Consider the following 44,208-nt stretch of genomic DNA (forward strand, 5'->3'; position numbering starts at 1 on the left):
ACGATCCCGACCAGCACGACCGCCCCGAACAGCGCTCCGCCGACCAGGAACGCGACCGACCGCCACGGCCACGCCGACCTCAGATATCCGCGCCCGCCGAGCGCCTGCCACACCGTCATGGAGATCACGGTAGGAGCCGGGCGGGGCGGGCGGAATCCGTCCAGGCGGAGAGCCGGGGGTATGCCTGGCCCTACCCCAAGTCTCAGTTCTGCCGCACTGCCCCGCGGCACGGCCGCACGGTTTCGTGGAGCCCTCCCACGGTTTCTCTTCCACACTCGATGAGGGCAGATGACGATCCGACTGACGTCCGTCAACAGGCGATACGGCGACGGTGCGGGCGGGGTGAGAGCACTGGACGACGTCTCGCTCACCTTCCCCAGGGGCACCTTCACCGCGGTCATGGGGCCGTCCGGCTCGGGCAAGTCGACGCTGTTGCAGTGCGCGGCCGGCCTGGACCGGCCGACCTCGGGTTCGGTACGCATCGGGGACACGGAGCTGACCGGGCTGAGCGAGCGGCGCCTGACCCTGCTGCGCCGGGAGCGCGTCGGCTTCGTCTTCCAGTCGTACAACCTCCTGCCTTCCCTGACCGCCGAGCAGAACGTCGTCCTGCCGCTGCGGTTGGCCGGCCGGCGCGTGTCGAAGGCACGCGCGCGTGAGGCGCTGCGACGGGTCGGGCTCGGCGACCGCGCCCGGCACCGCCCCGATCGGCTCTCCGGCGGCCAGCAGCAGCGGGTGGCCCTGGCCCGTGCCCTGATCACCCGCCCCGAGGTGCTCTTCGCCGACGAACCTACCGGCGCCCTGGACACGCGCACGGGCCACGAGGTGCTGTCCCTGCTGCGCGAGCTGGTCGACGCGGAGGACCGCACGATCGTCATGGTCACGCACGACCCGGTGGCCGCGTCCTGCGCCGATCGTGTCGTCTTCCTGGTCGACGGCCGTGTGCACGGGGAGCTGACGGGGCCGTCGGCGGCCGACGTGGCCACCCGAATGACCACGCTGGAGGCGGCCCCGTGCTGACCCTCGCCGTGCGCACCCTGCGCTCCCGCTGGACCACCTTCACCGGCAGCTTCGTCGCCCTGTCCCTGGGCGTCGCCCTGCTCACGGTGATGGGCCTGACGCTCGCCTCCTCCCTCCACGCCCCCGAGCGTGAACCGGAGCGTTTCGCCGCGGCCCCGGCCGTGGTGCAGGGCGAGACCACACTGCGCGTACCCACCCCGATCGGCGACCGTACCCAGACCCTGGCTCACCCCCGCCCGGTACCGCCGAAGACGGTGGCCGCGCTGCGCAAGCTCGGCAAGGTCACCCAGGACCGCACCTTCGCCGTAGGCGACGGCGACGCACGCGAGGGCGCGGGAGCGGGAGCGAAAGGGGGCGCGGGAGCGGGCGCGGGAGCGGGCGGGAAAGGGGGCGCGGGCGACGGACTGATCGGCCACCCTTGGCCGACCGCGGCCTTCGCCCCGTACCGCCTGACGGCAGGCCGTCCGCCCCGGGCCGCGGACGAAGTGGTGGCCACGGGCGACGGCATGGCCGTGGGAGAGCGTGTGCGCACGGCGCACGGCACGGTGCGGGTCGTGGGGACGGCGCGTGTGGTCCAGACGAAGGGCGCGAACGGCGCGGTGCGCGCCCCCGTCTTCGAGAACGCGCTCTTCTACACCGACGCGCGCGCCACGGAGTTGGCCCCGGTCAGCACACAACTAGTGGTCGAGGCGCCCCCGCAGGCGGTACGCCGGGTGGTGGCCTCATCAAGCACGGTCTCCTCCGGGGCCGTCTTCTCCGGGACGGTCTCCTCCGGGGCGGGGGCCCGGGTCCTGGTCGGCTCCGAACGGCGGCTCGCCGACGCGGACCCCGACCGGGACGCCGAGGCCCTGACGACGCTCAACGCCCTCTTCGGCACGGCCGGCGGCGTGACCGGCTTCGTGTCGGTGTTCGTCGTGGCGTCCACCTTCGCGTTCGCGGTGGTGCAGCGCCGCAGGGAGTTCGGCCTGCTGCGCACCGCGGGCGCGACACCGGGCCAGGTCCGCCGCACGGTGCTGGCGGAGGCGCTGCTGGTGGGTGTCGTAGCGTCGGCGGCGGGCTGCGCACTGGGGGCGTACGCCGCCCCATGGCTGGCGGAGCGGGTGGTGGAGGGTGGCATCGCACCGGCCTGGTTCACGATCGGCGACCACGTGTGGCCGTACCAGACGGCGTTCTGGACGGGCCTGCTGGTGGCGGTGAGCGGCGCGACGGCCGCCTCCTGGCGGGCTGGCCGCACCGCCCCGACCCAGGCCCTGCGCGAGGCCGCGGCAGACGAGCGGCCCCTGACGCGGGCCCGACTCCTGTGCGGGGCGGCCCTGTTGCTGACGGCGGCGGTCACCCTCGCACTCGCGCTGCTGACGGACCCGGGCGACCTGCTGCACCGCAAGACGTACACCAGCCGCCCGCTGCTCCTGATCACGGCGACGGCTCTTCTGTCACCCCTCCTGATCCGCCCCCTGATCCGGCTCCTCACCCCGCGCGGCATGCTGGTCCGCGCCACCACCACGACCGCCGCACGCCGCACAGCCGCCCTCGCCGCCCCCGTCCTGGTCACGGTGGCCCTGACGGGCTCGCTGCTGGGCGCGACGGCGACCCTCGACGACGCGCGCGCCGCGGAGGCCCGGGAACGGACACACGCCGACTTCGTGATGACATCGGAAACCGGCCTGGAGGCCCGCACTCTGGACCGTCTGCGCACGGTCCCGGGCGCCGAGGTCTCACCGACCGCGTCGAGCGAGGTGTACGTCCTGGAGGAGGGCGTGGCCCTGGTCAAGTCCGAGGCGCGGGCGGCCGATCCGAAGCTGCTGACCACGACCACCGCCCTCCCGCTGACCGCCGGGCGGATCGGTGACCTCTCCGACGGCTCGATCATCGTCAACGAGGAGTGGGCACGGCACGAGGTCGGCGCACGCGTCACCGTCTGGCTCGGCGACGGCACCCGCAGATCCCTGCGCATCGCCGCGGTGATGCCGGTCGGGACGGGCGACAACGGGGTCTACGTCACCCCGGCCAACGCGCCCGGGGCGGTGGTGGACCGGGTGGAGGTGAGGGTGAAGGAGGGCGCCGACGCGACGTCGGTCCGGGCGGCCCTGCGCTCGGCGGCCCCCGGGGCGACGCTGCTCACCCGCGACGCGTGGCTGGCCGCCGCCCACCCCACGCCCGGCCTCATGTCCGGCGACGCGACCACGCGCCTCGGTCACTTCCTGGTCCTGGGCATAGCGCTCCTCTACACGGCCCTCTCCCTCGCCAACACCCTCCTGATGGCGACGTCCGACCGCGCCCGCGAACTGACGGCCCTGCGACTGGCCGGAGCGACGCACGCCCAGGTGCTCCGTCTCGTGACCCTGGAGTCCCTGACGGTGGTCGCGGTCGGCGCGATCCTGGGCCTGCTGGTGACCACCGTCAACCTCGCCGGCATGTGGGCCGCCCTCGGCCTGCAGTCGGTACGGTCCCCGATCCACGTCCCCTGGCCGGAACTCGGCGCGACAGCCGCGGCCTGCGCCCTGCTGGCCGTCGCCGCGGCGGTGATCCCGGCGGGTCTGGCACTACGGGGTCCTGCCGGCGGTCGACGGTAACGGCCGGACCGCTGGACGGCGGACGTCTGGTCCTCGTGTACGCATGGCAAGAGCCCCTGTCGGCTTTCGCCGACAGGGGCTCTATGCTGCGTGGACCTGAGGGGATTTGAACCCCTGGCCCCCTCGATGCGAACGAGGTGCGCTACCGGACTGCGCCACAGGCCCTTGCAACGAGTGAAACCTTAGCACCCCGATCGGGGTGCTTGGAAATCCGTTCCCTGCCAGGCCAGGGAGCCCAGCCGCAGACGGGTGCAACGGGGAGACCACCGGTCGAGCACGGCAGGCAGGGGGGCACCGGAAGCAGCGCCGCCTCGGCTACTCGTTGGCCGCCCGCGGCCGGTCCCCGTCCTCGTACTGATCGAACAACGGCGTACGCCCCCGCTCCCGGGCCCGCCGCGCGGACGCGGCCCGACGAGCGTCACTGCGCCCGTCCCCGTCCGTCCTGTCCTCGGCGGACCCGGCGGCTTCCGCGTGGGGCGCCTGCTCCAGTTCCCCGTCCGCCCCCGAGCCGTCCTGCCCGCCGAGGCCCTCCGCACCGGAACCGTGCGCCTCGCGGTCCGCCGCGACGGAGCTCGACCGCGCCGAACTCCACGCGTCCGGCGCCCCCAGGTCCACATCTGCCGTGGCCCGCGGAGCGACCGGCGCCGTCACATACGTCGGCAACGGCACCGGCACCGGCTCCCAGCTGTCCCCGCGCCCCGGCCGCCGCTGCCGCTCCCGCTGCTGGTCGACCCACTCCGCATGATCGGTCTGCTCCACAAGCGCGCGCCGGTCGGCGGCGAGCGCCGAGAGGCCGGGGTCCTGCTCCGGCTCTGGCCCCTCGTCCGGTTCGTCGGCGTCGGCGGGGGCGTCCGCGGACGGCCGCCGACGCGGTTGCCGCGCGCGCTCCTTCAGGTGCTGTGCCGCTGCCTCCGCCCGGCGGCGGTCCATCTGAAAGGCGAACCGGCGGCGTTCCTGGGAGCGCAGGTAGGCGATGTACGCGCTGAGCAGCACGGCGGGCACGCCGGGCGCCCAGAGGAACGCGAGCCCTCCGACGGCGGCGACGATCGCACCGAGCGTGAAGGCGAGGAAGAGCGCGATGGTGGTGCGCCTCCGGCGCGCGAGCACCTTCGTGCGCCGGGCGCGCGCGGCGGCGGCCTCTGCCGAGGGCGTGCGCCGGGGAGTGGGCACGGGTCTGCGCGCTGGCGCGGACCCGGATGCGGGCGCCGGTCCGGGCGCGGATGCGGGCGCCGGCTCGGCTGCTCGTTCGCGCGCCGGTTCGCGCACCGCTTCCCGGCGCCCGGGCGCCGGGGCTTCCGCGCGCGCCTGGACCTCCGCACGCACCTGTGGACGCGTCGGAGGTACGGCAAAGGCCCGGACGTCCACCGAGTCGGTGACGGCATCCGGGTCGACGGCGCTGGGCTCCTCCTCCTCGGTGGAGCGCGCTCGCAGGTCCTTGGCGTACCGGCGCTCCATCCCCGCCCGTCCGGACAGCAACCGGATGGCGGTGCTGAAGCGTTCCGTCGGACGGGCCTCGTTCAGCTCGTCCTGCCTACGGAGCCACATCGGCACCAAGTAGGCGGCCCAGGCCCCGACAATGACTGCGTAGATGAGGCCGCTGCTGCTCACGCCTCACACGGTAGAGGGGTTTGCGTGAGGCCATCCGCCAATTGGGCCGGTGTGTCGCACGATCTGGCTGATATTTCGAGCTTTTTTTGTGATCGATGCGATCAGCAGGCCACCGGGGGCGCGAATTTAATGCCCTGAGACGGTCGCCGACCGATCATTCTCGAACACTTATTCAATTTCTTGGGCCTACGCGGGATTCCCCGGGGTGTTCTGCGGGTTCCGGGGCGCGGTGTGCGGCGCCTTCTGTGAGCGTGCCCGCTGCCAGCGCGCGAGCAACCCCTCGGGCACCTCTTCCGCCGTGAGCGCGAAGACGAGATGGTCCCGCCAGGCTCCGTCGATGTGGAGATAACGGGGCCTGAGACCCTCCTCACGGAATCCGAGTTTCTCCACGACGCGTCGGCTGGGCCCGTTCTCGGGGCGAATGCAGACCTCGATGCGATGCAGGCCGACGGTCCGGAAACAGTGGTCCACGACAAGCGCCACCGCCGACGGCATCACACCGCGGCCGGCCACCGCCTCGTCCACCCAGTAGCCGACGTGCCCCGAGCACATCGAGCCCCAGGTGATCCCGGCGACGGTCAACTGCCCGACAAGCCGCCCCTGGTACTCGATGACGAACGGCAGCATCCGGCCCGCGTGCGCCTCGGACCGCAGATGACGCACCATCTGTCGGTAGGTCGGCCGGTGCGCGATCGGCCCGCTGGGCGTGGGCGGCGGGATGGTCGCCTCCCAGGGGCGCAACCAGTCGCGGTTGCGCCGGTTGACCTCGCGCCATGCCCGCTGGTCGCGCATCTTTATCGGCCTCAGGACGACATCGCCGTCCGCGAGCACGACGGGCCAGGATGGGCTGTTCAGCTCACACCCCCACTGCCTGCGCCGGGTCTGGGATGGTCGCCGCCGCGGATCTGGTCGACGGCGTGGGCCAGCAGGGGCTCCAGGACGGCCAGCCCGTCCTTCACCCCGCCGGTGGAACCCGGCAGGTTGACGATCAGCGTCCGTCCCGCCACCCCGGCCAGCCCTCGCGAGAGCGCCGCGGTCGGCACCTTCTCCCGTCCGAACGCCCGGATGGCCTCGGCGATGCCCGGCACCTCGTGGTCGATCACCTTGCGGGTGGCCTCGGGGGTGCGGTCGGTGGGCGAGATGCCGGTACCGCCGGTGGTGACGACTGCGTCGTATCCCGCCTCCACGGCCGCGCGCAGGGCCGCTTCCACGGGATCGCCGTCGGGCACCACCTGGGGCCCCTCGACGGCGAAGCCGAAGCCCTTCAGCCCCTCGGCGACAAGGGGGCCGCCTTTGTCCTCGTAGACGCCGGCGGCAGCACGGTTGGAGGCGGTCACGACCAGCGCGCGATACGGCGCACGCGCGGCGTCCTGCGCCCCGGCGCTCACGCCCGGCTCCAGTCGCCCGACTTGCCGCCCGTCTTCTCCTCCACGCGCACGTCCGTGATGACCGCTCCCTTGTCGACCGCCTTGACCATGTCGATCACGGTGAGCGCGGCGACGGAGACCGCGGTGAGGGCCTCCATCTCGACGCCCGTGCGGTCCGTCGTCTTGACGGTGGCGAGGATCTCCACGGCGTCGTCCGCGACCGACAGATCCAGTTTCACACCGGACACCGCCAACGGGTGGCACAGCGGAATCAGATCCGGGGTGCGCTTGGCACCCATGATCCCCGCGATCCGCGCGGTGGCGAGGGCGTCACCCTTGGGGACCCCCTCGCCGCGCAGCAGCTCGATCACGCGGGGCGAGACGAGAACGCGCCCGCTGGCACGGGCGGTGCGCGCGGTCACGTCCTTCTCGGATACGTCGACCATGCGGGCGGCGCCCGCCTCGTCGATGTGCGTCAGTCGGTCCTGCGTACTCATGCTGTGTGGCGCTCCCGGTCTCGGCCCTCCGCGATGCGGCGCACGGGCCTGCTGTGCGCGACACGGTACCGCCAACCAGGCGCACTCAGCCGAGCAGGACCACCTCGACCTCGGTGCCGGGCTGGACGCTCTCCACGTCCTCCGGGACGACGATCAACGCGTCCGCGTGCGCGAGGGCCGCGACCAGGTGCGAGCCGGCGCCGCCGACCGGGGTCACCGTGCCGTCGGCGTACGTCCCGCGCAGGAACTGCCTGCGTCCCTTCGGCGAGGTCAGCGCCTTGTCGGCGGTCAGCTTCGCGCGTGTGCGCGGCCGGTGGACGTCGTCCAGGCCCATGAGGGTGCGGATCGCGGGGCGCACGAACAGCTCGAAGGAGACGTACGACGACACCGGGTTGCCGGGGAGGGCGAGCAGCGGAGTGTGGTCGGGGCCGATGGAGCCGAAGCCCTGGGGCTTGCCGGGTTGCATGGCGAGCTTGCGGAAGTCGATGCCGCTGCCGGCCTCGTCCTCGTCTGCGACGTGCGAGAGGGCCTCCTTGACGACGTCGTACGCCCCGACGCTCACGCCGCCCGTGGTGACCATGAGGTCGGCACGGACGAGCTGGTCCTCGATGGTGTCGCGGAGGGTCTCGGCGTCGTCGGCGACGGCTCCCACGCGGTAGGCGATGGCGCCCGCGTCACGGGCGGCGGCGGTGAGGGCGAAGCTGTTGGAGTCGTAGATCTGGCCGCTGCCCAGGTCCTCGTCGGGCTGGACGAGTTCGCTCCCGGTGGACATGACGACCACGCGCGGGCGCGGGCGCACGCGCACGGTGCCGCGGCCGATCGCGGCGAGCAGGGCGATCTGCGGCGGGCCGAGGACCGTACCGGCCTCGAGGGCGCGGTCGCCTGCCTTCACGTCGCTGCCCGTGGCGCGTACGTGCGCGCGTGCCTCGGCCGGCCGGTAGACGTGCACATGCCCTTCGGCGCCCTCGGGGGACAGCGCGCGGGCGCGCATCCCGGTCACGGGCCCCTCGCCGAGGCCTCCGTCGGTCCACTCGACGGGGACGACGGTCTCGGCGCCGGGCGGCAGGGGGGCGCCCGTCATGATGCGGGCGGCCTGGCCGGGGCCCACGTGGAGCAGGTCGGCCTGGCCCGCGGCGACGTCCCCGACGACGTCCAGGACGGCGGGGAACTCCTCGCTCGCGCCCCCGACATCCGCGACCCGCACCGCGTACCCGTCCATGGAGCTGTTGTCGAACGGTGGCAGTGAGACCGGCACCGTGACGTCCTCGACCAGGACACAGCCCTGGGCGTCGAGGAGTTGCAGCTCGATGGGTTCGAGGGGACGGACGGTCGCGAGAATGTCCTCCAGGTGTTCGTCCACCGACCAGAGGTGGTCCTGGCCGGTGGTGCGGGGCGCGGCGTTGCTCAACGTTGCTACATCTCCTCGGCTACGTAACTGCGAAGCCAGGTCCGGAAGTCCGGGCCCAGGTCTTCACGTTCGCACGCGAGTCTGACAATGGCACGCAGATAGTCGCCACGGTCGCCGGTGTCATAGCGGCGGCCCTTGAAGACGACGCCGTGCACGGGGCCGCCGACCTTCTCGTCCGCCGCGAGCTGCTGGAGGGCGTCGGTGAGCTGGATCTCACCGCCGCGGCCGGGCTCGGTCTTGCGCAGTATGTCGAAGATGTGGGGGTCGAGTACGTAGCGGCCGATGATCGCGTAGTTGGACGGGGCGTCGGCGACGGAGGGCTTCTCGACCAGGTCGTGGACCTTGACCACGTCACCGTCGTCGGTCGGGTCCACGGCCGCGCAGCCGTAGAGGTGGATCTGCTCGGGAGCGACCTCCATGAGGGCGATGACGCTGCCGCCGTGCTGCTCCTGGACCTCGACCATGCGCTGGAGCAGCGGGTCGCGCGGGTCGATCAGGTCGTCGCCGAGGAGGACCGCGAAGGGCTCGCGCCCGACGTGCGGGGCGGCGCACAGGACGGCGTGGCCGAGGCCCTTGGGGTCGCCCTGGCGGACGTAGTGCATGGTGGCGAGGTCACTGGACTCCTGCACCTTCGCGAGCCGTTCGGCGTCGCCCTTCTTCCCCAGGGCGGATTCCAGCTCGTAGTTGCGGTCGAAGTGGTCCTCGAGGGGGCGCTTGTTGCGGCCCGTGACCATGAGGACGTCGTCGAGGCCCGCGGAGACGGCCTCCTCGACCACGTACTGGATCGCTGGCTTGTCGACGACCGGCAGCATCTCCTTGGGAGTGGCCTTGGTGGCCGGCAGGAACCGGGTACCGAGGCCAGCTGCTGGGATGACAGCCTTGCTGATCCGAGGGTGCGACTGAGTCATGCCCGCAACCTTATCCGGTGCCTTTGCAGGGAATCTGAGGCTCCGGTTAATTAGCTCTGATATGAGCGTATTGAAGGGATACGGGAGCGACCTTTGAGTCACATCGGACGTTCTGGCGAGCCTGACAAACGAATGTTGCGGCGAGAGTTCCTCATGGTGAGGAGCAGGTTGACAGCCGATGACGTGCGAGGGGCCGCAGGCGCGCTGGCGAAACAGGCGCTGGAGCTGCCCGAACTGACGCAGGCGCGCACGGTGGCGGCGTACGTCTCGGTGGGGAACGAGCCTGGCACACTCACGCTCCTGGACGCGCTGCGCGCGCGGGGCGTGCACGTCCTGCTTCCCGCCCTCCTGCCCGACAACGACCTGGACTGGGGCGCGTATGCGGGCGAGGGCTCCCTCGCCCGGATTCAGCACGGCGGGAAGATGGCCCTCTTCGAGCCCGCGGGCGAACGCCTGGGCCCCGATGCCGTGACCGCCGCCGACGTGGTGCTGCTCCCCGGCCTCGCGGTCGACGCGCGCGGCATGCGGCTGGGGCGCGGCGGAGGATCATACGACCGCGTGCTCGCGCGCCTGGAGCGCGCCGGTGCTCATCCCGCGCTGGTGGTGCTGCTCTACGACTCCGAGGTCGTCGAGCGCGTCCCGGAGGAGGCGCACGACCGACCGGTGGACGCGGTGGTGACGCCGTCGGGCGTGCGCCGCTTCCGCGGTGACGCGCGGGCGGCGGATCGCTGAACACGCAGGAGGCGTGCGGCGTTTGTTCGCGCTCTGGCGCCTCGCGCCCCGCCGGGGGCACACGAAGGGCCCGTACACGCACGCGTGCACGGGCCCTTCGACCATCTGTGTTTACCTGCTGCGTTCAGCAGGTCACGGCTTGAGCACCAGTGTGTCGCTCGTGCTCTTGTCGACCGCATCCTTCGTGAAGGACCAGTCCAGCAGCTCGCCCTTGACCCACTTGCTCGTCTGGTCGGTGTAGTGGGCGCTGTAGGCGTGGCCGGAGGCACCGGTGAGGTTGATCCACTTCGACTTGTCGAGGTCGCCGAGGTTGACCACCATCCGCATCGACGGCACCCAGACGACGCCGTAGCCGCCGGCGGCGTTCCAGCCGGTCGCGTTGACCGTCGCCTCGCCGCCACTGAGCTTCCAGGGGCCGCGGTTGAGCATGTACTGCAGGAAGCCGGGGCCCTCGGTGCCGAGGGTCTGGTTCTTCAGGAACAGGCGGTGCAGCCGGCCCCAGCTCCAGGTGTCGATGTCCTTGCCGAGCTTGGCGGTCAGCTCCCAGCGGGCGTCGATCATGGCCCGCTTGAACAGCTGATCGCGGTTCTCCGCCTTGGGGCGGTCGCCCACGCCGGCCGGGGTCTTCCACCAGTCGCTGTCCTCGTCGTCCATGAGGGTGCGCACGACCTCGAACCAGCGGTCGCCGCCGTCCGGCTGCGCCTGGTCCGGGTCGCGCTGACCGCACTCGCGCACCTTGGTCTCCTCGTCCAACGGGCCGGTGCTGTCGGCCTTCTCGACCCACAGGCACTGGCCCTCGACACGGAGCTCCTTGGGCAGCTTGTTGCCGAAGGCGAGCTTGAGGATGTTGCGCCAGACCGCGTTGAAGTAGGCGGCGGCCGCGGAGTCGGCGTCCTGGGTGTAGTCCCAGCCCTCCAGCAGCTTCTGCGCCTCGCGGACGTCCTTGTCGTCGATGTCGATCTTCAGCAGTGTCGGCACGAGCAGCTTGGCGATCTCACTGCTGTTGTCGACCTGCATCTGCCGCATGTCGTCGGTCGAGATCTTGCCGCCGTCGTCGATCTTCGACTGGATCAGGTCGGTGATCCGCTGGCTCCGGGTGCCGTAGCCCCAGTCCGTGGTGAGCGTGTAGGGGTACTTGTCCGGGTCGACCACGGCCTGGTTGGCGGTGACGATGTAGCCGCGCGACGGGTTGTACTCGTAGGGCAGTTCGTCCTGCTGGATCCAGCCGGCCCAGCGGTACTTGGGGTCCCAGCCGGGCGCCGGGATCGAGCCGTCGTCGCCCTTCGCGCGCGTGGGGATCCTTCCGGGCAGCGTGTAGCCGATGTTCTTGCTGTCGGCGTAGACCAGGTTCTGCGACGGCACCTCGAACAGGGCGGCCGCGGCACGGAAGTCTTCCCAGTTCGCCGCCTTGTCCATGGCGAAGACGGCGTCCATGGTGGTGCCCGCCTGGAGGGCAGTCCAGCGCAGGGCGACGCCGTAGCCGTCGCCGCGGTCGGGTGCGGCGGCGTCGACGGTGGCCTTCTTGCCGACCTTGACGAGTTCGTCGTCACGGTCGGACAGCAGCGGCATTCCGTCCTTGGTCTCGCGGACGACGATCGTCTTGGACTTGCCGCCGGCGACCTTGATGGTCTCCTCACGCGTGGTGAAGGGCACCGTCTTGTCGTCGTACAGGTAGCCGTTGCCGCTGAGCTTCTCCAGGTAGAGGTCGGTGACGTCCACACCGGAGTTGGTCATGCCCCAGGCGATGGTCGCGTTGTGGCCGATGACGACGCCGGGCATGCCCGCGAAGGTGTAACCGCTGACGTCGTACTGGCACTTGCTGGAGACGGTGCGGCAGTGCAGGCCCATCTGGTACCAGACGGACGGCAGCGAGGCCGACAAGTGCGGGTCGTTGGCCAGCAGCGGGCTGCCGGTGATCGTGTACTTGCCGGAGACGACCCAGGAGTTGGAGCCGATGCCGTTGCCGTTCACGCCGACGGCCGCGGGGACGTCGTCCAGGACGTCCTGGAGGCCCGCCAGCTGGCTCTGGAGGGCCGCGGAGGCCGAGGAGGTGCCGCCGGTGCCCGTCGCGCCGCCCGTGGAGCCTGAGGCGGATGTGGAGCCGTCCTGCTCGAACGTCTGGGTGAGCTCGTTGTACTGGCCCTCCTGGACGATCGCCTTGTTGCGGTTGTACGGGTAGTCCGGGTACAGGTCGGCGATCTGCTTGGGGCCGAGACGGCTGGTCATCAGGGCGCGGTCGATCTCGTCCTGCATGTTGCCGCGCAGGTCCCAGGCCATCGCCTTCAGCCAGGAGACGGAGTCGACCGGGGTCCACTGCTCCGGCTTGTAGTCGTTGGAGAAGCCGAGCGCGGCGTACTCCAGCGAGATCTCCTTGCCGTCCTTGCCCTCCAGGTAGGCGTTGACTCCCTTGGCGTACGCCTGGAGGTACTTCTTGGTGGAGGCCGACAGCTTGGTGTCGTACTCCTTCTTCGCGACGCGGTCCCAGCCCAGGGTGCGCAGGAACTCGTCGTTCTTGACCTGGCCCTTGCCGAACATCTCCGACAGGCGCCCGGACGTCATGTGGCGGCGCACGTCCATCTCGTAGAACCGGTCCTGCGCCTGGACGTAGCCCTGCGCCATGAACAGGTCCTCGTCGGTGGAGGCGTAGATCTGCGGGATGCCGTAGCCGTCACGCTTCACATCCACCGGTCCCGACAGGCCGTCGAGCGTGATCGAGCCCTTGGTCTGCGGGAGGGAGGCACGGACGGTGCTGATGGTCCAGTACGCCCCGTAGGCGACGCCACCGATGATGGCCAGGACCAGGACGAGGACGATCAGACGGGCTTTGCGCCCCTTTTTCCTGCCGGACTTGCCGGGCTTCTGACCCGATGAGGCGGTGGTGTTGGGGGGCATCGCTGTCCTTGCTGTCCTTACGCGAGCGGCAGGGCGGGCTGTCCTTTTGAATGAGCGCTGGAGCAACCATAGGCGCAGGGCCCTACGCCACTTGACGCGGAGTGGGGAACCCGTGCGGGCGGACGTTCGATCTTGCCTTGAGGAGTGTCAAGAAATCGTCAAGAGTTAGGTAAGGTAACGAAGTACTTGGGTGCGGAGATCTGCCGCTTCGTGTCCTATGTACGGGAGCCCACGCGCGCGTGATGCCCGTGGGCCTGGGAAGGGAACAGCCGCTGACCGTCCACGACCTCAACCAGCTCCTGCTCGTCTGCTCGCTCGTCCTGCTCGTCGCCGTCGCAGCGGTCCGGATCTCCTCGCGCAGCGGGCTCCCCAGCCTGCTCGTCTACCTGGGCATCGGCATCGCCATGGGCCAGGACGGCATCGGCGACATCAAGTTCGACAATGCCGAGCTGACACAGGTCATCGGGTACGCGGCCCTGGTCGTGATCCTGGCCGAGGGCGGCCTGGGCACGAAGTGGAAGGAGATCAAGCCCGCGCTGCCCGCCGCCTCGGCGCTGGCACTGGGCGGGGTCGCGGTGAGTGTCGGCATCACGGCGACGGCCGCGCACTACCTGGTCGGCCTGGAGTGGCGGCAGGCGCTCATCATCGGGGCGGTCGTGTCCTCCACGGACGCGGCGGCGGTCTTCTCGGTCCTGCGGAAGATCCCCCTCCCCGCGCGCGTGACGGGCACGCTGGAGGCCGAGTCCGGCTTCAACGACGCCCCGGTCGTCATCCTGGTCGTCGCCTTCTCCACGGCGGGCCCCGTCGAGCACTGGTACGGGCTGATCGGCGAGATAGCCCTGGAGCTGGCCATCGGAGCGGCGATCGGTCTCGCGGTCGGCTGGCTGGGCTCCTGGGGGCTCAGGCATGTGGCCCTGCCCGCTTCCGGCCTCTACCCGATCGCGGTCATGGCGATCGCGGTGACGGCGTACGCGGCGGGCGCGCTGGCGCACGGCAGCGGCTTCCTCGGCGTCTACCTCGCCTCCATGGTGATGGGCAACGCCAAGCTCCCGCACTGGCCCGCCACGCGGGGATTCGCCGACGGGCTCGGCTGGATCGCCCAGATCGGCATGTTCGTCCTGCTCGGTCTGCTCGTCACCCCGCACGAACTCGGCGACGACGTATGGCCCGCGCTCGCCATCGGGCTGGTGCTGACCATGGTGGCGCGCCCGCTCAGCGTGGTGCTCTGCCTGGTGCCGTTCCGGGTGCCGTGGCAGGAGCAGACCCTCATGTCGTGGGCGGGGCTGCGCGGCGCCGTGCCCATCATCCTGGCGACGATCCCCATGGTGAACGGCGTCGACGGCAGTCGCCGCATCTTCAACATCGTCTTCGTCCTGGTCGTCGCGTACACCCTGGTCCAGGGGCCGACGCTGCCCTGGCTCGCCCGCAAGCTCCGCCTGGGCCAGGACGCCGAGGCCGCCGACCTGGGCATCGAGTCGGCACCCCTGGAGCGGCTGCGCGGACATCTGCTGTCCGTCGCGATCCCCGAGGCCTCGAAGATGCACGGCGTCGAGGTCAACGAGCTGCGACTCCCCGCCGGGGCGGCCGTCACTCTCGTCGTTCGCGATGGAAAATCGTTTGTTCCGCTTCCCACGACGGTGCTGCGCCGCGGGGACGAACTGCTCGTGGTCACCACGGACCCGGTCCGGGACGCGGCGGAGAAACGACTGCGCGCGGTGGGTCACGGGGGCAAACTGGCCGGATGGCTCGGGACGGACGGCACGGCGCCGGGACGCCGACCGCGCTGAGGGCCGCGCTCGCGTGTGCGCGGGGCGATCGGACAGGGGGCGCGCGACGCGCTTCGCCGCATTCCGTTCCGTTAAGGGCGCGTTTCCTGCAATTCACACCCTCCCCAATCGCAGGTGAACGTCCCTATGGTGCTCGTTTTCACAGGACCATCGGCCGTTGATCCCTGTACGATGAAGGCGCACTTTGATCGAACCAACTCTGCCTGACGCAGAGCTGGCGCGACCGTATGGCGGCCGGGACACCCCTCGCAGTGGGCGCCGGTATCTACCGCAGTTCCGCGCACGAGGACAGCTCTCGGCGCCCCCGCACGGGCGCGCTACCAGGCGGCAGAAAGGCACGGGCCGTGGCATCCACGGTCACCACCGAGCCGTCGAAGGACTCGTCGGCTTCCTCCCGCCCGGGATACGGGCAACTGCTGCGCACGCGCGGCGCCTGGACGTTCCTGCTCCCCGGCTTCGCGGCGCGGCAGCCGTTCGCGATGCTGACGATCTCCATCGTGCTGCTCGTGCAGCACACGACCGGCTCGTACGGCGCCGCGGGCGCCGCGGCCGCCGTCACCGGCGTCTCCATGGCGCTGTTCGCGCCCTACAGCGGCCGTCTCACCGACCGTTACGGCCAGCGCGCCGTGCTGATGCCCGGTGTGCTGGTGCACGCGCTGTCGGGTCTGACTCTGACGGCGCTCGCGCTCTCCGACGCGCCCCTGTGGGCGCTGTTCGTCGCCGCCGTGCCCACGGGTGCCTCGGTGCCGCAGATCGGCCCCATGGTGCGCGCCCGCTGGGGGGTCAAGCTCCAGGGCTCCCCACTCATGAGCACCGCGGCAGCCTTCGAGTCCGTCACGGACGAGCTGACCTTCGTAGTCGGCCCGCTCCTGGCCACCGCCCTGTGCACCGCCGTCGATCCCGCGGCGGGCCTGGTGACGGAGGCCGCACTGACGCTGATCGGCGGCCTGCTGTTCGCCGCGCAGAGAAGCACGCAGCCGAAGGTCGTGTCGGACGGGCACGCGCGCGTGGCGCACGTTTCGGCGCTGCGCGTCCCCGGCGTGCGGGTGCTGATCGTGGCGTTCCTGGGCATCGGGTCCGTCTTCGGCGGCATGCAGGTCTCGCTGGCCGCGTTCACCGAGTCGATCGGCGAGCCCGGTCTGAACGGTGTCCTGTACGGCGTCTTCGCCGCGGGCAACATGCTCTCCGGCATCGCGTGCGGCGCCATCGCGTGGAAGGTCGCTCCGCAGCGGCGCCTGGTGGTCGGGTACGCGGCGCTCGCGCTGACCGCCTCCGGCCTGTGGGCCGCGCACTCCGTCCTCGCGCTGGCCGGCCTCGGACTTCTGGTCGGCATGTCCATCGCTCCCGCACTGATCACCGGCTACACGCTGGTCGAGGGGCTGGTGCCGGCCGGTGCACGGACCGAGGCCTTCACCTGGCTGACCGGAGCGGTGGCGCTCGGCCAGGCCGGCGCCGTCACGGTCGCCGGGCAACTGGAGGATCGCTTCTGGGACGGTGCGGGATTCCTCGTCCCGATGGCCGGCACGCTGCTCGCCCTGGCGACGCTTCTGACCTTGCGTTCACGGCTCGTGGCACGCCCCCGGGGCCGTACGGTCGCACGTGGCGTCGGTCACCGCGTGCCGGTGACGGTGGACTGATCCTCAGGAATACGTCACTATGGACCGTCGTTAGCACTCATTGAGTGAGAGTGCCAGGAGGAAGACAAGTGCCGACCTACCAGTACCAGTGCACCGAGTGCGGCGAGGGCCTCGAGGCGGTGCAGAAGTTCACCGACGACGCCCTGACCGAGTGCCCCAACTGCGGTGGCCGCCTGAAGAAGGTGTTCTCCGCCGTCGGCATTGTCTTCAAGGGCTCCGGCTTCTACCGGAACGACAGCCGCGGCTCCTCGTCGAGCAGCTCGCCGGCGTCGTCCTCGAAGTCGTCGACGTCCACGACGTCCTCGTCCACCTCGACGTCGTCGTCCTCGGACTCGAAGCCGTCGAGCACCGGCGCCTCCTCCAGCAGCTCCGCCGCTTAAGGACTCGCTCATACGGGACCCTGTCGTCGTACGACGGCGGGGTCCTCGGTGTTTCCCGGAGCCCGATCCGACGCGCTTCCGGGGCCAGCTACTGTGCTGGTCATGGCGAACGCAGAGATCGGCGTAATCGGCGGCTCGGGCTTCTACTCGTTCCTCGACGACGTGACCGAGATACAGGTGGACACCCCCTACGGCCCGCCCAGCGACTCCCTCTTCCTCGGTGACCTGGCGGGCCGCCGGGTCGCCTTCCTGCCCCGGCACGGGCGCGGCCACCATCTTCCGCCGCACCGGATCAACTACCGCGCCAATCTGTGGGCCCTGCGGTCGGTCGGCGCGCGCCAGATCCTGGGGCCCTGCGCGGTGGGCGGGCTGCGCCCCGAGTACGGGCCGGGCACGCTGCTCGTGCCGGATCAGCTGGTCGACCGTACGAAGTCCCGAACGGGCACCTACTTCGACGGGCTTCCGCTGCCCGGCGGCGAGATGCCCAACGTGGTGCACGTGTCGCTGGCCGATCCCTACTGCCCCGTCGGCAGGGCCGCCGCGTTGAAGGCGGCGCGCGGGCGGGACTGGGAAGCGGTGGACGGCGGAACGCTGGTCGTGATCGAGGGGCCGCGCTTCTCGACGCGTGCCGAATCGTCGTGGCACCGGGCTCAGGGCTGGTCGGTGGTGGGCATGACCGGCCACCCCGAAGCGGCGCTCGCCCGTGAACTCGAGCTCTGCTACACCTCATTGACCCTGGTCACGGACCTCGACGCGGGTGCCGAGACGGGTGAGGGCGTCTCGCACGACGAGGTGCTGCGGGTGTTCGCGGCGAACGTCGACCGGCTGCGGGGTGTGCTGTTCGACGCGGTGGCCGCGCTGCCGGCGAACGAGGAGCGGGACTGCCTGTGCACAACGGCGCTCGGTGGGATGGATCCGGGCTTCGAACTGCCCTGACGTGGCGCGGGCAGTGCCGCTGAGAGGCGGAACTGCCCATTCGGGTGAGGGAGTTGTCCACAACCCGCCGGTCGTCCACCTGTCTCAGCGGGATACGGCGCGAGGCCTCATCGTGGCCTTGCAAACCGGTCCCTCGTCACAGGTGGTGGTCCCGTGTCCTTCGCACCTTCTCCCTCCCCTCTCGTTCCGCGCCCGCCGGGCACCGACGCCCCCGCCACGTGCGAGGTGCCGCATTTCGCTCCTGTGCGGGTCCGGGGCGGTCGTTATCAACTGGCCCGGCTCGTAAGGCATCGCAGGCGGGCTCTCGCGGCAGGCCTCGCCGTCACGGCCGCCGCGTTGCTGGCCGTCGGCCCCGACGACGCGGACGGGGCACGCGGGCACCCTTCGGCCGCGCCGGTACGGGAGCACCGCGCCGTCGAGATGGTGACGGCGCCGGTGCGTATCGCCGACGGTGCCACGGTTCTGCTGCTGCGGCCCGGCGACCGTGTCGACGTGATCGCCGCCGAGTCGACGGCGACGGGTGGCGGTGACGCGCGAGTGATCGCGCGCGGGGCGCGTGTGAAGAAGGTGCCGACACCGCTGGAAGGCGCCGCCGAGAGCGGGGCGCTGGTCGTCCTCTCGGTGCCGCGTTCCACCGCGGCACGCCTGGTGGGCGCGAGCGCCACGGCCCGGCTGGGGGTGACGCTGTGCTGAGCCGTGCGGCCCGCCTACTGCGCGAATTTCTGTCAAGTCCCCCTTTCGAGCTACCTGATTGGGCAGGTTCGCCTCGCGTTGACGTAGGTTGCGGAGCTGTTTGTTCCACACCCTGTACGTGCGAGGAGAGTCCCCTAGGTGAGCGAGAAGAAGCCGAGTGTCTGGGAGGGCTTCAAAGCCTTTCTGACGCGCGGGAACGTCGTCGATCTGGCCGTAGCGGTGGTCATCGGAGCCGCCTTCACCAACATCGTGAACTCGGTGGTGAAGGGCGTGATCAACCCGCTGGTCGGGGCGATCGGGACCAAGAACCTCGACAACTACAGCTCGTGTCTGAAGGACCCGTGCAAGGTTGCTCCGGACGGCACGGTCCAGAGCGGCGTCCCGATCCTGTGGGGCTCCGTGCTCGGCGCGACGCTGACCTTCGTGATCACCGCGGCGGTCGTGTACTTCCTGATGGTGCTGCCAATGTCGAAGTACCTGGCGCGTCAGGAGGCCCGCAGGAAGGCCAAGGAGGGGACGCACGAGGTGATCGAGATCACCGAGCTGGAAGTCCTCAAGGAGATCCGCGACGCGCTGGTCGCGCAGCGCGGCTCGGGGCACAGCGAGCGGTAACGGCCGTCATGGCCCGCCGGCTTTGGCGGGCCATGGCTCGGCGGGCTCAGAGGTGGTGGGGCGGCTTCTCGTCGAGGAAGCGCTTCAGGTCCGCGGCACTCTCCGTGCTGTCCGTGCCGGGCCGCTCGCCCCATCCGCGGTCCGTGTCGTCCGAGGACTTCTGGTCCAGCGGGTCGTCGAAGATCAGCGACGGCTTCGGTGCGCGGGGCTCGGGCTTGGGGGCGGTGCTCATGCGTCCAGGGTACGGCCCCGGCGGCGAGCGACGTCCGGAGCGCCCGAAGCCCGGTGGCGGCGGCTCGGACGGCTCACACAGCGTGGAGCCCGTGGGCCTCGAAGATGCCCTTGGCCTGGGCGGTCTGCTCGGCGGTAGGGCTGGGGGTGTCGTGCAGGACGAAGGGGCGGCCCAACGCCTGCCACTTGGCCTCGCCCAGCTTGTGGAAGGGCAGGACGTCGACGCGGCTGACGTTGCCGAGCGACGCGGCGAAGGCGGCGACGCCGGCGATGTTGTCGGGGGCGTCGGTGAGGCCGGGCACCAGGACGAAGCGGACGTGGACCTCCTTTCCGAGGTCGGCCAGGCGCCGGGCGAAGTCGAGAGTCGGGGCCAGCGGGCGGCCGGTGACCTTGCGGTAGGTGGCGCGGTCCCAGGACTTGATGTCGAGCAGGACCAGGTCGGTGTCGCGCAGCAGGGCCTCGGTGGCGCGCACGCCCAGGAAGCCGGAGGTGTCCAGGGCGGTGTGCAGGCCGAGTTCGTGCTTGAAGCGGTGCAGCAGCTCGCCTGTGAAGACGGGCTGGAGCAGCGGCTCTCCCCCGCTGACGGTGGCACCGCCGCCCGCCGCCGCGATGAACCGCGTGTACTTGCCGGCCTCGGCGATCACGTCGTCCGCGGTGGTGCGCTTGCCGTCGCGCATCCGCCAGGTGTCGGGGTTGTGGCAGTACAGGCAGGTCAGCGGGCATCCGGACAGGAAGGTGACGAACCGGGTGCCGGGGCCGTCGACGCCGGTCGACAGGTCCCACGAGTGGACCGAGCCGACCACCGGGCGCCGCATCGCCGCGGCGGCGGGGGTGGCCGCCGTGGCGCAGGCGCCGCCGCCCGGCGCCGGCGTGGTCGGCGCGGGCGGAAGAAGCGTGGTCATCGCTCTGCTCCCTTACAGCGATCCGTGGAAGGTGCGGTTGATGACGTCGAGTTGCTGCTCACGCGTGAGGCGGATGAAGTTGACCGCGTATCCGGAGACCCGGATGGTCAGTTGCGGGTACTTCTCGGGGTGCTCCATCGCGTCCTCGAGGGTCGCCTTGTCGAGCACGTTGACGTTCATGTGGAAGCCGCCGTCGGCCATGTAGCCGTCCAGGACGCCGGAGAGGTTGGCGACGCGCTCCTCGGGGGCGCGGCCCAGGGCGTCCGGGGTGATGGTGTTGGTCAGCGAGATGCCGTCCTCCGCGTCGTCGTACGGGAGCTTGGCGACGGAGAGCGCCGAGGCGATGTACCCGTGCTCGTCGCGGCCGTTCATGGGGTTGGCGCCGGGCGCGAAGGGCGCGCCCGCGCGGCGGCCGTCGGGCGTGTGGCCGGTCTTCTTGCCGTAGACGACGTTCGAGGTGATCGTCAGGACCGACTGGGTGTGCACGGCGTCGCGGTACGTCGGGTGCCGGCGGACCTTCTCCATGAACTCGTGGACGATCCAGCGGGCGAGTTCGTCGGCCCGGTCGTCGTTGTTGCCGTACGCCGGGTAGTCGCCCTCGACGACGTAGTCCACGGCGAGGCCCGTTTCGTCGCGGACGACCTTCACGCGTGCGTGCTTGATCGCGGACAGGGAGTCGGCGGCGACCGAGAGGCCGGCGATGCCGCAGGCCATGGTGCGCAGGATCGCCCGGTCGTGCAGGGCCATTTCGAGGCGCTCGTAGGCGTACTTGTCGTGCATGTAGTGGATGACGTTGAGCGCGTGGACGTAGGTCTTCGCGAGCCAGCCGAGCATGGCGTCGTAGCGCGCGAGGACGGTGTCGTAGTCGAGGTAGTCGTCGGTGAGGGGCTCGAAGCCCTCGACGACCTGCTTGCCGGAGACCTCGTCGCGGCCGCCGTTGATCGCGTACAGCAGGGCCTTGGCGACGTTCACGCGGGCACCGAAGAACTGCATCTGCCTGCCCATGGCCATCGCGGAGACGCAGCAGGCGATGGCGGTGTCGTCGCCGTACTTGGGGCGCATGAGGTCGTCGGACTCGAACTGCAGGGCGCTGGTGTCGATGGCGACCTGGGCGGCGTACTTCTTGAAGCCCTCGGGCAGGCGCGGGGACCAGAAGACGGTGAGGTTGGGCTCGGGGGCGGGCCCGAGGTTGTAGAGGGTGTTCAGCGCTCGGAAGGTGGTGCGGGTGACCAGGGGGCGCCCGTCCTCGCCGAGGCCCGCCATGGACCAGGTGACCCAGGTGGGGTCGCCGGAGTAGAGCTCGTTGTACTCGGGGGTGCGCAGGAAGCGCACGATGCGGAGCTTGATGACGAAGTCGTCGACGAGTTCCTGCGCCTCGGTCTCGGTGAGCAGGCCGCGCTCGATGTCCCGCTGGAGGTAGATGTCGAGGAAGGCGTCGATGCGGCCGATCGACATGGCGGCGCCGTTCTGTTCCTTCACGGCGGCGAGGTAGGCGAAGTACAGCCACTGGACGGCCTCGCGGCCGGTGCGGGCGGGGCCGGAGATGTCGTGGCCGTAGGAGAGGGCCATGGTCTTGAGTTCTTCGAGGGCGCGGATCTGCTCGGCGATTTCCTCGCGTTCCTGGATGACCTCCGCGCTCGGCCACTCGAGTTCGAGTGCGCTTTTGTCCGCTCGCTTCGCGACGATGAGCCGGTCGACGCCGTAGAGGGCGACGCGGCGGTAGTCGCCGATGATGCGGCCGCGGCCGTAGGCGTCGGGCAGGCCGGTGATGATGCCGGAGGAACGGCAGGCGCGGATCTCGGGGGTGTAGGCGTCGAAGACACCGTCGTTGTGTGTCTTGCGGAGCTTGGTGTAGATCTCCCGGACGGCGGGGTCGGCCTCGTACCCGTAGGCGTTGAGGGCGCTCTCGACCATGCGCCAGCCGCCGTTGGGCATGATGGCGCGCTTGAGCGGGGCGTCGGTCTGGAGGCCCACGATCAGGTCGAGGTCGGGGTCGATGTAGCCGGGCGCGAAGGCGTCGATGCGGGACGGGGTGCTGACGTCCACGTCGTGGATGCCGCGCGCGATCTCCTCGGGGAACATCGCCAGGAGCTTGTTCCAGACCTGGGTGGTGCGCTCGGTGGGGCCGGCGAGGAAGGAGGCGTCGCCCTCGTAGGGGACGTAGTTGCTCTGGACGAAGTCCCGGACGGCGATGGTGTCCCGCCACAGGCCGCCGCGGAAGCCGGCCCAGGCGTCGCCCGGCGCGGACGAGTGCTGGGCCGCCTCTTCGGCGGGCGTGACGGTCGTGGTCTCCGCAGGGGTGGCAGTCATGGCCGGCACCTTCCACATCGCTTCGTGGGTACGGCTCCATTCCACGCCGGCACGGGCGGCTCCGCGGGCCGCGTTGGTCCCGATTTGCGGGACCAACGTCCCGGCACTGGCCGTCCGGGGAGGCGGTTGGGCCGTCTGAACTGGCCTTTTCTTCGGGACTTTGGACCTTGGCCCGCTTGTGAATTGGTTCACAAGAATTTCCGGCCGGTATCTGCTGTGCTTGGACTCATGACCTCCAGCACGACTCCGTCCTCGGCGCCCTCCGATGCGCACACCAGCCGAAGCCCATTGCGCAGGCTCAGCGCCCGCGGGCGCGACGAGGCACATCGGGTCGCCTCTCCTCTGGAGCTTTTCTTCGACCTCTGCTTCGTCGTCGCCATCGCCCAGGCGGGCGTGCAACTGGTGCACGCCATCGCCGAGGGACACGCCGGCGAGGGCATCCTCAACTACGCGATGATCTTCTTCGCCATCTGGTGGGCCTGGATGAACTTCTCCTGGTTCGCCTCGGCGTACGACAACGACGACGTCCTCTACCGAGTCGTCACCCTGGTCCAGATCGCCGGCGTGCTGGTGCTCGCGGCCGGGGTGTCCCGGGCATTCGAGGACCACGACTTCCTGGCCGTCTGGCTGGGCTACGTGATCATGCGGCTGGCGATGTCCGCACAGTGGATACGCGCCGCACTGTCCACCGAGGGCGCGGAGCGGACCATGGCGTTGCGGTACGCCGCTGGTGTGCTGCTCTGCATGGTGGGCTGGCTGGGGCTGGTGGTCCTGCCCGAGGGGGCGAGGACCTGGGTCTTCCTCGTGATGGCGGTGATCGAGATGTGCGTGCCGCCGTACGCGGAGAAGGACTTCAACTCGGCCTGGCATCCGCACCACATCTCCGAGCGGTACGGGCTGTTCACGATCATCGTCCTCGGCGAGACGATCGCCGCGGCCACGGTCGCCGTGAAGTCCGCCGTCGACGAGCACGGCGCGCTCGGCGAACTGCTTCCGATCGCCGCGGGCGGGCTGCTGATCGTGTTCTCGGCGTGGTGGATCTACTTCGTCGTGCCGATCCACGACAGGCTGCGCACCAACAAGCAGGCGTTCCTGTGGGGCTACGGCCACTACCTGATCTTCGCCTCGGCGGCCGCGATCGGCGCCGGCCTCGAGGTGGCGGTCGAGCAGGCGGTCGGCAAGGCGCACATCTCCACGCTGGCCGCGTCGGCCGCCGTGACACTGCCTACCGCGCTCTACCTCCTCACCGTCTGGGCTCTGCACTCGCGCTACTTCAAGGTGGGCATCACGCAGCAGCTGGTGCTTCCGGTCACGGCTCTGCTGGTCATCGCCTGCACCTTCCTGGGCGACGGGGCGGTGCTCGCGGCCGGCATCGTCTCGGCGCTCGCGGTGGTGACGGGGACTGCGCTGACGGCGCGCTTGGTGGCCCGGGAGAGCCGGGAGGCGGCGCCGGGGGTGTGACGCGCCGGTGGCGCCGGACCGACGTAGCGGTGCCGCCGGGCTCGCGTCGGTGGTCTGGACGAGACTGGTGCCATGACAGTTGACGCTCTGACGGACGTCGCCGGTGTACGCGTGGGGCATGCGACGCGCACCGGCGACGGTTGGCTCACCGGCACCACCGTGGTGCTCGCCCCGGAGGGTGGCGCCGTCGCCGCCGTGGATGTGCGCGGTGGCGGGCCCGGCACCAAGGAGACCGACGCCCTCGACCCGCGCAACGTCGTGCAGAAGGTCGAGGCGATCGTCCTGACCGGCGGCAGCGCGTACGGGCTCGACGCGGCCACCGGTGTGATGGCGTGGCTGGAGGAGCAGGGGCGCGGGGTGCGGGTCGGGGTGGAGGCGACGCATGTCGTCCCGGTCGTACCGGCCGCCTGCGTCTTCGACCTCGGGCGGGGCGGGGACTTCCGGGCCAGACCCGATGCCGCCCTCGGCAGGGCGGCGGTCGAGGCAGCCGCGGCGACCGCCCCCGGCGCGCGCGTGCGGGAGGGAGGTGTGGGCGCGGGTACGGGCGCTGCTGTCGGGCCGCTGAAGGGCGGAGTCGGCAGTGCGAGCGTCGTGCTCGCGTCGGGGATCACCGTCGCCGCGCTGGTGGTGGCCAATGCCGCAGGGTCCGTGCTGGACCCGGAGACGGGCATTCTGTACGGGGAGTTGTTCCAGGGGCGCGCGAACTATCCCGCGGCGCACGTCCACGAGGCCGCGCGCCGGCGTCTCGCCGAGAGCGCGGCGAAGAACACCCCTCCCCTGCTGAACACGACGCTCGCGGTCGTCGCCACCGACGCGAACCTGTCGAAGGCGCAGGCGCAGAAGCTCGCGGGCACGGCGCACGACGGCATCGCGCGTGCCGTGCGGCCCGTGCATCTGCTGAACGACGGCGACACCGTGTTCACGCTGGCGACCGGGCAGCGCGCGCTCGACGCCGAGCACCCCTTGGCGCTCAACGAACTTCTCGCGGCAGGAGCGGACGTGGTGACGCGCGCGATCGTGCGCGCCGTGCGTGCGGCCGAATCGGTGCGCGGGCCGGGCGGGGAGTGGCTGTCGTACGGGGAGTTGTACGGGGGGCGGTGAGGGGGCGCGGGCAACGGGGGGTGCGTTCCTCGCCGGAGCGCGAGCGCGTGCGCGCCCCATGCCCCGCGCCTCATGCCTCGCGCCGCCTCGCCTCGCGCCGCCTCGCCGCCCGTCCCATGCGCCCTCGCCTCTCCCCCGCCGCGTCGCGCCACAGGCAGGAGCCAGCGCGCGGCCAGGGAGAGGTGAGCAGGCGCGTCTGCCACGCGCTGAGCGTCGGCGGCGGGCCCCGAGGGTGGCTTGTTTCGTGTGGGGATTGTCCCGGTTGTGTCACGTGATGGCGTTCACCGCGGTCGCAGGGAACCCGGTCGGCCATGGATGCGCTCTTTCTTCACGGACTTGCGCAGATCACGCACATCACACGAACCGGGAGCAGCTCGTGACAACGCCGGACATAGCAACGAGGCGCGCACTGGGGGCCTGTGCCGTCCTGGCGGTCGGCGCCCTCACCCTCACCGCCTGTGGCGGCGGCGCCGACGGCAAGGACGACGGCAAGGGCGCCGGGGACTCCCCGAAGACGTCGGCGGCGAAGATCGTCATCTCGGCGAAGGACGGTTCGACGGGCGCGTCGATCAACACCACCGGGGTGAAGGTCAGCGGGGGCAAGCTGACCGGCGTGACAATGAAGGTGGCGGGGACGGGGCAGACCGTGCCGGGCACGCTCGCCGCGGACGGGGGGAGCTGGAAGCCGAAGGAGCAGTTGGAGCGGGAGACGAAGTACGAGATATCGGCGACCGCGAAAGACGCCGACGGTCGCGCCTCCTCCGCGGACTCGACGTTCACCACGGTGAGCAAGGCGAACAGCTTCGTCGGGACGTACACGCCGGACGGCGGTACGACGGTGGGTGTCGGGATGCCGGTGTCGTTCACCTTCGACAAGGCGATCAGCGACAAGAAGGCCGTGCAGTCGCACATCACGGTCTCCTCCAGCAGCGGGCAGCAGGTGGTCGGGCACTGGTTCGGGTCGCAGCGGCTCGACTTCCGGCCGCAGGAGTACTGGAAGGCCGGCTCCAAGGTCACGATGAAGATCGACCTGGACGGCGTCGAGGGCGCGAACGGTGTCGTCGGGGTGCAGAAGAAGACCGTCAGCTTCACGATCGGGCGGTCGCAGGTCTCCACGGTCGACGTCGACACGCAGACCATGACCGTCGCGCGCGACGGCAAGACCCTCAAGTCGGTGCCCATCTCGGCGGGCAGCGCGGAGTTCACCACCTACAACGGGCAGATGGTGATCACCGAGAAGTTCCCGAAGCTGCGGATGGACAGCCGTACGGTCGGGCTCGACAACGCATACGACATCCCGGACGTGCCGCACGCGATGCGCCTGACGCAGTCGGGGACGTTCATCCACGGCAACTACTGGTACAACAAGGCCAACCCGCCCTTCGGCCGGTCGGGCACCAGCCACGGATGCGTGGGGCTTCAGGACGTACAGGGCGGCCAGGGGGCGACGAACGCCGCCTGGTTCTATGACAACTCCATCCTCGGGGACGTAGTGATCGTCAAGAACTCCCCCGACAAGACGGTGGCGCCGGACAACGGGCTCAACGGGTGGAACATGTCGTGGGGCGAGTGGACCGCGGGAAGCGCCGCGTGAGCTTGCGCGCGGGTGCGGCATGAGCGCTGTCGGAGCACCCGGGCGCCCCTCGGACGTCCGTGCGCCCTTTGGTGGGCACAACGCGCCAAGTACCGTCTGACCGGCGGTTTTTGACGGATCTTCGGGCCGCGTGGGAACTTCTCACGCGGCCCGAGCGTTTTCTGTGCGCACGTTTTCTCGGTTCCCGGACATGATGTCCGACCGAGGGGCTACGGTATGCACCCACAAGGTGACATGCAGCGACGCCGGGAGAAACCTTGAGCGTTCCGTACGAGACAGCAGCGTACGAGCCACGCGAGTCGCCCGAGTCTCCGGAGGAGCACCTCGCGCGGCTCCTCGGCCGTGCCCTGAACTCCTTCGAACTGCCCGACGAGGCGATACAGCGGCTCGACTGCGCGCTGGCGCACGACAGTTCACTGCACTCCGCACACCACAGCGCGGGGCTGCACCGTGAGACGTACCGCCACACCTGGCTGCTCGCCGACGGTTCCGCGCTCACGCTCTGGGAGCTCGTCCACAACACCGCGCCGGGCAGCGACCCGCAGCACGAGGTGTACGTCGACGAGGAGGAGCTGCGCGCGGCCACGGCCCGGTTGCCGTTGCCTCCGGACGCGCCGGACTTCGAGCTCCCGGTGACGGTGCACCTGTCGCCGATCCCCGCTCCCCGGCACGCGTACGTGCCCGACGACTCCGCGGACCACGCGCGCCGGCTTCTGCGCCGCGCCGAGAACCCGGACCAGCCGGGCGCGGAGACGGCCGCGCTGCTGGCGAACGCGTTCGCGCACCAGATCACGCAGGCTTTCGGGAGGCCGTGCCGCGCGGGGCGCATCGGACTGTGCTTCTCGCTCTACGAGCACGCGTTCCTGCTGCGTGACGGCAAGGAGATCTCCCTGTGGGAGGTCGAGCACACGGCCACGCCCGACGGGCGGCACATGTGCGAGGTGTACGTCTCCGAGGACGCGGCCAGGGACGCGATGGAGCGGCGGGCGGCGCGCGTCTCGTGACGCGCGCCCGCGTGGCGAGCGGGTGAGCGCTCGGGCGTCAGCGGCCGTCGCTGAGCTGTCGTACCAGGCCCGCGAAGGCGTCCCGTTCCGCCGGGGTCAGTGGGACGGACTCCAGGTCGGGGCCGGCCTGCCGTTGATACGGAAGGCCCTGGAGGGTGGGGGCGGTCCGCCACAGGGCGGCTTCGCGGCCACGGCGCAGGACGCGGGTCAGGCCGATCGCCCAGACGACGGTCGCCAGGGCGAGGACGGCCATGCCCGTCAGCTGGAAGATCGAGACGTGCTCAGGCATGCGCCCCAGTAGACACCACGGTCCGGGACTTTGGTCCCGGACCGTGACGTATCTCGCAGGTGCCGTGAACAACTCACAGCGACCGAAAGGGACATGCGCGTGACATGCGCGACGCGGCGAACGGCTGCGGTCGGCCGTAGCCCCGTGCCGCCAGGGCTGCGGCCGACCGCCGTCGGCGCCGGTGTTTCCCCTACGCCGCCACCGGCTGCTTCCGCTCCGACGCCGGCGCGGAGGCGGGGTCGTCGGACGCGGCGGCTGCCCCTCCTGGGCCCGTCTTGCGCAGGCCCTTGAGGAGGATGACCAGGCCGGCCGTGACCGCCGTGCCGACCGCGATGGCCAGCAGGTACAGGAACGGCTTGCCGATGAGGAAGGTGACCCAGATGCCGCCGTGCGGGGCGCGCAGGGTGGAGCCGAAGGCCATGGTCAGCGCGCCGGTGACCGCGCCGCCCGCCATGGAGGCGGGGATGACGCGCAGCGGGTCGGCCGCGGCGAACGGGATCGCGCCCTCGGAGATGAAGGAGGCGCCGAGGACCCAGGCCGCCTTGCCGTTCTCGCGCTCGGTCTCGGTGAACAGCTTCTTGCGGACGGTCGTGGCGAGGGCCATGCCCAGCGGGGGCACCATGCCTGCGGCCATCACGGCGGCCATGACCTTCATCGCCGAGTCGCTCGGGTCCTGTACGGCGATACCGGCGGTGGCGAAGGCGTACGCGACCTTGTTGACCGGGCCGCCCAGGTCGAAGCACATCATCAGGCCGAGGAGGATGCCGAGCAGGATGGCGTTGGTGCCGGAGAGGCCGTTGAGCCAGTCCGTCATGGCCTCCTGCGCGTTGGCGATCGGCTTGCCGATCACGATGAACATCAGGAAGCCGACGACGATCGACGAGATCAGCGGGATCACGACCACCGGCATGATGCCGCGCAGCACCGGTGGGATCTTGATCCGCTGGATGCCGAGGACGACTCCACCGGCCAGCAGACCGGCGACCAGTCCGCCGAGGAAGCCGGCGGCGATGTTGACGGAGATCATGCCGCCGACGAAGCCGGGCACGAGGCCGGGGCGGTCCGCCATGCCATAGGCGATGTAGCCGGCGAGGACGGGGATCAGGAAGCCGAACGCGACGCCGCCGATCTGGAACAGCAGCGCGCCCCAGCTGTCGACCTGGCCCCAGTCGAAGTGCTCCATGACCGGCTTGGCCTCATTGATCTGGTAGCCGCCGATCGCGAAGCCGAGGGCGATCAGCAGACCGCCGGCCGCGACGAACGGGACCATGTAGCTCACGCCGGTCATCAGCCACTTGCGCAGCTTGGTGCCGTAGCTGTCGCCGGCGTCGCCCGCGCGCTCCACCGGGGTGGAGGCGGCCCCGGGGGCGCCCGTCACCTCGCCGCGCGCCGCCTTGCCGCGCACCTCGGTGATGAGCTCCGCAGGCCTGTTGATGCCCGCCTTCACGCCGACGTCGACGGTCGGCTTACCGGCGAAGCGGTCCTTGTCGCGTACGGGGACGTCGTGGGCGAAGATCACGCCGTCCGCCGCCTCGATGACGGCCGGGTCGAGCCGGGTGAAGCCGGCCGAGCCCTGCGTCTCGACGACGAGTTCGACGCCCGCCTCGCGGCCCGCGTTCTCCAGGGACTCGGCCGCCATGTACGTGTGGGCGATGCCGGTCGGGCAGGAGGTGACGGCGACGATCCGGAAGGGGCGTGCGTCCGTGGCGCCCGTCCCGCTCCCGTCCGTGGCGCCCGCCCCAGGCGCGTCCGTGGCGCCCGGCGCCGGAGCGGTCGCGCCACCCGGCGCCGGGGCCGCGGTACCCGTGGCGGTATCGGCGGAGGCCGCCCCCGACACCGCCACGGAGTTCGAAGAGGCGCCCGCAGGGGCGCTCGCAGCGCCCTTCGCGCCCTCGCCGGCGCTGCTCACACCCGCCGAAACACCGGCCGAAGCACCGGCGGAAGCGCTGGCGGAAGCGCTGGCGACAGCACCCTCCGCAGCGCCCACCCCGGCACCGGATGCGCCAGACACGCCCGCCGCGTCCGCCGCCGGCGCATCCCCTCGAATGAGCGCCGCCGCGGCCGCCGCGTCACCCACCCCGCGCAGCGCGTCGGTGAACTCGGTGTTCATCAACTGCCGCGCCAGGGACGACAGGATCGTCAGATGGGCGTCGTCGGCGCCGGCCGGTGCCGCGATCAGGAAGATCAGGTCGGCGGGACCGTCCGCCGCGCCGAAGTCGATCCCGGCGGCGCTGCGCCCGAAGGCGAGCGTCGGCTCGGTGACGTGCGCGCTGCGGCAGTGCGGGATGCCGATGCCGCCGTCGAGCCCGGTGGGCATCTGCGCCTCGCGGGCGGCCACGTCGGCGAGGAAGCCCTCCAGGTCGGTCACCCGGCCCAGGGCGACCATGCGCTCGGCGAGGGCGCGCGCCGCCGCTTCCTTGGTATCGGCGGACAGGTCGAGATCGACCAGGTCCGCGGTGATCATGTCGCTCATCGCGGGCTCCTTCGCACGCGTATCGCCCGGGGAGTGGGGTGGTGGGCGAGGGTGGGGACGGGGATGCGGGGGGTTTCAGGAGTGGTGGGGGTGGTGGGGGTGGTGGGGGCGAGGCCGGGGATGTCCCGCCCCCACCGGGCGGCAGGGCGGCTCAGGTGGCCCTGCCTCCCACAGGCCGCGGCGAGTAACGGGGAGCCTCGCCGCTTCATGGCCGGTTCATGGGGATGTGACGGGTGCGTCGGCACCGGTGCGAGGTGCGCCTGCGGCGCCCTCACCGCCGCAGAACACGTACGACACGCCCGCAGCGCCTTCGCCGTCCCAGCGGCGGAGCCGTTCGTCATGACACCGGCTCCCTCAGCACCCGGTCCACCGGCACCTCCGACGTCACCGTCACCGCGCCCGGGTCCAGGTCGGTGGGGGTCGGCATGACGCTGCCGGGGAGTTGTACGGCGGCGGCGCCATGGGCGACCGCCGAGGCGAGCGCCTCCGGGCCGTTGCCGCCGGCGATCAGGAAGCCGGCCAGGGACGAGTCGCCGGCGCCCACGTTGCTGCGTACGACGTCCACGCGGGCGCTCGCGAACCACGTGCCCGCGCCGTCCACGAGCAACTGCCCGTCGGCGCCCAGGCTCGCGAGCACGGCGCGTGCGCCCATCTCGCGCAACTCCTCGGCGGCCTTCACCGCGTCGCCCACCGTGGACAGGGGGCGCCCGACGGCTTCCGCGAGCTCCTCGGCGTTCGGCTTCACCACGTCAGGGCGTTCGCGCAGCGCCTCCAGGAGCGCACGCCCCGAGGTGTCCAGCGCGATGCGCGCGCCCCCGGCGTGCGCCCGCGCGACGACGTCGGCGTACCACGACGGCGCGAGCCCGCGCGGCAGGCTCCCGCAGCACGCGATCCAGTCCGCGTCGCGCGACTGCGCGCGCACCGTCTCCAGCAGCAGCTCCTGCTCCTCCGCCGACAGCTCCGGACCCGGCGCGTTGATCTTCGTCAGTACGCCGTCCGACTCCGCGAGCGCGATGTTCGAGCGAGTGGCGCCCGCGACCGGGACCGGCGCGACCTCGATGCCCTGCGCGTCGAGCAGATCCGCCACGAGCGCCCCCGGCGCACCACCCAGGGGCAGGACCGCGACCGTACGCCGGCCCGCGGCCGCCACGGCGCGCGAGACGTTCACGCCTTTGCCGCCCGGGTCCATGCGTTCGCCGGTGGCGCGGATGACCTCGCCGCGCTCCAGCGAGGGAACCTCGTAGGTGCGGTCCAGGGACGGGTTCGGGGTGACGGTGAGGATCATGCGCGCACTACTTCCGTGCCACCGCGCTCGATGGCGGTGGCGTCTACTGGGCTCAGCCCGCTGTCGGTGATCAGCAGGTCCACGTCGCTCAGGTCGCCGAAGCGGGCGAAGTGCTCCTGGCCGTGCTTGGAGGAGTCGGCGAGCAGCACGACCCGGCGGGCGGCGGCGACCGCCGCGCGCTTCACCGCGGCCTCGGCGAGGTCGGGGGTGGTCAGGCCATGGTCGGCGGAGAAGCCGTTGGCTGCCACAAAAAGGACATCTGCCCGGATCTCGCCGTACGCGCGGAGCGCCCAGGCGTCGACGGCGGCGCGCGTCCGGTGTCGTACGCGCCCCCCGACGAGGTGGAGCTGGATGCCGGGGTGGTCCGCGAGGCGGGCCGCGATCGGCAGGCTGTGCGTGACGACGGTGAGCGAGGCCTCGAGCGGGATGGCGGCGGCGAGACGGGCGACCGTGGTGCCGGCGTCGAGGATCAGCGTGCCCTCGGTCGGCAGTTCGGCGACGGCCGCCTTGGCGATGTGGTCCTTCTCGTCGGCCGCCGTCGTCTCGCGCTCGGCGAGGTCCGGCTCGAAGTCGAGGCGCCCGGCGGGGATGGCACCGCCGTGCACCCGGCGCAGCAGGCCCGCGCGGTCGAGGGCCTTGAGGTCCCGGCGGATCGTCTCCGCGGTGACCTGGAACTCCTCGGCCAGCGAGACCACGTCCACCCGCCCGCCGTCACGCGCGAGCCGGAGGATCTCCTGCTGCCGCTCCGGTGCGTACATGTCCGCTCGCCTCCGACTCGATGTCCGGCCGTTTCCGACCGGTGCCCGAACTTGTGGTTTCGCTGGGAGGCTACGCCCGGATTTCCGAGAAGTAAACAGGTTCGGACCCCATTCGGGCATGAACGGACTTCCATCCCTGTCCGAAACAAGGCTCAGCGGGGCCTTCCGGGCACCTTCCGGGCACCTTCCGGTCAGCTCAGGGCAGGCGGAAGGCCCGACGCCAGAAGCACGCGCCGGGCCTTCTTTCTCCTGCCCTTTCTTGCCCTTCTCCGCCTCTCCCCGCTCTTCCTCGCTCTACCCCGCGCTTCCCCGCGCTTCCCCGCTCTTCCCCGCTCTTCCTCGCTCTCCCCGCGCTTCTCCGCTCTTCCCCGCTCTTCTCCGCCTTCGGGTCAGACGAGTTCCGGGTCCTTGAGGCTCACCGGCTCCTCCCCCGCCCCTTCCAGATGCTGCGCCCCCCGCTTGGGCAGCGCGAACATCAGCAGGAAGATCGCCGCCATGACGCCCGCGACCCACCCCAGCGCGTGCTGGAAGGCATCCACGAACACCGGTCCCACCTGGTCGCGTCGCAGTTCGTCCGGGATCTGGTTGAAGAAGACCACCGACACCAGGCCCAGCCCCAGCGCGTTGCCCATCTGCTGCACGGTGTTGATGAGGCCGGACGCCGAGCCCGCGTGCTCGCGCGGCACGCCCGACAGCACCATGTCCGTCAGCGGGGCGAAGATCAGCCCCATCCCGAGGCCCATCACGACGAGCGGGAGGGCCATCTGCCAGGGGGCGATGGAGGTGCCGTACCGGCCGGCCTCCCAGAGGTAGAGCAGGACGCCCGCCGCCATGGTCAGCGCGCCCGACTGCAGGACCGCACGGCCTCCGACCCTCGGCACCAGCTTCTGCACCGACAGCCCGGCGGCCATGGAGACCGCGATCGAGAACGGTACCCCGGTCAGGCCCGCCTTGAGCGGCCGCCAGCCCAGTCCGACCTGCATGTACAGCGTCCACACCAGGAAGAAGATGCCGAGGCCGATACCGAAGACGGTCTGGACGGCGACACCCGCGGCGAAGCTCTTCACGCGGAACAGGGAGAGCTCGATGAGCGGGGAGCCGTCGCGGGCGGTCTTGCGCTTCTCGTACGTCACCAGCGCCGCCAGGACGACGAGCGCGCCGGCCATCGACACATACCCCCAGAGCGGCCAGCCCAGCTCACGGCCGCGGGTCAGCGGGTAGAGCAGCATGAGCAGGCCCAGGGTCACCAGGGCCACGCCCACCAGGTCCAGCTTCAGGGCGCGCGGGGCCTTGGACTCGGTGATGAAGCGGCTGCCGAGGATCAGGCCCGCGATGCCGACCGGGAGGTTGATGAGGAAGATCGGGCGCCATTCCAGGCCCCAGAGGTTCCACTCCGTCAGCAGGGCGCCGAGCAGCGGTCCGGAGACCGCGCCGAGGCCGACGATCGCACCGAACAGGCCGAAGACCTTGCCCCGTTCCTCCGCCGGGAACGTCGCGTGCACGATCGACAGCACCTGCGGCACCATCAGCGCCGCCATGCCGCCCTGAAGGATGCGCGAGGCGACCAGCATCTCCGGGTTCGCGGCGAAACCGCACAGCGCGGAGGCGAGCGTGAAGCCGCCGATGCCGATGAGGAACAGCCGCTTGCGGCCGTGGATGTCGCCGAGGCGTCCGCCGGTGATCAGGCCCGCGGCGAAGGCGAGGGCGTAACCGGCCGTTATCCACTGGATCTGGCTGACGCTCGCACCCGCCTCGGCCTGGATGGACGGGATGGCGATGTTGACGATCGTGACGTCGACGAGGTCCATGAAGGCCGCGGTCATCACGATCGCGAGAGCGAGCCAGCGACGCCGGTCGGGCGCGGACACGGGGCCGGTCGCAGCCTCGGACGTCGCCTCGGACGTCGCCTCGGACGTCGCCTCAGGCATAGCCGCCAGCGTGGGCTCAGGCGTGGGCGTAGACGTGGAAACCACGGTTTCGGTGGAGGTCATGTCCTCAAGCTACGACCGCATTAGGTCAGATCATGTCCTAGATCTGCGGCATCCTCGCACTCATGACGACAGACACCCCGGCTCGGCTCCTCCAGCTCCTCTCGCTCCTCCAGACCCCGCGCGAATGGCCCGGCGGCGAGCTCGCCGACCGGCTCGGCGTCTCCCGCCGTACCGTGCGGCGGGACATCGACCGGCTGCGGGAGCTGGGCTATCCCGTGCAGGCGACCATGGGTTCCGACGGCGGCTACCGGCTCGTCGCGGGCAAGGCGATGCCCCCGCTCGTCCTCGACGACGAGGAAGCGGTCGCCATCGCGGTCGGGCTGCGGGCGGGGGCCGGGCACGCGGTCGAGGGGGTCGACGAGGCGTCGGTGCGGGCGCTGGCCAAGCTGGAACAGGTGCTGCCGTCCCGGCTCCGGCACCGTGTCTCCACCCTCCAGGCCGCGACCACGCCGCTGACCAGCGGGGACGGGGCGAGCATCGCACCCGAGACGCTGACCGTCATGGCCTCGACCGTCGCCGGGCACGAGCGGCTGCGGTTCCGGTACCGCACGAAGGACGGGACCGAGTCGCGGCGGGTGGTGGAGCCGTACCGGCTGGTGTCCACGGGGCGGCGCTGGTACCTCGTCGCGTACGACCTCGATCGCGACGACTGGCGTACGTTCCGGGTCGACCGGGTGAGCGAGCCGTTCGCCACCGGCGCGCGGTTCGCTCCGCGGGAGCTGCCGACGGGGAATGCGGCGGAGTATCTGCGGCAGTCCATGTACCGGCGGCAGGAGACCTACGGGTTCGCCGTGACGTTCGCCGCTTCCGCCGAGGTCGTCGCGGCGCGGGTGCCGGGGTGGTTGGGGGTGCCGGAGGCGGTGGACGGACCGGGTGAGGCGGATGAGCCGACTGAGGCAGGTGAGACGGGTGAGGCAGGCGAGGCAGGTGAGGTGAGCGGAGCAGGTGCGGAGCGCTGCCGGTTGCGGGGAGAGACGGGGGACGCGGTGGAGTGGCTGGCGATTCGGCTGGCCATGGTGGGGGTGGAGTTCACCGTGGAGGAGCCGGGTGAACTCGTCGAGTGCGTACGGGGGTTGGGGGAGCGGTTGGTTCGGGCCGCGGGTGGGTGAAGCGATGGGGCGCCCTCGCCCCGACCGTCATGGCTGCCCCTCCCACGGAAATCCCCCCAGCGCCCTGAGGTTCCGCAGCGCCAACTCCGTCGGCCCCGCCGCCCCGTTCGCCTTCGCCTCGCTCGCGACCCACGCCTCCACCGCCGTCCGTACCGCGGCACTCGCCACGGCCGCCGTGAAGCGGCCCTCGGCAGTCACGACAGGCATGGCGGGCATGGCGGGCATGGCGGGCATGGCAGCCGCAGCAGTCACGGCGGGCCCGGCCTCCGCGTCCGCCCCCGCCCCCGCCCCCACCCCCGCGTCCGCCTCCGCCTCCGCCTCCGCGGCAACGTTGTCAACATCACTCGCCACTCCACTGCCCACTCCACTACCCGCCCCACTCACCGGACCGCTCCCCGCACCCCCGGCCCCCCTCTCCCCCAACACCTCCGCCAGCATCCGCTCCGAGTCCCGGCACACCTCCGCCCACACCTTCCCCAGCGCCGGACTCGTCTCCGCCAGGCGGATCAGGGTGCGGACCCATTCCCAGGAGGACGCGGAGACCCCGATGCCCGGCGTCAGGGTCCGGCGTACCGCGTGTTCCAGGGCCTGCGGCACCGGCAGTTCCGCCGGTGCTTCCCGTACCGCCGCCACCCAGCGCTGCGCGCCCGCCGCGTACAGCGGGGCGACGGCCTCCTCCTTGGTCGCGAAGTAGCGGTAGAAGGTGCGCGGGGCGATACCGGCGGCCTGGGCGATGTCCTCGGCGCGGGTGGCACGCAGCCCGTGCCGGACGAAGAGCCCCGCCGCCGCCCGGGCGATCTCCATCCGCGTCTCCGCCTTGCGCCGCTCGGTCAGCGAGACCGAGGCGGCCGAATCCGAGGGGGTACGGGAAGCGCGGCCGGAGCGGGAGGTGGGGGCGGTTCGAGAGGAACGCGATGCTGGGGTGGGGCTGGTCACATCGGCAGGCTATGCCCATGTGACACAATCTGCCATCCGGCGGGCCACCCCGGGGTTCAGGTACGGGGTGGCCCGCCGTCCAGCATGCCCCGGTTTCCCGGAGTCCGTGGACGGCACCAGGCCCCTGAAGACCGAAACCAGTAGGCACCCCGCACCCGACAGAAGCAGAGCCGGACCCCGGCGCCCGGGGGGAGGGCGCCGGAGTCCGGCTCAGGGAGAGTCCCGGCGCCGGGGGGAGTGCGTCGGGACTTGGCTCTCGGGGCTCGGACGCTTGTCCGGAGCTCCAGGTGTTCGAACTCGGGGACCCTGAAGTCTTTTTCCCAGGGTCCTGCCTGTTGAAGCAGACCGACACCGCCAGGTTTGCGCCGCCTTGCGGCACCCGGCGTGCGCGGGCACACCCGCGCTGCGGGGGGCCTTACGCGACCGCGTCGAACCCGGTGTCCCGGGCCAGCTTCTTCAGTTCCAGCAGGGCGTGCTTCTCGATCTGCCGGATGCGCTCACGCGTCAGGCCGTGCTCCTTGCCGACCTCGGTCAGGGTGCGCTCCCGGCCGTCCTCGATGCCGTACCGCATCTTGATGATGGAGGCCGTGCGCTGGTCGAGGCGGCCGATCAGGCCGTCCAGTTCCTCGCTGCGCAGGAGGGTCAGGACGGACTGCTCGGGCGACACCGCGGAGGTGTCCTCCAGCAGGTCGCCGAACTGGGTGTCGCCGTCGTCGTCCACCGACATGTTCAGCGAGACCGGGTCGCGGGCCCAGTCCAGGACGTCCGTGACGCGCTCGGGGGTGGAGCCCAGCTCCTGCGCGATCTCGGCGGGCTCCGGGTCGCGGCCGTTCTCCCGGTTGAACTCGCGCTGGACCCGGCGGATGCGGCCGAGCTCCTCGACGAGGTGGACGGGGAGGCGGATCGTACGGGACTGGTCGGCTATCGAGCGGGTGATGGCCTGGCGGATCCACCAGGTCGCGTACGTGGAGAACTTGAAGCCCTTGCGGTAGTCGAACTTCTCCACCGCGCGCACCAGGCCCGCGTTGCCCTCCTGGATCAGGTCGAGCAGGGGCAGACCGCTGCGGGGGTAGCGGCGGGCCACCGCGACCACCAGGCGGAGGTTGGAGCGGATGAAGATGTCCTTGGCGCGCTCGGCCTCGGCGACGAGCGCCTCCAGCTCCTCGCGGGTGGCGTCCGCCTTGGACTCCTCGTAGCCGTCGAGGACCTGCCGCGCGAACACACCCGCTTCGATCATCTGGGACAGCTCGACTTCCTTGGCGGCGTCGAGCAGCGGCGTACGCGCGATCTCGTCGAGATACATGCCGACCAGGTCGCGGTCGGCGATCTCGCCGGCGTGGGCGCGAACGCTGCGTGCCTTGTCGACGGCCTCGCCGGAGGCGGACTGACGACGGGCGACGGCACGGGTTGCCATGCGTGTGCTCCCTTGCGATGTGGGCTGGCGGGTGGTCCATGGAGGCCTGGCCCCGATACGGTCCGGCACTGTCCGGTCCGGACTCTCCTCGGGTGCCCTGCTTCTGATGGAAACAACGACTGGAATCAGGACAGAATTCCCAACCCGCCCCCCTATTTTTCTGATCATGCAGTATCCTGCGCGGCCACATCCGCGCCGACGGTGCCGAGCAGCCCTACGGAGGCGCAGGTCAGGCCATGGGTCGAGACTGATCCCGGGCTCCTCATGAAACCCTCCTGCCCCCTCTTCCCTGAGACAGCCGTCACACTCGGTGCGGCGGCCCTCACCCGTGAGAACCGCCGTCGTCGGCCGCCCTCTGCCCCAGAAGACGGCCGACGCCCTCCGATGGTTGCCAGGTCAGCGGACTCCCAGGGAATTCACAGCGAGACCACATCCGGCGCTTACGACCCCTGCGCCACCCGCCCCGGCGCCCTCAGCCGAACTGCACCCCGCAGCCTTCACCGAACCGCGCCCCGGCAGCCTCAGCCGAACTGCACCGACCGTTTCGCCATTCCCATCCAGAACCCGTCGATCACCGACTTCTGCGAGTCCAGCTCGCCGGAGACCTCGGCCGCGCCCATCGTCACGAAGAGGGGCGCGAAATGCTCGGTGCGCGGGTGGGCGTAGCGGCCGGCCGGGGCCTTGCGGAGGAAGTCGAGCAGCCCGTCCCAGTCCCGTGCCTCCAGCGCCCGCCGGCCCCAGTCGTCGAACTCGGAGGACCAGGTCGGCACTCCCCCGCCGGTGTGGCGGAGCGCGGCGAGGTTGTGGGTGAAGAAGCCGGAGCCGACGATCAGGACGCCCTCGTCGCGCAGCGGGGCGAGCTTGCGGCCGATCTCCATGAGCTCGACCGGGTCGAGGGTCGGCATGGAGACCTGAAGGACCGGGATGTCGGCCGCGGGGAACATCTCGACGAGCGGGACGTACGCGCCGTGGTCGAGGCCGCGGTCCGGGATGTCCTGGACGGGGGTGCCGGGGGCGCGCAGCAGCTTGCGTACGGAGTCGGCGAGCGCGGGTGCGCCGGGGGCGGCGTACCGCACCTGGTAGTAGTGCTCGGGGAAGCCCCAGAAGTCGTAGACGAGCGGGACGGTCTCCACCGCGCCGAGGGCGAGCGGGGCCTCCTCCCAGTGGGCGGAGACCATGAGGATCGCCGTGGGGCGCGGGAGGTCCGCGGACCAGGCGGCGAGTTCGCCGGGCCAGATCGGGTCGTCCGCGAGCGGCGGGGCGCCGTGGCTGAGGTAGAGGGTGGGCATGCGCCCTGTGGTGCTGTCCTGGGTCGCGGTGGCCATGGCGCGGCTCCCTCCGAAAGGTGTTATATGAACACAGTTTTCAGGCATTACACGGTGTTACTTGAAGTCTAAAACTTCGTTACTTGAAATCTAAAGCTTCAACTTCCGCGAACATACCTCCAACTTGTTTAACTTTCAAGGAGCGCTCTCGTACAGTGGACGACATGGCCGAAGAACCCGTCTGGCTCACCGCCGAGGAACAGCGCGTCTGGCGCTCCTACATGCACGCCACCACCCTTCTCGAGGACCACCTCGACCGCCAGTTGCAGCGCGACGCGGGCATGCCGCACATCTACTACGGGCTGCTCGTCGGCCTCGCCGAGGCGCCGCGGCGCCGGCTCCGGATGACCGAGCTGGCGATGAAGGCGAAGATCACCCGCTCCCGGCTCTCGCACGCCGTCGCGCGGCTGGAGAAGAACGGCTGGGTCCGCCGTGAGGACTGCCCCTCCGACAAGCGCGGCCAGTTCGCGATCCTGACCGACGAGGGCCACGAGGTGCTGCGCCGCACCGCCCCCGGCCACGTGGGCGCCGTACGCCAGGCGCTGTTCGACCGGCTCACCCCGGAACAGCAGAAATCCCTCGGCGAGATCATGGAGATCGTCGCCGAGGGACTTCAGCCCAAGGAAGCGGGTGCGGACCTGCCCTGGCTCCGCTGAGCCAGGGCAGGTCCGGTGTGTCGTACGTGCGGAGCGTCCCCATCCCCGTATGTACGACCGGCACGAAGGGGTACGACCGGACGGTCGTCGTCGTGACGCCGTGGGCGTCAGTGGGCGACGACCGGCACCGGGACCTCGTCCTCGGCGCCCTCCGCGGAACCGGTCACGGTGTGCGCGTCCGGGCGGCCGGCGTTGACCAGGGTCACCACGATGACCGCGGCGAGGACCAGCATGCCGACGGCGAACCAGATCGCGTTGGTGTAGCCGTGCACCTGCCCCTCCAGCGCCACCAGCTGCTGCTGCGACTTGGTGGTCGCGGAGCCGATGTGGTCGGCGATGTAGGAGGTGGTGGCCGAGGCGGCGATCGTGTTCAGCAGGGCCGTACCGATCGCGCCGCCCACCTGCTGCGAGGTGTTGACCATCGCGGAGGCGACACCGGCGTCCCGGGGCTCGACGCCGAGCGTGGCTAGGGACATGGCCGGCATGAACGCCGTACCCATGCCGAGACCGAGCAGCAGCATCGCGGGCAGGATGATCGAGGCGTACGACGAACCGATCTCCAGCTGCGTCATCAGCAGCATGCCGACCGCGGCGACCAGGAAGCCGGGGCCCATCAGCATGCGGGCCGGCAGCCGGGTCATCAGGCGGGTGCCGATCTGGGTCGAGCCGACCATCATGCCGACGATCATCGGCATGAAGGCGAAGCCGGTCTTGATCGGCGAGAAGCCCTTCACGACCTGGAGGTAGTAGGTCAGGAACAGGAAGGTGCCGAACATCGCGATGATCGCGATACCGAGCGAGAGGTAGATGCCGCCGCGGTTGCGGTCGGTCACCACGCGCAGCGGCAGCAGCGGGGCCTTGACCTTGGCCTCGGTGACGACGAACGCGAGCAGCAGCACCGCGGAGGCGACGAACATGCCCACGGTCACGGAGTCCCCCCAGCCGTCGGACTCGGCACGGGTGAAGCCGTAGACCAGCGCGACCAGGCCCAGGGTGGAGAGCAGGACGCCGGGGATGTCGAGCGGGTTGCGGTTGCGGCCGCCCTCGGGCTCACGGATGACGAAGTACGCGCCCAGCGCGGCCACGACGGCGAACGGGATGTTGACGAAGAACGTCCAGCGCCAGTCCATGTACTCGGTCAGCACACCGCCGAGGATGAAGCCGACGGCACCGCCACCACCGGCGATGGCACCGTAGATGCCGAACGCCTTGGCACGCTCCTTGGCGTCCGTGAACATCACGGCGAGCAGGGAGAGCGCGGCGGGGGCGAGCAGCGCGCCGAAGACGCCCTGGAGGGCGCGGGCGCCGAACATCATGGCCTGGTTCTGGGCCGCGCCGCCGAGCGCGGAGGCACCGGCGAAACCGATCAGACCGACGACGAAGGCGTTCTTGCGGCCCCACAGGTCGGCTATGCGGCCGCCGAAGAGGAGCAGGCCACCGAAGGCGAGGGCGTAGGCCGTGACGACCCACTGCCGGTTGCCGTCGGAGATGCCGAGGTCCACCTGGGCGGACGGCAGGGCGATGTTCACGATGGTGGCGTCGAGGACGACCATCAGCTGGGCGAGCGCGATGAAGACGAGCGCCTTCCAGCGGTTGGCGTCACCGGCCGTGGCCGGTGCGCCGGGAGCCTTTGCGGCTGTTTCAGACATGGGAGTACCCACTTCGGGACTTCGTGACGGAAAAAAACAGTGCTGAGGGGACGGTCCGTCGTCGGTGACGGCCGGTGAGATTCGTGGTGATGTGGTCTGGTGTGGCGCTGTGATGTGGACTGGTGTGGCGCTCTGAACTAATCGGTGTCGGTCGGTCAGGCCTGGCGGAGGTCCTCGACGGTCACGGCCGTGCCGGGCAGGAGGGAGCGGGCCGGGGCCCGCAGTCCGTCCAGCAGCAGCTGCAGGTGGCGGTGGACGAAACGGTCGGCGTTGAAGCACGCGGTGCCGAACGGGGGCCGGCTGAGCTGGGAGACGGCGACCATCAGGTCGCCCGCTCCCACGTCGGGGCGCAGCTGACCGGCCGCCTTGGCGCGGTCCATCAGCTCCACGATGAGTTCCTCGCACCGGACCCGTGCGGCCTCCAGGTCCGGGTGGTTCTGGTCGAAGGTGCTCTGGACCATCGGGCACAGCGCGCTGACCCGCTCGTCGGCGGCGGTGTGCACGAAACGTTCCAGAGCCTCGAAGGCGTCCCCGGTCTCCGCGAGCGCCCGCTCGGCCGCCTCGGTCGTCCGGTTCATGACGGAACAGACGACCTCGCGGACGAGCGCGTCGCGGTCGGGGAAGTTGCGGTACACCGTGGCGTTGCCGACGCCGGCGCGGCGGGCGATCTCGTCGAGCGGCACATCGGGGCCGAACTCGGTGAACATCTCCCGGGCGGCGGCGACGATGCGCTCCCGGTTGCGCAGGGCGTCGGCGCGGGGCCGGGGCACCTTCTTCTGCACAGTGGTCGCGGTCACGGCGTACTCCTCGGAGTGGGGCTGGTCTGACGGTCCGGACTGATCTGACGGTCCGGGCTGTCCGGGCTTGATCCGGGCTGATCTGACGGTCCGGGCCGTCAGGGCTGTCCGGGCTTGATCCGGGCTGTCCGGGCGGATCCGGGGAAGATCTCCCCGTTTCGCGCGAACACACTTCTAAACGGGGAGACGCTCCCCGGTTATTTCAGGTTGAGGAGAAGAAGTGTTGTGACCTGAGTCACATGACTTCGCCCGAGAAACCCACGTTCGGCGCCCTCCAGCGCGCGCCCGCACCCCCCTCGACACAGGGTGATCGAAAGGGTGCAGTCCGTGAACCGACGGCTGCCGTGGGCGGAGAGGGCCGTGCATGCAGCAGACCAGCCGGGCAGCGCAGCAGACCAGCCGTCGGATACGCCCGCGCCGCGTCGCCGCCCTGGTGTCCGTGACCGCGCTGACCCTCGCGGTCAGCACCTCGGCCGGCACACGTCACCTCACGGCGGCCCCCGCGCCCGCGGGCGCCGGACCGATCGCGCTGGCCCGCAGCTCGGCCCACGGCCCCTGTCTGATCCGCGGCGGCACCGCGATCCAGATGTCGGAGGGCGTCCCCACCCCCGGCGGCTACTCCCGCTCCACCGGCACCGTCCGCGCCCTCACCCTGATGATCGACTTCTCCGACGCGCCGGGCCGCGGCCCCGCCCTCGACCGCTTCCGTGAGTTCTTCCCGCAGACCCAGGAATGGTTCCGCACCAGCTCCTACGGCCGCCTCGACTACCGCCCCGAGACGCCGGTCCCGACCTGGCTGCGGATGCCGAAGCCCTTCGCGTCGTACGGCATAGAGCGCGGCGCGCCCTTCGACCCCGGCTACCGGGACCTGGTCCAGGACATCGTGGCCGCCGCCGATCCGAAGGTGGACTTCCGGTCGTACGACTTCCTGAACGTGCTGGTCACCCCCAACGCCGGTCCGTCCGCCCTGGACACGGTCCTGTCGGTGACCTTCGCCGGCAACCCCGACGCCCCGGTCGCCGACGGCGTGCCGGTCGCCAACGCGTCCTTCGTCTACTCCCGCCAGGACGACGGCTCCGGCTCCCTCGCCCGGACCGGATACCGGGTCCTGCCCCACGAGAACGGCCATGTCTTCGGCCTGCCCGACCTCTACACCGCCGACGGCGGCGGCGCGGTCGGCCACTGGGACATCATGAGCGAGGACTGGGGCGCCAACAACGACCTCCTCGGCTGGCACAAGTGGAAGCTGGGCTGGCTGGACGCCTCCCAGGTCACCTGCGTGACCACGCCGGGCACCACCGAGTACACGCTCACCCCGATGGCCCGGGTCGGCGGTGCCAAACTGCTCTTCGTGCCGGTCAGCGGGCGCACCGGGTACGCCGTGGAGCTGCGCACCCGCGAGGGCAACGACGAGACGGTGTGCCGGCCGGGCGCGCTGATCTACAAGGTCGACGCGGACGTCGACACCGGGATGGGCCCGGTCACGGTGTTCGACGCCCGCCGTGACAGCGGCGGCTGCACCCGCAGCCCCAACGTCCACGCGGAACTCTCGGACGCCCCGTTCGCCCCGGGACAGCTCTTCGAGGACCGGAAGCGGCATGTGCGGATCGAGGTCGTAGGGGTGGATGCGTCGGGGGAGTACCGGGTGCGGGTGAGTCGGGGGTGAGGGGCCGGGTGCGGGTGAGTCGGGGGTGAGGGGCCGGGTGCGGGTGAGTCGGGGCGCGAGTCAGGGATGGGTGAGGGTGCCGGGGGTGGGTGCGTCGGGGGTGGGTGAGGGGTGGTGGGGTGGGTGAGTCAGGGGCGGTGAGGGGTGCCGGGGCAGGTGCGTAGGGGTGCCGGTCGGGGTGGGTGAGGGGTGCCGGGGGTGGGTGGGCTC

General features: G+C 71.0%; 37 protein-coding genes and 1 tRNA gene (1 of these 38 only partly in view). 16 read left to right on the forward strand and 22 right to left on the reverse strand.

Translation table 11 applies throughout. From position 1 onward, the window contains the following. Positions 1-119: the 5' portion of a sensor domain-containing protein gene (locus DI272_RS19815; RefSeq protein ID WP_109500930.1), read on the reverse strand. 1,153 nt of this gene lie to the left of the window's left edge; only the first 119 of its 1,272 coding nucleotides appear in the window; the start codon lies at positions 117-119; its stop codon lies off the left edge, out of view. Positions 120-288: 169 nt separating this feature from the next. On the opposite strand from DI272_RS19815, the gene DI272_RS19820 reads away from it, so the two are divergent. Together DI272_RS19820 and DI272_RS19825 are read left to right on the forward strand one after the other, a co-directional pair. Continuing rightward, positions 289-1,017 carry an ABC transporter ATP-binding protein gene (locus DI272_RS19820; protein WP_109496656.1) on the forward strand — a complete coding sequence of 243 codons (729 nt, stop codon included), beginning with the start codon at positions 289-291 and terminating at the stop codon, positions 1,015-1,017. Then, a complete protein-coding gene (locus DI272_RS19825; RefSeq protein WP_109496657.1) occupies positions 1,011-3,590 on the forward strand; it encodes an FtsX-like permease family protein in 2,580 nt (859 codons plus the stop codon). The genes DI272_RS19820 and DI272_RS19825 overlap by 7 nt, the downstream gene beginning before the upstream one ends. A 91-nt stretch (positions 3,591-3,681) precedes the next feature. On the opposite strand, the gene DI272_RS19830 is transcribed toward DI272_RS19825, so the two are convergent. The 7 genes from DI272_RS19830 to galU all read right to left on the reverse strand — a co-directional run bounded on the left by DI272_RS19830 (position 3,682) and on the right by galU (position 9,378). Further along, positions 3,682-3,755: transfer RNA gene (locus DI272_RS19830), tRNA-Ala, on the reverse strand. 150 nt (positions 3,756-3,905) lie between these two features. Beyond that, on the reverse strand, positions 3,906-5,198 hold the full coding sequence (glpR, locus tag DI272_RS19835) for a gephyrin-like molybdotransferase receptor GlpR (RefSeq protein ID WP_109496658.1): 1,293 nt from the start codon (positions 5,196-5,198) through the stop codon (positions 3,906-3,908). 186 nt (positions 5,199-5,384) lie between these two features. Further along, positions 5,385-6,029 carry a GNAT family N-acetyltransferase gene (locus DI272_RS19840; RefSeq protein WP_109496659.1) on the reverse strand — a complete coding sequence of 215 codons (645 nt, stop codon included), beginning with the start codon at positions 6,027-6,029 and terminating at the stop codon, positions 5,385-5,387. A gap of 20 nt (positions 6,030-6,049) precedes the next feature. Then, complete coding sequence (locus DI272_RS19845) at positions 6,050-6,586, reverse strand: molybdenum cofactor biosynthesis protein B (protein WP_109496660.1); 537 nt, start codon at positions 6,584-6,586, stop codon at positions 6,050-6,052. After that, positions 6,583-7,062: a cyclic pyranopterin monophosphate synthase MoaC gene (gene moaC, locus DI272_RS19850; protein WP_059196052.1), complete on the reverse strand. Its 480-nt coding sequence runs from the start codon at positions 7,060-7,062 to the stop codon at positions 6,583-6,585. Before moaC ends, DI272_RS19845 begins: the two co-directional genes overlap by 4 nt. A gap of 85 nt (positions 7,063-7,147) precedes the next feature. Beyond that, complete coding sequence (gene glp / locus DI272_RS19855) at positions 7,148-8,470, reverse strand: gephyrin-like molybdotransferase Glp (protein WP_109496661.1); 1,323 nt, start codon at positions 8,468-8,470, stop codon at positions 7,148-7,150. Between the two features lie 5 nt (positions 8,471-8,475). After that, positions 8,476-9,378: a UTP--glucose-1-phosphate uridylyltransferase GalU gene (galU, locus tag DI272_RS19860; RefSeq protein ID WP_109496662.1), complete on the reverse strand. Its 903-nt coding sequence runs from the start codon at positions 9,376-9,378 to the stop codon at positions 8,476-8,478. 132 nt (positions 9,379-9,510) lie between these two features. On the opposite strand from galU, the gene DI272_RS19865 reads away from it, so the two are divergent. Next, positions 9,511-10,110, forward strand: a complete 600-nt coding sequence (locus DI272_RS19865) for a 5-formyltetrahydrofolate cyclo-ligase (RefSeq protein ID WP_109496663.1) — start codon at positions 9,511-9,513, stop codon at positions 10,108-10,110. Positions 10,111-10,242: 132 nt separating this feature from the next. Here DI272_RS19865 and DI272_RS19870 read toward each other — a convergent pair whose 3' ends face one another. After that, positions 10,243-13,002, reverse strand: a complete 2,760-nt coding sequence (locus tag DI272_RS19870) for a penicillin acylase family protein (protein ID WP_109496664.1) — start codon at positions 13,000-13,002, stop codon at positions 10,243-10,245. Between the two features lie 242 nt (positions 13,003-13,244). Between DI272_RS19870 and DI272_RS19875 the strand changes: the two genes are divergently transcribed. The 6 genes from DI272_RS19875 (at position 13,245) to mscL (ending at position 19,047) form a co-directional block, all read left to right on the forward strand. Then, positions 13,245-14,789, forward strand: coding sequence for a potassium/proton antiporter (locus DI272_RS19875; RefSeq protein ID WP_109496665.1), 1,545 nt, complete (start codon positions 13,245-13,247; stop codon positions 14,787-14,789). A 344-nt stretch (positions 14,790-15,133) separates the two neighbouring features. Then, positions 15,134-16,426, forward strand: coding sequence for an MFS transporter (locus tag DI272_RS19885; protein WP_109496666.1), 1,293 nt, complete (start codon positions 15,134-15,136; stop codon positions 16,424-16,426). A 68-nt stretch (positions 16,427-16,494) separates the two neighbouring features. After that, the gene (locus DI272_RS19890) at positions 16,495-16,806 is read left to right on the forward strand and encodes an FmdB family zinc ribbon protein (RefSeq protein ID WP_109496667.1); all 312 of its coding nucleotides are present in this window, start codon (positions 16,495-16,497) and stop codon (positions 16,804-16,806) included. 102 nt (positions 16,807-16,908) lie between these two features. Further along, positions 16,909-17,742, forward strand: a complete 834-nt coding sequence (locus tag DI272_RS19895) for an S-methyl-5'-thioadenosine phosphorylase (protein ID WP_109500931.1) — start codon at positions 16,909-16,911, stop codon at positions 17,740-17,742. Positions 17,743-17,895: 153 nt separating this feature from the next. After that, on the forward strand, positions 17,896-18,435 hold the full coding sequence (locus DI272_RS19900) for a hypothetical protein (protein ID WP_109496668.1): 540 nt from the start codon (positions 17,896-17,898) through the stop codon (positions 18,433-18,435). A 138-nt stretch (positions 18,436-18,573) separates the two neighbouring features. Beyond that, the gene (mscL, locus tag DI272_RS19905; protein ID WP_109496669.1) at positions 18,574-19,047 is read left to right on the forward strand and encodes a large conductance mechanosensitive channel protein MscL; all 474 of its coding nucleotides are present in this window, start codon (positions 18,574-18,576) and stop codon (positions 19,045-19,047) included. A gap of 46 nt (positions 19,048-19,093) precedes the next feature. On the opposite strand, the gene DI272_RS19910 is transcribed toward mscL, so the two are convergent. The 3 genes from DI272_RS19910 to pflB all read right to left on the reverse strand — a co-directional run bounded on the left by DI272_RS19910 (position 19,094) and on the right by pflB (position 22,490). Continuing rightward, positions 19,094-19,279 (reverse strand): hypothetical protein, encoded by a 186-nt coding sequence (locus DI272_RS19910; protein ID WP_109496670.1) that lies wholly within the window; start codon positions 19,277-19,279, stop codon positions 19,094-19,096. 73 nt (positions 19,280-19,352) lie between these two features. After that, positions 19,353-20,180: a pyruvate formate-lyase-activating protein gene (gene pflA / locus DI272_RS19915; RefSeq protein ID WP_109496671.1), complete on the reverse strand. Its 828-nt coding sequence runs from the start codon at positions 20,178-20,180 to the stop codon at positions 19,353-19,355. Positions 20,181-20,192: 12 nt separating this feature from the next. Beyond that, on the reverse strand, positions 20,193-22,490 hold the full coding sequence (gene pflB, locus DI272_RS19920; RefSeq protein WP_109500932.1) for a formate C-acetyltransferase: 2,298 nt from the start codon (positions 22,488-22,490) through the stop codon (positions 20,193-20,195). A 228-nt stretch (positions 22,491-22,718) separates the two neighbouring features. Between pflB and DI272_RS19925 the strand changes: the two genes are divergently transcribed. From DI272_RS19925 to DI272_RS19940, 4 genes are all read left to right on the forward strand, one after another. After that, positions 22,719-23,951, forward strand: a complete 1,233-nt coding sequence (locus tag DI272_RS19925; protein ID WP_109496672.1) for a low temperature requirement protein A — start codon at positions 22,719-22,721, stop codon at positions 23,949-23,951. Between the two features lie 72 nt (positions 23,952-24,023). Continuing rightward, complete coding sequence (locus tag DI272_RS19930) at positions 24,024-25,052, forward strand: P1 family peptidase (protein WP_109496673.1); 1,029 nt, start codon at positions 24,024-24,026, stop codon at positions 25,050-25,052. Between the two features lie 376 nt (positions 25,053-25,428). After that, positions 25,429-26,646, forward strand: coding sequence for an Ig-like domain-containing protein (locus DI272_RS19935; RefSeq protein WP_109496674.1), 1,218 nt, complete (start codon positions 25,429-25,431; stop codon positions 26,644-26,646). Between the two features lie 257 nt (positions 26,647-26,903). Next, positions 26,904-27,650 carry a DUF6227 family protein gene (locus DI272_RS19940; protein WP_109496675.1) on the forward strand — a complete coding sequence of 249 codons (747 nt, stop codon included), beginning with the start codon at positions 26,904-26,906 and terminating at the stop codon, positions 27,648-27,650. 37 nt (positions 27,651-27,687) lie between these two features. On the opposite strand, the gene DI272_RS19945 is transcribed toward DI272_RS19940, so the two are convergent. The 5 genes from DI272_RS19945 to DI272_RS19965 form a co-directional block, all read right to left on the reverse strand. Next, the gene (locus tag DI272_RS19945; protein ID WP_109496676.1) at positions 27,688-27,939 is read right to left on the reverse strand and encodes a hypothetical protein; all 252 of its coding nucleotides are present in this window, start codon (positions 27,937-27,939) and stop codon (positions 27,688-27,690) included. 190 nt (positions 27,940-28,129) lie between these two features. Next, entirely contained in the window at positions 28,130-30,412 is a 2,283-nt protein-coding gene (locus tag DI272_RS19950; protein ID WP_109496677.1) for a fructose-specific PTS transporter subunit EIIC, read from the reverse strand. Between the two features lie 337 nt (positions 30,413-30,749). After that, complete coding sequence (pfkB, locus tag DI272_RS19955) at positions 30,750-31,697, reverse strand: 1-phosphofructokinase (protein WP_109496678.1); 948 nt, start codon at positions 31,695-31,697, stop codon at positions 30,750-30,752. Next, entirely contained in the window at positions 31,694-32,455 is a 762-nt protein-coding gene (locus DI272_RS19960; RefSeq protein WP_109496679.1) for a DeoR/GlpR family DNA-binding transcription regulator, read from the reverse strand. Before DI272_RS19960 ends, pfkB begins: the two co-directional genes overlap by 4 nt. Before the next feature lie 389 nt (positions 32,456-32,844). Further along, positions 32,845-34,278 carry an MFS transporter gene (locus DI272_RS19965; protein WP_309221694.1) on the reverse strand — a complete coding sequence of 478 codons (1,434 nt, stop codon included), beginning with the start codon at positions 34,276-34,278 and terminating at the stop codon, positions 32,845-32,847. Positions 34,279-34,508: 230 nt separating this feature from the next. Here DI272_RS19965 and DI272_RS19970 point away from each other — a divergent pair, with 230 nt between their 5' ends. After that, on the forward strand, positions 34,509-35,555 hold the full coding sequence (locus tag DI272_RS19970) for a YafY family protein (protein WP_109496681.1): 1,047 nt from the start codon (positions 34,509-34,511) through the stop codon (positions 35,553-35,555). A 27-nt stretch (positions 35,556-35,582) separates the two neighbouring features. On the opposite strand, the gene DI272_RS19975 is transcribed toward DI272_RS19970, so the two are convergent. From DI272_RS19975 to DI272_RS19985, 3 genes are all read right to left on the reverse strand, one after another. Then, positions 35,583-36,359, reverse strand: coding sequence for a TetR/AcrR family transcriptional regulator (locus DI272_RS19975; RefSeq protein WP_109496682.1), 777 nt, complete (start codon positions 36,357-36,359; stop codon positions 35,583-35,585). Positions 36,360-36,906: 547 nt separating this feature from the next. Beyond that, a complete protein-coding gene (locus DI272_RS19980) occupies positions 36,907-37,905 on the reverse strand; it encodes an RNA polymerase sigma factor RpoD/SigA (RefSeq protein WP_109496683.1) in 999 nt (332 codons plus the stop codon). 521 nt (positions 37,906-38,426) lie between these two features. After that, entirely contained in the window at positions 38,427-39,194 is a 768-nt protein-coding gene (locus tag DI272_RS19985) for a dioxygenase (protein ID WP_109500933.1), read from the reverse strand. A 200-nt stretch (positions 39,195-39,394) separates the two neighbouring features. Between DI272_RS19985 and DI272_RS19990 the strand changes: the two genes are divergently transcribed. Beyond that, positions 39,395-39,886 carry a MarR family winged helix-turn-helix transcriptional regulator gene (locus DI272_RS19990; protein ID WP_109500934.1) on the forward strand — a complete coding sequence of 164 codons (492 nt, stop codon included), beginning with the start codon at positions 39,395-39,397 and terminating at the stop codon, positions 39,884-39,886. Between the two features lie 107 nt (positions 39,887-39,993). Here DI272_RS19990 and DI272_RS19995 read toward each other — a convergent pair whose 3' ends face one another. Both DI272_RS19995 and DI272_RS20000 read right to left on the reverse strand, forming a co-directional pair. Beyond that, complete coding sequence (locus DI272_RS19995) at positions 39,994-41,535, reverse strand: MFS transporter (protein ID WP_109496684.1); 1,542 nt, start codon at positions 41,533-41,535, stop codon at positions 39,994-39,996. Positions 41,536-41,690: 155 nt separating this feature from the next. Then, positions 41,691-42,332, reverse strand: a complete 642-nt coding sequence (locus DI272_RS20000; protein ID WP_109496685.1) for a TetR/AcrR family transcriptional regulator — start codon at positions 42,330-42,332, stop codon at positions 41,691-41,693. Between the two features lie 364 nt (positions 42,333-42,696). Here DI272_RS20000 and DI272_RS20005 point away from each other — a divergent pair, with 364 nt between their 5' ends. Then, positions 42,697-43,998 (forward strand): M6 family metalloprotease domain-containing protein, encoded by a 1,302-nt coding sequence (locus DI272_RS20005; protein ID WP_109496686.1) that lies wholly within the window; start codon positions 42,697-42,699, stop codon positions 43,996-43,998. Positions 43,999-44,208 lie beyond the last annotated feature (210 nt).

Origin of the sequence: Streptomyces sp. Act143, assembly GCF_003143935.1 — a bacterium.
GTDB lineage: Bacteria > Actinomycetota > Actinomycetes > Streptomycetales > Streptomycetaceae > Streptomyces.

What these genes read in the sequence shown, in the direction of transcription:
- DI272_RS19945 (WP_109496676.1), bottom strand. Translation starts at nt 27,939, where the DNA reads ATGCCTGAGCACGTCTCGATCTTCCAGCTGACGGGCATGGCCGTCCTC.
- DI272_RS19895 (WP_109500931.1), top strand. Translation starts at nt 16,909, where the DNA reads ATGGCGAACGCAGAGATCGGCGTAATCGGCGGCTCGGGCTTCTACTCG.
- DI272_RS19950 (WP_109496677.1), bottom strand. Translation starts at nt 30,412, where the DNA reads ATGAGCGACATGATCACCGCGGACCTGGTCGATCTCGACCTGTCCGCC.
- DI272_RS19965 (WP_309221694.1), bottom strand. Translation starts at nt 34,278, where the DNA reads ATGACCGCGGCCTTCATGGACCTCGTCGACGTCACGATCGTCAACATC.
- DI272_RS19985 (WP_109500933.1), bottom strand. Translation starts at nt 39,194, where the DNA reads ATGCCCACCCTCTACCTCAGCCACGGCGCCCCGCCGCTCGCGGACGAC.
- DI272_RS19925 (WP_109496672.1), top strand. Translation starts at nt 22,719, where the DNA reads ATGACCTCCAGCACGACTCCGTCCTCGGCGCCCTCCGATGCGCACACC.
- DI272_RS19995 (WP_109496684.1), bottom strand. Translation starts at nt 41,535, where the DNA reads ATGTCTGAAACAGCCGCAAAGGCTCCCGGCGCACCGGCCACGGCCGGT.
- DI272_RS19820 (WP_109496656.1), top strand. Translation starts at nt 289, where the DNA reads ATGACGATCCGACTGACGTCCGTCAACAGGCGATACGGCGACGGTGCG.
- DI272_RS19960 (WP_109496679.1), bottom strand. Translation starts at nt 32,455, where the DNA reads ATGTACGCACCGGAGCGGCAGCAGGAGATCCTCCGGCTCGCGCGTGAC.
- DI272_RS19975 (WP_109496682.1), bottom strand. Translation starts at nt 36,359, where the DNA reads ATGGAGATCGCCCGGGCGGCGGCGGGGCTCTTCGTCCGGCACGGGCTG.
- DI272_RS19865 (WP_109496663.1), top strand. Translation starts at nt 9,511, where the DNA reads ATGTTGCGGCGAGAGTTCCTCATGGTGAGGAGCAGGTTGACAGCCGAT.
- DI272_RS19970 (WP_109496681.1), top strand. Translation starts at nt 34,509, where the DNA reads ATGACGACAGACACCCCGGCTCGGCTCCTCCAGCTCCTCTCGCTCCTC.
- moaC (WP_059196052.1), bottom strand. Translation starts at nt 7,062, where the DNA reads ATGAGTACGCAGGACCGACTGACGCACATCGACGAGGCGGGCGCCGCC.
- pfkB (WP_109496678.1), bottom strand. Translation starts at nt 31,697, where the DNA reads ATGATCCTCACCGTCACCCCGAACCCGTCCCTGGACCGCACCTACGAG.
- galU (WP_109496662.1), bottom strand. Translation starts at nt 9,378, where the DNA reads ATGACTCAGTCGCACCCTCGGATCAGCAAGGCTGTCATCCCAGCAGCT.
- DI272_RS19980 (WP_109496683.1), bottom strand. Translation starts at nt 37,905, where the DNA reads ATGGCAACCCGTGCCGTCGCCCGTCGTCAGTCCGCCTCCGGCGAGGCC.
- DI272_RS19910 (WP_109496670.1), bottom strand. Translation starts at nt 19,279, where the DNA reads ATGAGCACCGCCCCCAAGCCCGAGCCCCGCGCACCGAAGCCGTCGCTG.
- pflB (WP_109500932.1), bottom strand. Translation starts at nt 22,490, where the DNA reads ATGACTGCCACCCCTGCGGAGACCACGACCGTCACGCCCGCCGAAGAG.
- DI272_RS19870 (WP_109496664.1), bottom strand. Translation starts at nt 13,002, where the DNA reads ATGCCCCCCAACACCACCGCCTCATCGGGTCAGAAGCCCGGCAAGTCC.
- pflA (WP_109496671.1), bottom strand. Translation starts at nt 20,180, where the DNA reads ATGACCACGCTTCTTCCGCCCGCGCCGACCACGCCGGCGCCGGGCGGC.
- DI272_RS19990 (WP_109500934.1), top strand. Translation starts at nt 39,395, where the DNA reads ATGGCCGAAGAACCCGTCTGGCTCACCGCCGAGGAACAGCGCGTCTGG.
- DI272_RS20005 (WP_109496686.1), top strand. Translation starts at nt 42,697, where the DNA reads ATGCAGCAGACCAGCCGGGCAGCGCAGCAGACCAGCCGTCGGATACGC.
- DI272_RS19930 (WP_109496673.1), top strand. Translation starts at nt 24,024, where the DNA reads ATGACAGTTGACGCTCTGACGGACGTCGCCGGTGTACGCGTGGGGCAT.
- DI272_RS19875 (WP_109496665.1), top strand. Translation starts at nt 13,245, where the DNA reads ATGCCCGTGGGCCTGGGAAGGGAACAGCCGCTGACCGTCCACGACCTC.